The sequence below is a fragment of the Variovorax sp. Root318D1 genome (assembly GCF_001424835.1).
In the GTDB taxonomy this organism is placed as follows: domain Bacteria; phylum Pseudomonadota; class Gammaproteobacteria; order Burkholderiales; family Burkholderiaceae_C; genus Variovorax.
This window is the reverse complement of sequence record NZ_LMCQ01000021.1, coordinates 1-56,183: the sequence shown is the minus strand read 5'-3', so window position 1 is coordinate 56,183 and position 56,183 is coordinate 1. Positions and strand designations below refer to the sequence as shown.

Annotated in this window: 50 protein-coding genes and 1 pseudogene (1 of these 51 running past the window's edge); 33 read left to right on the top strand and 18 right to left on the bottom strand. The window is 65.6% G+C overall.

The genetic code is table 11. The annotated features are described in order from the left end of the window. The 6 genes from ASC78_RS28245 to ASC78_RS18740 form a co-directional block, all read left to right on the top strand. A protein-coding gene (locus ASC78_RS28245) for a hypothetical protein (protein ID WP_268810392.1) crosses the window boundary here: on the top strand, positions 1 to 57 show its 3' portion. It extends 69 nt beyond the left edge of the window; 57 of the gene's 126 nt are visible here — the last part of the coding sequence; its start codon lies off the left edge, out of view; its stop codon occupies positions 55 to 57. A gap of 15 nt (positions 58 to 72) precedes the next feature. Beyond that, positions 73 to 1,245 carry a DUF3182 family protein gene (locus ASC78_RS18760; protein ID WP_055804521.1) on the top strand — a complete coding sequence of 391 codons (1,173 nt, stop codon included), beginning with the start codon at positions 73 to 75 and terminating at the stop codon, positions 1,243 to 1,245. Next, positions 1,226 to 2,005, top strand: coding sequence for an alpha/beta hydrolase family protein (locus ASC78_RS18755; RefSeq protein ID WP_055804518.1), 780 nt, complete (start codon positions 1,226 to 1,228; stop codon positions 2,003 to 2,005). The genes ASC78_RS18760 and ASC78_RS18755 overlap by 20 nt, the downstream gene beginning before the upstream one ends. Before the next feature lie 8 nt (positions 2,006 to 2,013). Beyond that, positions 2,014 to 2,499 carry a hypothetical protein gene (locus ASC78_RS18750; protein ID WP_055804515.1) on the top strand — a complete coding sequence of 162 codons (486 nt, stop codon included), beginning with the start codon at positions 2,014 to 2,016 and terminating at the stop codon, positions 2,497 to 2,499. Between the two features lie 124 nt (positions 2,500 to 2,623). Next, on the top strand, positions 2,624 to 3,121 hold the full coding sequence (locus ASC78_RS18745) for a hemerythrin domain-containing protein (RefSeq protein WP_055804512.1): 498 nt from the start codon (positions 2,624 to 2,626) through the stop codon (positions 3,119 to 3,121). A gap of 95 nt (positions 3,122 to 3,216) precedes the next feature. Then, positions 3,217 to 3,810 (top strand): hemerythrin domain-containing protein, encoded by a 594-nt coding sequence (locus ASC78_RS18740; RefSeq protein WP_055805029.1) that lies wholly within the window; start codon positions 3,217 to 3,219, stop codon positions 3,808 to 3,810. A 17-nt stretch (positions 3,811 to 3,827) separates the two neighbouring features. Here ASC78_RS18740 and ASC78_RS18735 read toward each other — a convergent pair whose 3' ends face one another. Then, positions 3,828 to 5,141 carry an NAD(P)/FAD-dependent oxidoreductase gene (locus ASC78_RS18735; RefSeq protein ID WP_082517588.1) on the bottom strand — a complete coding sequence of 438 codons (1,314 nt, stop codon included), beginning with the start codon at positions 5,139 to 5,141 and terminating at the stop codon, positions 3,828 to 3,830. Further along, positions 5,142 to 6,566, bottom strand: coding sequence for a homospermidine synthase (locus ASC78_RS18730; RefSeq protein WP_082517587.1), 1,425 nt, complete (start codon positions 6,564 to 6,566; stop codon positions 5,142 to 5,144). A 202-nt stretch (positions 6,567 to 6,768) separates the two neighbouring features. On the opposite strand from ASC78_RS18730, the gene ASC78_RS18720 reads away from it, so the two are divergent. Further along, entirely contained in the window at positions 6,769 to 8,424 is a 1,656-nt protein-coding gene (locus tag ASC78_RS18720) for a phospholipase D family protein (RefSeq protein WP_055804505.1), read from the top strand. A gap of 13 nt (positions 8,425 to 8,437) precedes the next feature. On the opposite strand, the gene ASC78_RS18715 is transcribed toward ASC78_RS18720, so the two are convergent. From ASC78_RS18715 to ASC78_RS18700, 4 genes are all read right to left on the bottom strand, one after another. After that, positions 8,438 to 8,941, bottom strand: coding sequence for a murein hydrolase activator EnvC family protein (locus ASC78_RS18715; RefSeq protein ID WP_055804502.1), 504 nt, complete (start codon positions 8,939 to 8,941; stop codon positions 8,438 to 8,440). A gap of 131 nt (positions 8,942 to 9,072) precedes the next feature. Further along, positions 9,073 to 9,588 carry a CreA family protein gene (locus tag ASC78_RS18710; protein ID WP_157634484.1) on the bottom strand — a complete coding sequence of 172 codons (516 nt, stop codon included), beginning with the start codon at positions 9,586 to 9,588 and terminating at the stop codon, positions 9,073 to 9,075. Positions 9,589 to 9,593: 5 nt separating this feature from the next. Beyond that, on the bottom strand, positions 9,594 to 10,145 hold the full coding sequence (locus tag ASC78_RS18705; protein WP_055804497.1) for an NUDIX hydrolase: 552 nt from the start codon (positions 10,143 to 10,145) through the stop codon (positions 9,594 to 9,596). 19 nt (positions 10,146 to 10,164) lie between these two features. Next, on the bottom strand, positions 10,165 to 10,866 hold the full coding sequence (locus ASC78_RS18700; protein WP_055804494.1) for a fumarylacetoacetate hydrolase family protein: 702 nt from the start codon (positions 10,864 to 10,866) through the stop codon (positions 10,165 to 10,167). Positions 10,867 to 10,955: 89 nt separating this feature from the next. Between ASC78_RS18700 and maiA the strand changes: the two genes are divergently transcribed. Beyond that, on the top strand, positions 10,956 to 11,594 hold the full coding sequence (maiA, locus tag ASC78_RS18695) for a maleylacetoacetate isomerase (RefSeq protein WP_055804492.1): 639 nt from the start codon (positions 10,956 to 10,958) through the stop codon (positions 11,592 to 11,594). Positions 11,595 to 11,616: 22 nt separating this feature from the next. Beyond that, entirely contained in the window at positions 11,617 to 12,402 is a 786-nt protein-coding gene (gene pgeF, locus ASC78_RS18690; protein ID WP_200934334.1) for a peptidoglycan editing factor PgeF, read from the top strand. On the opposite strand, the gene ASC78_RS18685 is transcribed toward pgeF, so the two are convergent. Further along, entirely contained in the window at positions 12,334 to 12,666 is a 333-nt protein-coding gene (locus ASC78_RS18685; protein ID WP_055804485.1) for a hypothetical protein, read from the bottom strand. The genes pgeF and ASC78_RS18685 overlap by 69 nt on opposite strands. A 114-nt stretch (positions 12,667 to 12,780) precedes the next feature. Between ASC78_RS18685 and phaC the strand changes: the two genes are divergently transcribed. Both phaC and ASC78_RS18675 read left to right on the top strand, forming a co-directional pair. Continuing rightward, the gene (gene phaC / locus ASC78_RS18680) at positions 12,781 to 14,535 is read left to right on the top strand and encodes a class I poly(R)-hydroxyalkanoic acid synthase (RefSeq protein WP_055805021.1); all 1,755 of its coding nucleotides are present in this window, start codon (positions 12,781 to 12,783) and stop codon (positions 14,533 to 14,535) included. A gap of 55 nt (positions 14,536 to 14,590) precedes the next feature. Further along, positions 14,591 to 15,762, top strand: a pseudogene (locus ASC78_RS18675) (acetyl-CoA C-acetyltransferase). A gap of 197 nt (positions 15,763 to 15,959) precedes the next feature. Here the strand turns inward: ASC78_RS18675 and ASC78_RS18670 are convergent. After that, complete coding sequence (locus tag ASC78_RS18670) at positions 15,960 to 16,871, bottom strand: LysR family transcriptional regulator (RefSeq protein ID WP_055804482.1); 912 nt, start codon at positions 16,869 to 16,871, stop codon at positions 15,960 to 15,962. Positions 16,872 to 16,977: 106 nt separating this feature from the next. Here ASC78_RS18670 and ASC78_RS18665 point away from each other — a divergent pair, with 106 nt between their 5' ends. Genes ASC78_RS18665 through ASC78_RS18645 form a run of 5 tightly spaced genes read left to right on the top strand, consistent with a single transcriptional unit; the run spans position 16,978 to position 21,993 of the window. Next, on the top strand, positions 16,978 to 17,961 hold the full coding sequence (locus ASC78_RS18665; protein WP_055804478.1) for a tripartite tricarboxylate transporter substrate binding protein: 984 nt from the start codon (positions 16,978 to 16,980) through the stop codon (positions 17,959 to 17,961). A 19-nt stretch (positions 17,962 to 17,980) separates the two neighbouring features. Next, on the top strand, positions 17,981 to 18,877 hold the full coding sequence (locus ASC78_RS18660; protein ID WP_443082734.1) for an FAS1-like dehydratase domain-containing protein: 897 nt from the start codon (positions 17,981 to 17,983) through the stop codon (positions 18,875 to 18,877). 20 nt (positions 18,878 to 18,897) lie between these two features. Next, entirely contained in the window at positions 18,898 to 20,079 is a 1,182-nt protein-coding gene (locus tag ASC78_RS18655) for a CaiB/BaiF CoA transferase family protein (RefSeq protein WP_055805018.1), read from the top strand. Between the two features lie 2 nt (positions 20,080 to 20,081). Continuing rightward, complete coding sequence (locus ASC78_RS18650) at positions 20,082 to 20,939, top strand: HpcH/HpaI aldolase/citrate lyase family protein (RefSeq protein ID WP_055804474.1); 858 nt, start codon at positions 20,082 to 20,084, stop codon at positions 20,937 to 20,939. A 49-nt stretch (positions 20,940 to 20,988) separates the two neighbouring features. Continuing rightward, entirely contained in the window at positions 20,989 to 21,993 is a 1,005-nt protein-coding gene (locus ASC78_RS18645) for a tripartite tricarboxylate transporter substrate-binding protein (RefSeq protein ID WP_055804471.1), read from the top strand. Here ASC78_RS18645 and ASC78_RS18640 read toward each other — a convergent pair. Further along, complete coding sequence (locus tag ASC78_RS18640) at positions 21,990 to 22,508, bottom strand: CinA family protein (protein WP_055804469.1); 519 nt, start codon at positions 22,506 to 22,508, stop codon at positions 21,990 to 21,992. The genes ASC78_RS18645 and ASC78_RS18640 overlap by 4 nt on opposite strands. A 180-nt stretch (positions 22,509 to 22,688) precedes the next feature. Between ASC78_RS18640 and ASC78_RS18635 the strand changes: the two genes are divergently transcribed. The 3 genes from ASC78_RS18635 (at position 22,689) to ybaL (ending at position 26,748) form a co-directional block, all read left to right on the top strand. Next, positions 22,689 to 23,933, top strand: a complete 1,245-nt coding sequence (locus tag ASC78_RS18635; protein WP_235505130.1) for a glycerophosphodiester phosphodiesterase — start codon at positions 22,689 to 22,691, stop codon at positions 23,931 to 23,933. 265 nt (positions 23,934 to 24,198) lie between these two features. Beyond that, positions 24,199 to 24,936 carry an acetoacetyl-CoA reductase gene (gene phbB / locus ASC78_RS18630; RefSeq protein WP_055805015.1) on the top strand — a complete coding sequence of 246 codons (738 nt, stop codon included), beginning with the start codon at positions 24,199 to 24,201 and terminating at the stop codon, positions 24,934 to 24,936. 108 nt (positions 24,937 to 25,044) lie between these two features. After that, on the top strand, positions 25,045 to 26,748 hold the full coding sequence (gene ybaL, locus ASC78_RS18625; RefSeq protein WP_055804466.1) for a YbaL family putative K(+) efflux transporter: 1,704 nt from the start codon (positions 25,045 to 25,047) through the stop codon (positions 26,746 to 26,748). A 22-nt stretch (positions 26,749 to 26,770) separates the two neighbouring features. On the opposite strand, the gene ASC78_RS18620 is transcribed toward ybaL, so the two are convergent. Continuing rightward, positions 26,771 to 27,175 (bottom strand): hypothetical protein, encoded by a 405-nt coding sequence (locus ASC78_RS18620; RefSeq protein ID WP_055804463.1) that lies wholly within the window; start codon positions 27,173 to 27,175, stop codon positions 26,771 to 26,773. A gap of 388 nt (positions 27,176 to 27,563) precedes the next feature. Here ASC78_RS18620 and ASC78_RS18610 point away from each other — a divergent pair, with 388 nt between their 5' ends. Further along, positions 27,564 to 28,925: a homoserine dehydrogenase gene (locus tag ASC78_RS18610; RefSeq protein ID WP_055804457.1), complete on the top strand. Its 1,362-nt coding sequence runs from the start codon at positions 27,564 to 27,566 to the stop codon at positions 28,923 to 28,925. A gap of 106 nt (positions 28,926 to 29,031) precedes the next feature. After that, on the top strand, positions 29,032 to 29,367 hold the full coding sequence (locus ASC78_RS18605) for a DUF1090 family protein (protein ID WP_235505129.1): 336 nt from the start codon (positions 29,032 to 29,034) through the stop codon (positions 29,365 to 29,367). A gap of 9 nt (positions 29,368 to 29,376) precedes the next feature. Here ASC78_RS18605 and ASC78_RS18600 read toward each other — a convergent pair whose 3' ends face one another. Beyond that, the gene (locus ASC78_RS18600; RefSeq protein ID WP_055804452.1) at positions 29,377 to 30,228 is read right to left on the bottom strand and encodes a PA4780 family RIO1-like protein kinase; all 852 of its coding nucleotides are present in this window, start codon (positions 30,226 to 30,228) and stop codon (positions 29,377 to 29,379) included. 218 nt (positions 30,229 to 30,446) lie between these two features. Here ASC78_RS18600 and ASC78_RS18595 point away from each other — a divergent pair, with 218 nt between their 5' ends. From ASC78_RS18595 to ASC78_RS18580, 4 genes are all read left to right on the top strand, one after another. Beyond that, complete coding sequence (locus tag ASC78_RS18595) at positions 30,447 to 31,841, top strand: acyclic terpene utilization AtuA family protein (RefSeq protein WP_055804449.1); 1,395 nt, start codon at positions 30,447 to 30,449, stop codon at positions 31,839 to 31,841. A gap of 2 nt (positions 31,842 to 31,843) precedes the next feature. Then, positions 31,844 to 32,209: an AtuA-related protein gene (locus tag ASC78_RS18590; RefSeq protein WP_055805013.1), complete on the top strand. Its 366-nt coding sequence runs from the start codon at positions 31,844 to 31,846 to the stop codon at positions 32,207 to 32,209. A 44-nt stretch (positions 32,210 to 32,253) separates the two neighbouring features. Beyond that, entirely contained in the window at positions 32,254 to 33,225 is a 972-nt protein-coding gene (locus ASC78_RS18585) for a Bug family tripartite tricarboxylate transporter substrate binding protein (RefSeq protein ID WP_055804447.1), read from the top strand. Between the two features lie 61 nt (positions 33,226 to 33,286). Next, complete coding sequence (locus tag ASC78_RS18580) at positions 33,287 to 35,377, top strand: alpha/beta hydrolase domain-containing protein (RefSeq protein WP_055804445.1); 2,091 nt, start codon at positions 33,287 to 33,289, stop codon at positions 35,375 to 35,377. 17 nt (positions 35,378 to 35,394) lie between these two features. On the opposite strand, the gene ASC78_RS18575 is transcribed toward ASC78_RS18580, so the two are convergent. Further along, entirely contained in the window at positions 35,395 to 36,189 is a 795-nt protein-coding gene (locus ASC78_RS18575; protein WP_055804442.1) for an NAD(P)H-dependent oxidoreductase, read from the bottom strand. A gap of 63 nt (positions 36,190 to 36,252) precedes the next feature. On the opposite strand from ASC78_RS18575, the gene ASC78_RS18570 reads away from it, so the two are divergent. Beyond that, positions 36,253 to 37,167, top strand: a complete 915-nt coding sequence (locus ASC78_RS18570) for a LysR family transcriptional regulator (RefSeq protein WP_055804438.1) — start codon at positions 36,253 to 36,255, stop codon at positions 37,165 to 37,167. On the opposite strand, the gene ASC78_RS18565 is transcribed toward ASC78_RS18570, so the two are convergent. Continuing rightward, on the bottom strand, positions 37,155 to 37,985 hold the full coding sequence (locus tag ASC78_RS18565) for a helix-turn-helix domain-containing protein (RefSeq protein ID WP_162246109.1): 831 nt from the start codon (positions 37,983 to 37,985) through the stop codon (positions 37,155 to 37,157). The two genes, ASC78_RS18570 and ASC78_RS18565, sit on opposite strands and share 13 nt — an antisense overlap. A 608-nt stretch (positions 37,986 to 38,593) precedes the next feature. On the opposite strand from ASC78_RS18565, the gene ASC78_RS18560 reads away from it, so the two are divergent. From ASC78_RS18560 to ASC78_RS18540, 5 genes are all read left to right on the top strand, one after another. Then, entirely contained in the window at positions 38,594 to 42,274 is a 3,681-nt protein-coding gene (locus ASC78_RS18560; RefSeq protein ID WP_055804432.1) for a DUF5801 repeats-in-toxin domain-containing protein, read from the top strand. Positions 42,275 to 42,362: 88 nt separating this feature from the next. Further along, entirely contained in the window at positions 42,363 to 44,156 is a 1,794-nt protein-coding gene (locus ASC78_RS18555) for a type I secretion system permease/ATPase (protein ID WP_055804429.1), read from the top strand. Continuing rightward, entirely contained in the window at positions 44,153 to 45,877 is a 1,725-nt protein-coding gene (locus ASC78_RS18550) for a type I secretion system permease/ATPase (RefSeq protein WP_055804426.1), read from the top strand. The genes ASC78_RS18555 and ASC78_RS18550 overlap by 4 nt, the downstream gene beginning before the upstream one ends. 45 nt (positions 45,878 to 45,922) lie before the next feature. Next, positions 45,923 to 47,296: an HlyD family type I secretion periplasmic adaptor subunit gene (locus ASC78_RS18545; protein WP_055804423.1), complete on the top strand. Its 1,374-nt coding sequence runs from the start codon at positions 45,923 to 45,925 to the stop codon at positions 47,294 to 47,296. Next, positions 47,293 to 48,633, top strand: coding sequence for a TolC family outer membrane protein (locus tag ASC78_RS18540; RefSeq protein WP_055804420.1), 1,341 nt, complete (start codon positions 47,293 to 47,295; stop codon positions 48,631 to 48,633). The genes ASC78_RS18545 and ASC78_RS18540 overlap by 4 nt, the downstream gene beginning before the upstream one ends. Positions 48,634 to 48,644: 11 nt before the next feature. Here ASC78_RS18540 and ASC78_RS18535 read toward each other — a convergent pair whose 3' ends face one another. Further along, complete coding sequence (locus ASC78_RS18535; RefSeq protein ID WP_200934329.1) at positions 48,645 to 49,139, bottom strand: Lrp/AsnC family transcriptional regulator; 495 nt, start codon at positions 49,137 to 49,139, stop codon at positions 48,645 to 48,647. Positions 49,140 to 49,204: 65 nt separating this feature from the next. Here ASC78_RS18535 and ilvB point away from each other — a divergent pair, with 65 nt between their 5' ends. Further along, a complete protein-coding gene (gene ilvB, locus ASC78_RS18530; RefSeq protein WP_055804417.1) occupies positions 49,205 to 50,998 on the top strand; it encodes a biosynthetic-type acetolactate synthase large subunit in 1,794 nt (597 codons plus the stop codon). 213 nt (positions 50,999 to 51,211) lie between these two features. Here the strand turns inward: ilvB and ASC78_RS18525 are convergent, their stop codons facing one another. Beyond that, entirely contained in the window at positions 51,212 to 52,045 is an 834-nt protein-coding gene (locus ASC78_RS18525) for an alpha/beta fold hydrolase (protein ID WP_235505127.1), read from the bottom strand. Here ASC78_RS18525 and ASC78_RS28060 point away from each other — a divergent pair. Further along, the gene (locus ASC78_RS28060; RefSeq protein WP_235505126.1) at positions 52,044 to 52,268 is read left to right on the top strand and encodes a hypothetical protein; all 225 of its coding nucleotides are present in this window, start codon (positions 52,044 to 52,046) and stop codon (positions 52,266 to 52,268) included. The genes ASC78_RS18525 and ASC78_RS28060 overlap by 2 nt on opposite strands. Before the next feature lie 72 nt (positions 52,269 to 52,340). Here the strand turns inward: ASC78_RS28060 and ASC78_RS18520 are convergent, their stop codons facing one another. The 3 genes from ASC78_RS18520 to ASC78_RS28055 all read right to left on the bottom strand — a co-directional run. Next, a complete protein-coding gene (locus tag ASC78_RS18520; RefSeq protein ID WP_055804411.1) occupies positions 52,341 to 52,817 on the bottom strand; it encodes a MarR family winged helix-turn-helix transcriptional regulator in 477 nt (158 codons plus the stop codon). Positions 52,818 to 52,974: 157 nt separating this feature from the next. Continuing rightward, positions 52,975 to 54,675: a DUF5801 repeats-in-toxin domain-containing protein gene (locus ASC78_RS28395; protein ID WP_443082736.1), complete on the bottom strand. Its 1,701-nt coding sequence runs from the start codon at positions 54,673 to 54,675 to the stop codon at positions 52,975 to 52,977. 7 nt (positions 54,676 to 54,682) lie between these two features. Beyond that, the coding region (locus ASC78_RS28055; protein WP_235505125.1) for a DUF5801 repeats-in-toxin domain-containing protein at positions 54,683 to 56,104 on the bottom strand (1,422 nt) is incomplete at its 3' end. Positions 56,105 to 56,183 lie beyond the last annotated feature (79 nt).

The following is a 56,183-nucleotide window of genomic DNA, read 5'->3' as shown; positions in this document are numbered from 1 at the left end:
ATGCCCGGCAGGCCGCTTCGCAAGATGGCCGAGCCCGGCGCGGCGGAGCATCGCTGACACCGGGCCGATGCCATGGACACCCTTTTCAGTTCGGGAGTCGCCGTCGTGGACACGGTCCTCAAGAGCACTGGCGGCAGCGTGGTGGTCTGGAGCGCGGATCCACAGGCCTACAGCAGCGAGCATGAACGCGCCACGCGCAGCAATTTCGCGCAGCGGCTGGCGGCGCTGAAGCAGTTCCGCTTCGGCGGCGAATACGATGCAGCACGCGACCACGAGAACGCGCCGCTGTATTTCGTGCCGAGCGACACAATTTCCAGCACGCAACTGGCGCGATCGCTCGGCATCTCGACGCTGCACGACGTATTCGGGGGTGTGGTTCCCCACCCCTTCGTCGCCACCAAGGCCATCACGCATCCGCTGGCCGGCCGGGCGGCCGCCTGTCCGGACGGATGGGCCCCGGCCTTCGCCGCTGCAGTGTCGGATGCAGTGCTCGACGGCTACTCGGCGTTCTCGCTGGAGGACGCGCGATGGGCCGGGCGCCAACTGCTGGAGAGCGGCCCCGTGCGGGTCAAGCCCGTGCGCGCCACCGGTGGGCGGGGCCAGACCATGGTCACCGATGACGAGGCGCTGGACCGCTGCCTTGCCGCCATGGACGAGAGCGAGATCGCAGTCGATGGCGTGGTGATCGAGGAGAACCTCGAGAACCCCGAGACCTACAGCGTGGGGCAGGTAATCGTCGATGAGCTGATCGTGAGCTACTACGGTCGCCAGCGCATGACACAGGACAACCAAGGGCAGAGCGTCTATGGCGGCTCCGACCTCACGCTGGCGCGCGGCAACTTCGATGCGCTGCTTGCCAAGACCAGCCCGCCGCCTACGCTGGGCCTGGCCATCGAACAGGCGCGGCGCTATCACCAGGCGGTGATCGACTGCTTCCCGGGTTTCTTTGCCTCGCGCGTGAACTACGACGTGGCGCAGGGCGTGGGCGCGGGCGGCACCTGGCGCTCTGGCGTGCTGGAGCAGTCTTGGCGCGTCGGCGGCGCGACCGGCGCGGAAATGATCGCGATCGAATCCTTCTGGCGCGACCCGGCGCTCGACCGGATGCGCGTTTCCTGTTTCGAGGCGTATGGTGCGGCAGCGACGATCCCGGCCGATGCACAGGTGCACTACCGCGGCATCGACAAGAAGACAGGACACCTCACCAAATACGCATTGCAAAAGCCGTATGACAGCGACCCGACATAACTTCATAGACATATCCGTAGACGGTCAGCACATTGCCGGAACGCTGGTTGCCGCCTCCACCATGGTGCCCGGCGTTCTCCTGGTCCACGGCTGGGATGGCAGCCAGGAGCAGTACATCGCGCGCGCGCACGAAATTGCCGCGCTAGGCTGCGTCTGCCTGACCTTCGACCTGCGCGGGCATGCGCGGCACGCCTCGCTGCGCCAGGAGGTCACCCGCGAGGACAACTTGCGCGACGTGCTCGCGGCCTATGACACGCTCATCAGTCACCCGACCGTCGACCCCGGCGCCATTGCCATCGTGGGCAGCAGTTACGGCGGCTACCTGGCGGCGCTGGTCAGCGCCATGCGGCCAGTGCGCTGGCTCGCGCTGCGGGCCCCGGCGCTCTACCGGGACCGCGAATGGCTGACGCCCAAGGGGCAGCTGAGCAGGCCCGATCTCGTGGCTTACCGCCGCACGCTGGTCGGCCCGCGCGACAACCGTGCGCTGGCGGCATGCGAAGCGTTCACGGGCGACGTGCTCATCGTCGAATCGGAGCATGACCAGATCGTGCCGCACCCGGTGATCGAGAACTACCTGGGTGCATTCAAGCGCGTGCGCTCGGCGACCTATCGCGTCCTTTCGGACGCCGACCATGCGCTGTCGAAACAAGCGCACCGCCAGGCCTACGGGCAGCTGCTCGTGTCCTGGATGACCGAGATGACCATCGGCGCCCGGGCGACCGGCGCCATGACGCGGCCGGTGGCCGCGAGTCCTGCGTAGGAGGTCCTATGAAGACTGCAAACCAGCAGCAGCTGCAAGTGCTCCGAACCGGCCTGGTGGCTGGCACCTTGGCAAGCTTTGCCTCCACCGGGGCGCTGATGCTGTGCGGCCGCCGCGAGGCCGGCAGCATGGTGGCGCCCACCAATGCCACCAGCCACTGGCTGTGGGGTGACCAGGCTTTTGCAGTGCGCGAGCCCACGTTGAAGCACACCGCCATCGGCTACGCCACGCACCATGCAAGCGCCATCTTCTGGGCGCTGCTCTACGCCTGGCTGCATGCGAGCCGGCACCCCGCGCAGTCGGTGCCCGCAGCGCTTGCCAGTGCCGGTGCCGCTACCGCGGTGGCCTGCGCCGTCGACTACACGATCACCCCTAGGCGGCTCACGCCGGGTTTCGAGCATCACCTTTCGAAACGCTCGATGGGCATCGTCTACGGCCTCTTCGCCGTGGGGCTGGCGGCCGGCTGCCTGCTGGCGCAGCGCGGTCGCGGGTAGGCATGGCGGGAGCAGCGGCGCGCGGGTAGTGCGCCGTGCTACGTGCACTCAAGGAGCTTTCCTACGTCGCGGGATTTGCAGTCCTTTCATCGTTCAGCTTCCCTCAACCCAACCGGAGCCCACGATGCCCACCTCCACCAAGCGCGCAGCACCCGACGCCTGCAGCCTTCTCGACACGGACCACCGCAACGTCAAGAAGATGTTCAAGGAATATGAGGAACTGACTCATTCGCGAGCTGCCAATGCGCAGCAAAAGAAGCGCGAGCTTGCCAACCAGATTTGTACCGAGCTGACCGTTCACGCGCAGATCGAGGAAGAAATTTTCTACCCGGCGTTGCGCGAGGCGATCAGCGAAACCGATCTGCTGGACGAGGCCGAGGTCGAGCATGGCACCGCCAAGGAACTGATCGCGCAAATCGAATCGGCCACAGACGTGGATGAAAAGTTCGACGCCAAGGTCATCGTGCTGGGCGAGTACATCGACCACCACGTGAAGGAGGAGCGCAACGAGATCTTCGTCAAGGCACGCGCCGCCAAGAACCTGGACCTGATGGCCATGCGCGAGCAGCTTGCAATGCGCAAGGAAGAGTTGATGGAAGAACTCACCGGCGTGGCCGCCTGAGCAGGCGCCTTGCAGGGGTTGTTCGCCATCGATTCCGGCACCCGGCCGGCATCGGCCGGGTGCGCCGCTTTTTCCATTTCGCCTTGGAGCTCACCATGACAAACATCGTCTCCCGGCTGTTTCCCACGGCGACCAACATGATTCGCCTGGACCACACGCATGTGCTTTCCACCTTTCACCAGTACAAGGCCAGCGCGCCCGCGCGCGTGAAGAAGGGCCTGGTCAACACCATCTGCACCGCGCTCGAAATTCATGCGCAACTGGAGGAAGAAATCTTCTACCCCGAGATGCGCAAGGTCTGCGAGGACGAGCGCATCACGAAGGCGCTGGACGAGCATTCTGAAATGCGCCGCCTCATCGGACTGCTGCGCACCATGGAGCCCGAGGCGCACGACTACGACGAAACCCTGCAGACTCTGATGCGTGACGTGATGCATCACGTGGCGGACGAGGAAACCATTCTGCTGCCCGCGGCCGAGAAGCTGCTGGAAGACAAGCTCGGCGACTTGGGCGCGCAGATGACCAAGCGCCGCCTGCAGCTTGCCGGGCCGCGCTCGGGCGAGATCGCACTCGACATGGGCCGCGCGGCATCGGGCAACACGGCGGCCATCGCGATGGTCGGGCTGGCCGCGGCTGGTCTCCTGCTGGCACGGCGTTCGGGCCATCGGCGCTGGCATGCGCGCGCCTGAGGAGCCCGCCATCGCGCCTACATCATGTCCCTGAGGCGGTAATAAATCATTCCCAGCACCAGAGCGGGCGTGCGCAGCATGGTGCCGCCCGGAAACGCATGGTGTCCGATGCGGGCGAAAAGATCAAAGCGTTCCGCCTGGCCCGCAATGGCCTCTGCCGCCAGCTTGCCGGCCATGCCGGTGAGTGCCAGGCCATGGCCGGAGAAGCCTTGCAGGTAGTAGATGTTGCTGCCGATGCGCCCGAAGTCCGGCGCTTGGTTCATCGTGATGTCCACGAAGCCGCCCCATGCGTGGTCGATGCCCAGGTCCGAGAGCTGGGGAAATACCGTGAGCATGCTTTTGCGGATTTTCTCTATGAGGTTGCGCGGCGTCCTGGCGCTGTAGCTGTCGCCCGAGCCGAACAGCAGGCGGTGGTCGGCACTGAGGCGGAAGTAGTCGAGAACGAAGTTCGTGTCCGATGCCGCCGGCCGGCCGCGCATGAGTGAATCCGCGCGTTCCTTGCCCATCGGTTCGGTGGCGATCATGTAGGTGCCCACGGGCATGATGCGCGACGACACCTCGGGCGCCACGTCGTCCCCGTATTCGGCCAGGTACACGTTGCCCGCCAGCACCACGAAGTTGCACCGTACCTCGCCCTGCGCCGTCTTGACGACGGGGCGGGAGCCGCGTTCGATCACCTGCGCCGCCGAGTTCTCGTGCAGCTGCGCGCCCGCGGCGCGCGCCGCGCTTGCCAGGCCGAGCGAGTATTTCAGTGGATGCAGGTGGCCCGAGCGCGCATCGAAGGTGCCGGCGTCGAAGCGATCGCTGGCCACGCACTCTGCAACGTCCTTGGGGCCCAACCATTTGAGCGGATAGCCATGCACGCGGTGCACGTGGTCCATCCACTCGCGAAGCGCACGCGACTTCGATGGCTTGACCGACAGGTTGAGGTAGCCGGGCTGCCAGTCGCAGTCGATCGCGTAGCTCGCGATCCGCTCCTGCATCAGGTCCAGTCCTTCGACTGAGATGTTCCAAGCGCGGCGCACGTCCTCGGGGGAGAACTGGTCTTCAATGGCTTCTTCGCCATCCGAGCCGAAGCCGACGATCACCTGTCCGCCGTTGCGCCCCGATGCGCCCCAGCCCACGCGCTGCGCCTCGAGCAGCACCACGGAGAACCCGCCTGTGGCGAGCTCGAGTGCCGCCGAAAGCCCTGCGAGCCCACCGCCCACCACGCAGACGTCTGCCGTGGCAATGCCTTCGAGCGGGCGTGCCGGCTCGAACCGCGCCGCGCGCTGCACGCTGGCTTCGTAATACGAGTTCTCGACAACGCCGAGTTCCTTGCGCAGCAGCAATCACGTCACCCGGAAGTTGAGAAACTGCCACGGGTCGTCCTTGTCCACTTCCTCCTTGAAAAGCGCACAGCGGTCTTTCAGCGGCGTCCAGTCGCCATACACGCCCACCACTTCACCGAGGTAGGGCAGGGCGGCTTCCAGCACCACGCGGTGGTCGAGGTCGTCCGGCTCCACCAGGCCCGCATCCGGGTTCTGCAGCGCCCAGAGCATCCCGCCCAAAATGCCGGCCACCACCTGCAGGCTGGTGGCGCTGTTGGCGGGCGCGAGTTCGCGCGCCTGTTCGATGGTGAGCCGCGAGCCATACCAGTAGACCCCCTTGGGGTTGCCCATCAGCAGTACGCCGAGCTCGTCCATGCCTTCGGCGATTTCGTCGCGCACGATTCTCTGGCGGTGCTGCAGTTGCCAGTTCCTTCCGGCCAATTCGTGCAGCGAGAGCACGGCGTCGTCGCAGGGATGGTAGGCGTAGTGCACCGTGGGGCGGTACAGCACCTCGCCGTCCTTGCGCAGCGTCAGGTGGTCCGCAATCGAGATCGATTCGGCATGCGTGACCAGGAAGCCGTGGTAGGGGCCTTCGAGCGGCGTCCAGCTGCGCACCCGCGTGCCGATGCCCGGGCGGCTCAGGTAGATGGCGGCATCGCTGCCGAAGCCGTGGCGTGCCGCGTCGGCCGGCCAGTGCCGCTCGTGCGTGCCCCATCCCAGCTCGGCCGGCTGCAGCCCTTCGTCGACGAAGCCGTGTATCGACCAAGTATTGACGAACTCGTTTCTCTGCTTGCGCTGGCGGGCGACCTGCGAGTCGCGCTCGGCAATGTGAATCACCTTGATCTCGAGCTGCTGCGCGAGCGCGGCCCAATCTTCGTAGCTGGCGGGCATCGACTCGAGTTCGGCATGCGTGTCGGCCGCGATGTTCAGCAGCGCTTGCTTCACCAGCGCCGACACCACGCCGGGGTTGGCGCCTTGCGTGATGATTGCCGTGGGTCCGCTGCGCTTGTCGAGGCGCCAGGCCAGCAGCTCCTCCCGCAGGCTGTAGTTCGAACGGCGCGAAGGAGGGAGGCCGGGGTCGTCGTAGCGGCCGTCCCAAGGCTCGTTGCAGGTGTCGAGATAGAACACGCCGCGTTCGCGGCAGAGCTTGATGAGCGCAAGGCTGGAGACATCGACCGACAGGTTGACCAGGAAGTCGCCCTTGTTCAGCATCGGCTCGAGCACGGCGGCAAAGTTGCCTTCTTCGAGCCGCGTGGGTATGAGTTCTACCCCCAGCTTCTTGGCGAGTCCGCTGCGGTCTTCGCCGGCCTGCACGATCTTGATGTCCGAGGGCTTGAGGTCGAAATGGCGCAGCAGAACGGGCAAGAGCGCCTGGCCGATGGAGCCGAAGCCGATCATCGTCAGCTTGCCGCCGAAACGCGCCAGCAGTTCGTTCTTCTTCGTCACCGCACACCTCGCTGAATGCACCGGGCGGGGCCTCCGGAATGCGCGGCCCGCTTCGGTTTCGATGGCCCAATGTGGCGCGGCCGCAAGGGCAAATGCGTCAGCTTGCCTTTGCCGATGGTGTAGGAAGACTCCATGCACGCAGCTTCTTGCGGCTCATGGTAGAAACCGGCCACCTTGCGCGCGTCGCGCACCGCATCGACCGATGTCAGAACACCTCATCCCGCGAATTTCAGAGAAGGCCAACGGCGCCGCCTTGCGCCTCTACTGGGTACAACGACCGCTGTGGCTGCTGCTCGTCGTCACCCTGCTGTTTCTCGGCGGCTGCGCCGGCCTGCCGTCGGGGGTCGAGCGCAAGCATTCTGTGGCCATCACGGATGGCGCCGACACGATGCTGGGCCGAATGGTCACTGCGGCATCACCGCCGGGGCAGGGGTTGAGCGGCTTCCGGCTGCTGCCAATGCCGCAGTATTCGCTGCACGCGCGCATCGAGCTCGCGCGCCGGGCCCAGCGTTCCATCGACCTGCAGTACTACCTGGTGCAGAACGACGAGACAGGGCGCTACCTGCTGCGCGAACTGCGTGATGCGGCGGAGCGCGGCGTGCGCGTTCGCTTGCTGGTGGACGACCTCTACACAGCGGGTGCCGACACCTTGTTCGCCGGCCTTGCGGCGCATCCGAACGTCGAGGTGCGGATGTTCAATCCGTTCCCGGCCGGGCGCGGCCGGCTGGGCACGCGCTGGGCGTCGTCGCTGCTCGACTTCGACCGCGTGCACCGCCGCATGCACAACAAGCTGTTCGTGGTGGACAACACCATGGCGGTAATGGGCGGGCGCAACATCGCCAACGAATACTTCCTGCGCGACGGTGGCTCCAACTTCATCGACATCGACACGCTGGTGGCCGGCACGGTCGTGCCGAGGCTTTCATCGCTGTTCGACATGTACTGGAACAGCCCCTATGTGTATCCCGTCGAGTCGCTGGCCTCGACACGCGGCGCCACGCCGCAGCAGCTGCGCGAACGCTTCGAGCAGTTGACCGGCGGGCCCGACACCCTGCACCCCGAGCCCATCGTTTCGACCGACCTGCTGGGCAACAACGCGCTTGCCAAGGACCTGGACGAAGGCGTGCTGTCGCTGGTGTGGGCGCGCGCCGAAGCGTATGCCGATGCGCCCGCCAAGGCGCTGGGGCCCACGGACGAAGCGCGCGGGCCGCCGGCCGACGAGTCGACCGACAGCGTGCTCTACAACGTGCAGCGCTACATACGTGGCGCGGAGCACGAGGTTCTGCAGACCACGCCGTACCTGATTCCTGGGCGCGGCGGCATGGAGACGTTCCGCCTCGTGCGGCAGAAGGGCGTGGGCTACACCATCGTCACCAATTCGCTGGCGGCCACCGACGAGTCGCTGGTGCACATCGGCTATCGCCGCTACCGGCCCGAGATGCTACGGCTCGGGTTGGCGCTCTATGAACTGAGCCCCAAGCGGGTCGAAGAAACCAAGCGCTTCGGCATCTACGGTTCGGCGAGCGGGCGGCTGCACGGCAAGTCGGCTGTGGTCGACCGCAACATCGTCTTCGTCGGTTCGATGAACTTCGATCCGCGCTCGATGCTGCACAACACCGAAATCGGCATCTTCATATTCAGCCCGCAGATCGCGCAGCAGCTCACCAGCCTGATCGGCTTCATCCGGCTGGACGGCGCCTATCAGCTGCAGCTGGGCCCCAGGGGCGGCATCGAGTGGGTGAGCCCCGCGTCGGGCGACGGGGCCGACACCATCCTGCACGTGGAGCCGGAAACGGATTTCTGGTCGCGCTGGAAGCTGGAGCTGCTTGCGCCGCTGGTGCCGGAGAGCCTGCTTTGAGGCCCGATCTGCGTTATTGCTGCAGGCGCCCGCTCAGGTAGGGCTCGGGATCGACGGCGGTGCCGTTCTTGCGGATTTCGAAGTGCACCTTCACGCGGTCGGTGTCGCTCTTGCCCATTTCGGCGATCTTCTGGCCCTGCCGCACCACCGCGTTTTCCTTCACGAGGATGGTTTGCGCGTGCGCGTAGGCGGTGAGGAAGGTTTCGTTGTGCTTGATGATGACCATGTTGCCGTAGCTGCGCAGCTCGCCGCCCACGTACACCACCCGGCCGTCGGCGGAGGCAACGATGGGATCGCCGACGTTGCCGGCAATGTCCAGCCCCTTGTTGCGCACACCGTCGAAGCGGGCAATGGTGGTGCCGCTGGCGGGCCGGATGAACATGGCCTGCGGCTGCTGGACGGGCGGCGGTATGTACACGCCCGGCCGCGCGGGCGGCTGCGGGGTGGTGCAGGCTGCGAGGCCGGCCGCCAGGAGAACCGCGGCGCCGGTACGAAAAGCTAGATCTTGAAGGTGCATGGCTCTGTTGGAACGATTTCGTTGCGGAGGGTTCCTTCGGGTCGGCGCGCCGGGCAAGCCGCCGCGGGGCATGCTAGCAAACTCGCGAAAGCCACCCGAAGCAGCGGCGGTGGCGCCGGACCCGACGGTACCTATTTGAGCGGGATGGGAGTGCCGCGGTCGATGGGCACGGCGGTGACGCTGTTCTTGGGCGAGCCGTCGATCAGCAGGTCGGAATAGGTGAGGTAGACCAGCGTGTTGCGCTTGGGGTCGACCATGCGCACCACCCGCAGCCGCTTGAAGAGAATCGACAGCCGCTCGGTGTAGACCTCCTCGCGCTTGGGCAGGGGCTGCGTGACGCTGACCGGGCCGACCTGGCGGCAGGCAATGGAGGCCTCCGACTTGTCTTCGGCCACGCCGAATGCGCCGGCCAGTCCGCCGGTCTTGGCACGTGAGACGTAGCAGGTCACGCCGTTGACCTTGGGGTCGTCGTAGGCTTCGACCACGATCTTGTGGTCGGGCCCGATGAGCTTGAACGCGGTGTCGACATCGCCCACGACTTCTGCGTGCGCAACAGCGGCCAGGCCCGCACCCAGGGCAAGGCCGCAGGCGAGGGCGCCGCGGCGCAGCAAGGTGGTCATGGGGGTGGTGCGGGGTGCCTGGGTCATGCGGTTCAAACGATGCTGAGTTCGTGCACGCGATCGAAGCTGCCGCGCCGCCGGTCTTCGAAGAAGTGCTCCAGCGCCTCGCGCACGGTGCGAAAGGCGATTTCTTCCCAAGGGATTTCTTCCTCGGTGAAAAGCCGGGCCTCGATGGTCTCGTGGCCGGGATCGAAGCGGTCGTCCAGCAGGCGCGCGCGGTAGAACAGGTGAACCTGGCCCACGCGCACCACGCTGATCACTGCGAACAGGCCCTGCATCTCGTAGTGGGCGCCGGCCTCTTCGTCGGTCTCCCGGGCCGCGCCCTGTGCCGCGGTTTCGCCAAGCTCCATGAACCCCGCGGGCAGCGTCCACTTGCCCCAGCGCGGCTCGATGTTGCGCTTGCACAGCAGCACCTTGTCGCCCAGGACGGGAATGGTGCCCACCACGTTCAACGGGTTCTCGTAGTGGATGGTGCTGCAGGCAGGGCAGACCGCGCGCTCCTTGGTGTCGCCGTCGTCGGGGACGCGGTAGACCACTGCGGTGCCGCAGTTCTTGCAGTGCTTGATGGGTACGCGCAGGATCATGAAGCGTGACGTAAGAGGGTCAGACGACCTTGACGGTCAGCTTGGGCAGGCCGGCCACTTCGCCCACCAGCGTGTCGCCCGCCACCACGGCGGCCACGCCTTCGGGCGTGCCGGTGAAGATCAGGTCGCCGGGCTGAAGCTCCCAGGCGGCCGACAGATGCTCGATGGTCTCGGCCACGTTCCAGATCAGCTTGGCGACCGTGCTGCGCTGGCGGTCGGTGCCGTTCACCTGCAGCGAGATCTCGGCTTTTTCGGCATCGCCCGCTGCCGCCACCGGCACGATCGGGCCGATGGGCGCGCTCTGCTCGAAGCTCTTGCCGATGTCCCAGGGGCGGCCCTGCTTCTTCATGTCGTTCTGCAGATCGCGGCGCGTCATGTCCAGGCCCACGGCGTAGCCGAAGATGTGCTTGTGCGCATCGGCCGCCTTGATGTTCTTGCCGCCGGTGCCGATCGCCACCACGAGCTCGATCTCGTGGTGCAGGTTCTTGGTGAGGGTGGGGTAGGCGATGGTGCCGGTCTGCCCCGCATCGACCACCACCGCGGCGTCGGCTGGCTTCATGAAGAAGAAGGGCGGTTCGCGGCCGGTAAAACCCATTTCCTTGGCGTGATCTTCGTAGTTGCGGCCCACGCAATAGATGCGGTGCACCGGAAAGCGGGCCGACTGTCCGACCACCGGAATGGAAACGGCCGCGGGCGGGGCGAAAACAAACTCGGAAGCCATTGCGTCTGTCCTTTTCAGCGAAACTGGAAAAAACGGCAGTGTGCCAGAGGCAGACCGGGGCTGCCGGCGAGCGCTATGCTCTCCGGATCATGAAGCTGCACAACTACTTCCGCTCCTCTTCGTCTTTCCGGGTGCGCATTGCGCTCAATCTCAAGGGCCTGGAATACGACTACGTGCCGGTGCACATTGCCCGCGGCGACCATCGCACGGGCCCGTACTCGGCCATTTCGCCCGACATGCTGGTACCGCTCCTCGAAGACGAGGGCGAGCGCTTTTCGCAGTCGATGGCCATCATCGAATACCTCGACGAAACCAATCCCGAGCCGCCGCTGCTGCCGAGCGATCCGGTCGGCCGTGCCCACGTGCGTGCGCTGTCGCAGTCGATCGCCTGCGAGATCCATCCGCTGAACAACCTGCGGGTGCTCAAGTATTTGGTGAAAGAGCTCAAGCTCGACGACGCTGCCAAGAACGCCTGGTATCGGCACTGGGTGCGCGAAGGCATGCTGGCCTTCGAACGCCAGCTGGCGCTGCACCCCGCCGGCATCTTCTGCTACGGCAACACGCCCACGATGGCCGACTGCTGCCTGGTGCCGCAGATCTTCAACGGCAAGCGCTTCGACTGCGACTTCAGCGGCCTGCCGCGCACCATGGCCGCCTACGAAGCCTGCATGGAACTCGACGCATTCCAGCGCGCACAGCCTTCGCAGGCGCCCGACGCGGAAGCCTGATCGGGTGACCGGGACTGCCATGATGGACGCGCACTGGCTCGTGCCGGACTGGCCGGCGCCACCGAACGTGCGGGCCGTGTGCACCACGCGCCAGGGCGGGGTTTCGCGGGGCCGCTACGAAAGCCTCAACCTCGGCGACCACGTAGGCGACCTGGCCGGCCATGTCGCCGAGAACCGCCGCCTTCTCGAGCAAGCCATCGGCGCGCATCCTGTCTTTTTGCAGCAGGTGCACGGCGCTGCCGTTGCCGCGCTCGACGATGCCCAAACGGACGGCATCGTGCGCGACGGCACAGCGGCCGACGCCTGCACCGCCACCGATGTCGGACTGGCCTGCACGATCATGGTCGCCGACTGCCTGCCCGTGCTTTTCACCGACGGATCGGGTCAGCGGGTGGCGGCCGCGCACGCCGGCTGGCGCGGGCTTGCCGGCGGTGTGCTCGAAGCCACTGCCCGGTGCTTCACGCCGGAGCCTGAAGCGGGTCCACCGCACGGCGCTAGCAAAGTCATAGCGTGGCTCGGCCCCTGCATCGGGCCCAAGGCTTTCGAAGTCGGACCAGAAGTCAAAGCTGCGTTCGAGGCGCATGCGCCCGAGGCTGCGAACTGCTTTCAACCGGCCCCGGCAGCCGGCAAATGGCTCGCCGACCTGCCTGCGCTCGCGCGCCAGCGCTTGCGAGCGGCCGGCGTGGATGCCGTGTATGGCAACGACGGCAGCGACGGCTGGTGCACTGTCGCCAACCCGTCACGGTTCTTTTCGCACCGGCGGGACGGCGTCAGCGGGCGCTTCGCTGCCCTGGTCTGGAAGGGCTGAATCATTTTTGGCGGCCGCCGCTGCATCCGCGGCCGCCGCGGCAGCCAGGCGTGCCGCCTCCTGCGCCTCGGCCTCGCGCTGCCTCATGGCGCGGCGCCGGCCCGGCGTTCCCATCAGGTAAACCACCAAGGCCACCGGCGCCAATCCGTACAAAAGAAATGTGAAGATGGCGCCCAGCACGGTGCCCGTGGTGTTGGTGGCTTCGGCCACGGCCATCATCACGGCGACGTAGAGCCAGCCGATCACGATCAGGTGGATGAACACAAGAAGTTTCAGTCGGTAAGTAGGTGGGCGGCGTTGTGAGCGCCTCATGAAATGCAGCATACTCAAAACACGAGAAGCCATCCGTTCAGACTCAGGTGAGGACCAGGAGACATGATGAAGCAACAAGCGACGGGGGCCGATGCGTTCGCACCCTTCCAGCAGGCACTTTCAGAGGGATGGAACAAGGCGCTGGAATCGTTCCAGCAGTCCGCCGCACAGGGGGCCTCGGCCTTCAATGTCACCGGCGGCACGCCGCTGTGGCAGATCCCGCAGGCGGGCGGCATGCCCGAACTGCCCCAGATCTCCATCGATCCCGAAAAGCTCCAGTCCATCCAGCAGCAATACGTGGCTGATGCCACCGATCTCTGGAGACAAGGTTTTGCCGCCAAGCCCGAAGGCGACAGGCGCTTTGCGTCCGACGCTTGGGGCAGCAACCCGCTTTCGGCTTTTTCGGCGGCCGTGTACCTGCTCAATGGCCGCACGCTGCTGAACATGGCCGACGCCATCGACGCCGACGAAAAGACCAAGGCGCGCCTGCGCTTCGCGGTCGAGCAATGGATGGCGGCCTCGTCGCCGAGCAACTCGCTCGCCTTCAATGCCGAGGCGCAGAAAAAAGCCATCGACACGCAGGGCGAGAGCATTGCCAAGGGCATCCAGAACCTGCTGCACGACGTCAAGCAGGGCCACCTCAGCATGACCGACGAAAGCGCCTTCGAAGTGGGGCGCAACGTGGCGACCACCGAAGGCGCGGTGGTGTTCGAGAACGAGCTGTTCCAGTTGCTCGAATACAAGCCGCTCACGCCCAAGGTGTACGAACGGCCGTTCCTGCTGGTGCCGCCTTGCATCAACAAGTACTACATCCTCGACCTGCAGCCCGAGAATTCGCTGATCCGCTATGCCAACGAGCAGGGCCATCGCGTGTTCGTGGTGAGCTGGCGCAATCCCGACGAATCGCTGGCCAATGCCACCTGGGACGACTACATCGAGAACGCCGCCATCAAGGCGATCCACACGGTGCAGGACATCAGCGGCAGCAAGCAGGTCAACGCGCTCGGGTTCTGCGTGGGCGGCACCATCCTCAGCACCGCGCTGGCCGTGCTCGCGGCGCGCGGTGAAAAGCCGGCGGCGTCGGTCACGCTGCTCACCACCTTCCTCGATTTCAGCGACACCGGCATCCTCGACATCTTCGTGGACGAGCCAATGGTGGCCTACCGCGAAATGCAGCTGGGCAAAGGCGGCCTTCTGCCGGGCATGGACCTGGCCTCGACGTTCAGCTTCCTGCGCCCGAACGACCTGGTGTGGAACTACGTGGTGGGCAACTACCTGAAGGGCGAGACGCCGCCGCCGTTCGACCTGCTCTACTGGAACAGCGACGCCACCAACCTGCCGGGCCCGTTCTATACCTGGTACCTGCGTAACACTTACCACGAGAACAAGCTGGCGAAGCCGAACGCGCTGACCGTGTGCGGAGAGAAGATCGACCTGGGCAAGATCGACATCCCGGCCTACATCTACGGCTCGCGCGAAGACCACATCGTGCCCATCGGCGGCGCCTATGCCTCCACGCAACTGCTGCCGGGCAAGAAGCGCTTCGTCATGGGCGCCTCGGGCCACATCGCCGGGGTGATCAATCCGCCCGCCAAGAAAAAGCGCAGCCACTGGATCCGCGACGACGGCAAGTTTCCGAAGACACAGGCCGAATGGTTGACCGGGGCGCAGGAGCATCCCGGCAGCTGGTGGACCGACTGGGCACAATGGCTCAAGGGCCACGCGGGCAAGCAGATCCCCGCGCCCAAGACCTACGGCAACGGCAAGGCCTACAAGGCCATCGAGCCGGCTCCGGGGCGCTACGTCAAGGCCAGGGCCTGACTGGTCGGCCTACGCACTCGTTCACTCACTTCAAATCACTTCAACGGAGAACCTCATGGAAGACATCGTCATCGTTTCGGCTGCACGCACGGCGGTCGGCAAGTTCGGCGGCTCGCTCGCCGGCATTGCGGCCACGGAGCTGGGCGCCCTCGTGATCAAGGAAGTGATTGCACGTGCCAACCTCACGGCCGACCAGATCGGCGAAGCGATCATGGGACAGGTGCTGGCCGCCGGTGCGGGTCAGAATCCCGCGCGCCAGGCATGGCTCAAGAGCGGCGGCGCCAAGGAAACCCCGGCGCTCACCATCAACGCGGTGTGCGGCTCCGGCCTCAAGGCCGTGATGCTCGCGGCGCAGGCCGTGGCCACGGGCGACAGCGAAATCGTTATTGCCGGCGGTCAAGAGAACATGAGCGCCGCGCCGCACGCAACTCGCGCAACGGCCAGCGCATGGGCGACTGGAAGCTGGTCGACACCATGATCGTGGACGGCCTGTGGGACGTCTACAACCAGTACCACATGGGCATCACGGCCGAGAACGTGGCCAAGAAGTTCGGCATCGACCGCAACGCGCAAGACGAGCTCGCACTCGGCAGCCAGACCAAGGCCGCGGCCGCGCAGGATGCCGGCAAGTTCAAGGACGAAATCGTCGGCGTGAGCATTCCGCAGAAGAAGGGCGACCCCATCGTCTTCGACAAGGACGAGTTCATCAACCGCAAGTCCAGCGCCGAAGGCCTGGCCGGCCTGCGTCCCGCCTTCGACAAGGCCGGCGGCGTGACCGCGGGCAATGCCTCGGGCCTGAACGATGGCGCAGCCGCCGTGATGGTCATGACCGCCAAGAAGGCCGCTTCGCTCGGCCTCAAGCCGCTGGGGCGCATTGCCAGCTACGCCACCGCCGGCCTCGATCCGGCCATCATGGGCATGGGCCCGGTGCCGGCATCGACCAAGGCGCTGCAGCGCGCCGGCTGGAAGGCCGCCGACCTCGACCTGCTCGAGATTAACGAAGCCTTTGCCGCGCAGGCTTGCGCCGTGAACAAGGAAATGGGCTGGGACGTGAACAAGGTGAACGTGAACGGCGGCGCCATTGCCATCGGCCACCCCATCGGCGCGTCGGGCTGCCGCATCCTGGTGACGCTGCTGCATGAAATGCAGCGCCAGAACGCCAAGAAGGGCATTGCCTCGCTGTGCATCGGCGGCGGCATGGGCGTGGCGCTGACGATCGAGCGATAAGTCCTTTGGGCGGCGCACTTTGTGCACCGCCCAAATTTTGAGCAAACTGATTATTCCTTATATAAAACAACGACTTAAATCGTGTTTACAAGGAAGCACATCAGTTATCCCCAAAGTTGTCCACGGAAATTGGGGACGGCACGCGCTCCTTCACGATTCGCTTGCAAGTCCTTGTTTTCAGTAGAACCGAGCGGCCATCAGGCGATGGCCGCCTGCTCACCGGCATAGTGCCGGCACAACGTCTCGACCAGCGCCTGCGCATAGATCGGCAGGGCAGCCCGGTCTCGCACCAGCAGATACCGCTCCCGTACGCACCACGCATCACTGAGGTCGATCAGCGCGAGCTGCATGCTTTCCTGGTTGCGCCGAGCCGCCGATTCCGGCACCACACCAATGCCCACGCCGCTGCCAATCATCCGGCACATGGCGTCGAAGCTGCCCAGCTGGATGCGCAGCTTCTGCCGCTTGCCGAGGTTGTCGGTGATCTGCGCCAGAAAGGCCTGCAAGGTGCTGCCCTGCTGCATGCCGATCGCGTCTTCGTCGAGCGTCTCGGCGAATGAAATCTTGCGGCGCTTCGCGAAGCGGTGTTTGCGCGAGGTGACGAGCACCAGCCGGTCGGTGCTGAAGTGGATGGCTTCCAGGCCCAGGGTGTCGACGCGGCCCGCCACGATGCCGATGTCGGCGCGGCCGTCGAGCACGCCGCGCGGGATCTGAGCATTCGGTTTTTCCTGAAGGTCGACGTTGATGCGCGGATTGCGCGCAAGGAAGCCGGGCAGGATTTCGGGCAAAAAATCGGTCACTGCCGTGGTGTTGGCGAACACGCGCAGATGGCCGCGCAGCCCGCCGCCGTATTCGAGCAGGTCGGCGCGCAGCTGCTCGGTCTGGTGCAGCACCAGCCGCGCATGATGCAAGAAGGCTTCTCCCGGCGGCAGCAGGCGAACACCCCGGGCTTCCCGCTGCAGGAGCTGCAACCCGGCCTGGGTCTCGAGCGCCTTGATGCGCGCACTGGCCGCTGCAAGCGACAGATGCTGCCGCTCGGCCGCGCGCGTGAGATTGCCGAGCTCTGCCGTGGCAACGAAAAGGCGCAGGTCGGTGAGGTCGAAAAGCATGCGCCATCGTACCCAAGCCTTCGGAATTTCAGAAGACTGGGTTCCGAAATCGCAGATTGCGCGAAGGCTGGGGGCCAACGACCATGCGGGCATGGAGACAACACACATGACCCTCAAATTCCGCGTCGGCGCGCTGCTTTCATTGGCTGCCGCGCTCGTGTTTGCGATGAGCCCGGCGAGCGCAGAGCCTTATCCCTCCCGGCCCATCACGCTGGTCGTGCCGCAGGCCGCGGGCGGCACCAACGACATCGTCGGGCGTCTCGTGGGGCAGAAGCTCGGCGAGGTGATGAACAACGCCAGCGTGGTGGTCGACAACCGGCCCGGCGCGGGCGGCAACATCGGCACGCAACTGGTCGCCAGGGGGCCGAAGGACGGCTACACGCTGCTCATGACCATCAGCAGCAGCCAGGCGATCAATCCGGCGCTCTACAAGAACCCGGGCTTTGATCCGGTGAAAGACTTCAAGCCCGTGGGCCTGGTCGGCGCGGTGCCCAACGTGCTGCTGGTCAACCCATCGTTTCCGGCCAAGGACCTCAACGAGTTCCTGAAGCTTGCGCGGCAGAAGGGCGCCAACTACCAGTACGCCTCCGCCGGCAACGGCACGCTCAACCATCTGCTCGGTGAAATGCTCAACAGCATGGCCGGCATCTCTTTGCAGCACGTGCCGTACAAGGGCGTGGCGCCTGCGATCAACGACGTGCTCGGTGGGCAGTTGCCGATCGTGTTCGCGAGCCTGCCGTCGGCGCTCTCGCACATCAAGGCTGGCAAGCTGCGGGCGCTGGCCGTGAGTGGCGACAAGCGCTCGCCGGTGCTGCCCGACGTGCCCGCCATCGGCGAGGCGGTGCCGGGCTACAACGGCACGCTGTGGATCGGCCTGTTCGCTCCCGCGGGCGTGCCGGCCGATGTGCTGGCCACGCTGCAGGATGCAGCGCGCAAGGCGCTGGCCGCCAAGGACCTGCGCGACAAGCTCGACCAGCAGGGCGTCGAGATCGCGGCGCCCACCACGCCCGATCAATTCTCGAAACTGCTGCAGGACGACCTTGCCAAGTGGGCGCGCATCGTCAAGGCATCCGGCGCTGCGGTGGATTGAAAGAACCATGAGCGATCCCATGCATGAAACTACTTCCGCGTTGATCGACGGCGATGCCCTGGCCAGGCTCCAGGCCTGGCAAGGGCGCAGCGAAACGCTGGCCGACGAAGTCACCGCCGCACCAGTGCGCGCGCTTTCCGCAACGTTGGACCGCGACGATCCACTTCCCGCGGCCGGCACGCGCCTGCCCGAGCTTTGGCACTGGCTCTATTTCCTGCCGCACCATCGCCAATCGGAGATCGGCGATGACGGACATGCGAAGCGCGGCGGCTTCCTGCCGCCCGTACCGCTGCCGCGCCGCATGTGGGCCGGCGGGCGGTTGGCGTGGGAAGAAGGCAATCCGCTGCAGGTGGGCGACACGGTGGAGCGCACCTCGACCATCGCCTCGGTCACCCACAAGGCGGGCCGCACCGGCGAACTGGTGTTCGTGCTGGTGCGCCATGAAGTGCGCAACCAGCGCGGCCTTGCCCTCACCGAAGAGCACGACATCGTCTATCGCGCCGCGGCCGCTCCCGGCGAGAAGACGCCGCCGCCCACGCCGGCGCCGAAAGACGCCGCCTTCAGCCGCGAGATCGTGCCCGACGACGTGCTGCTGTTCCGCTATTCGGCGCTCACCTTCAACGGCCACCGCATCCACTACGACCGCCGCTACGTCACGCAGGTCGAGGGCTATCCGGGCCTGATCGTGCACGGGCCGCTCATCGCCACGCTGCTGATCGACCTGCTGCGCCGGAACCTGCCGGGCGCGCAGCTCGCACGCTTCGAATTCCGCGCCGTGCGGCCGACCTTCGACATTGCGCCGTTCCGTGTGCACGGCAAGCCGGCCGAAGGCAGCACTGACGGCAAGACCTTCAGCCTCTGGGGCGAAGACGCCGATGGCTGGCTCACGATGCAGGCCACGGCCGTGCTCGCATGAACAACAGGAAGAACAAGCCCATGACAAGACCTCTCGATGGCATCACCGTGGTTTCGCTCGAACACGCGATTGCGGCGCCGTTCTGCACCCGGCAGTTGGCCGATCTAGGCGCCCGCGTCATCAAGGTGGAGCGGCCCGGCGTCGGCGACTTTGCACGCGCCTACGACGCACGCGTGGGCGGCGAGGCCTCGCACTTCGTGTGGGTCAACCGCTCCAAGGAAAGCCTCACGCTCGACCTCAAGCAGCCCGCCGCGATTGCGGTGCTGCAGGAGCTGGTAGCCGAGGCCGACGTGCTGGTGCAGAACCTCGCACCCGGCGCGGCCGCACGCATGGGGCTGGGCGCCGAAGCGCTGCAGGCAAAGCATCCGCGGCTCATCGTCTGCGACATCTCGGGCTACGGCGAAGACGGGCCGTACCGCGACAAGAAAGCCTACGACCTGCTGATCCAGAGCGAGGCGGGTTTCCTGTCGGTCACGGGTACGCCGGACGATCCGTGCAAGGCGGGCAATTCGATCGCCGACATTGCGGCGGGCATGTATGCCTACACCGGCATCCTCGCGGCGCTGCTCCAGCGCGGCAAGACCGGCAAGGGCTCGCACATCGACGTGTCCATGCTCGAGTCGCTCGCGGAGTGGATGGGCTACCCGATGTACTACGCCTACGAAGGCGCGCCACCGCCGCCGCGCAGTGCCGCCTCGCACGCCACCATTTATCCGTACGGGCCATTTCCGGCGGGCGATGGCGGCACAGTGATGCTGGGCCTGCAGAACGAGCGCGAATGGCGCCTCTTCTGCGAGAAGGTTCTGCTGCAGCCGGGGCTCGCGACCGACATGCGCTTTGACAGCAATGCGCGGCGCAACGCGAACCGCGACGCGCTGCGCGCCATCATCGTGGAGACCTTCAGCACGCTCGACACAGTGCAGGTGGTCGAGCGGCTCGACGCCGCGCAGATTGCCAACGCACGCATGAACGACATGGCCGGGCTGTGGGCGCATCCGCAGTTGCAGGCGCGGGAGCGCTGGCGGAACGTGGGCTCGCCGGCCGGCGACATTCCCGCGTTGCTGCCGGCCGGACGGCAGAGTGCCTTCGACTACCGCATGGACCCCGTGCCCGCCGTGGGCGAGCACACCGAATCCATCCTGCGCGCCCTGGGCCGAGGCGATGCCGACATTGCCGCGCTGCGCGAGGCAGGGGCGGTGTGAGCATGTCGACGACGCTGGCATTGGCACGCACCTTTCTCTTCGTGCCCGCCGACCGGTCCGAGCGCCACGCGCGCGCGCTGGCCACGGGTGCGGGTGGTGTCATCGTCGACTTGGAGGACGCCGTGGCGCCCGATCGCAAGGTGGTGGCGCGCGAGCAGCTGCGGGCGTCTGTCGCCGCGTTGACCGCCGCGGAAAGAGGGCGCCTGCTGGTGCGCATCAATGCCCACAGCACGCTTTGGCACGACGGCGACCGCGCGCTGGTGGGTGAGCTTGCCGCCGAAAGCCTGATTGCCGGCGTGGTGCTGCCGAAGGCCGAGCACGCCGCGGACCTGCATCGGCTGGCCACGGACATCGGACCCAAGGGCGTGCTCGTTCCGTTGATCGAATCCGCTGCGGGCCTCGAAGCCGCCGCTGAACTCGCGGCCGCGCCGCAGGTGCTGCGGCTCGCCTTCGGCAACCTCGATTTCCAGGCCGACCTGGGGCTGGCCTGCGATCCCAGCGAGGCCGAGCTGGTGCCGGTTCGCCTGGCCCTGGTACTGGCCTCGCGCCGTGCCGGGCTGGCCGCACCCATCGACGGCGTCACGCCCGATTGGCGCGATGCCGAGCGCCTCGCGGCCGACACCGCACGCGCGCGCCGCGGTGGCTTCGGCGCCAAGCTCTGCATTCACCCTGACCAGGTCGCGCCGGTGCACGCCGCGCTGGGCCCGAGCACCGATGAGCTGGCATGGGCGCGCCGCGTGCTGGATGCGACCCAGGCGGCCGGCGGCGGCGTGGTCAGCCTCGACGGGCGCATGGTCGACGCTCCCGTGGTTCGGCTGGCCGAGCGCCTGCTCGCGCTCGGCGCTCAAGCCGCGCCCTGACAAGTACCGCAAGTTCCGCGGATCGAACCAAGACTTAGGAGACAAAAAGATGAACCCAACCAAGAACCGGACAACACGCGCAATGCTTGCAGCAGCGCTGGGCGCCAGTCTGTTCGCCGCCCAATCGCCGGCCGTGGCACAGGCCCCCTGGCCCGAGAAGCCCATCACCATGGTCGTGCCGTATTCGGCCGGCGGCCCCACCGACGTGGTCGCGCGCATGCTCGCGATCCCCATGGGCAAGTCGCTCGGGCAGACCGTGATCGTCGAGAACACCGTGGGCGCGGGCGGCACCATCGCGCCCGGCCGCGTGGCCAAGGCGGCGCCAAACGGCTACACCATCCTCATCCATCACATGGGCATGGCTACCGCGCCCGCCCTCTACAAGAAGCTCAACTACGACCCGTTGAAAGACTTCGAATACGTGGGCCAGGTGATGGACGTGCCGATGACCTTGCTCTCGCGCAAGGACTTTCCGGCCAACAACTTCCAGGAGCTGCTGGCCTACGTGAAGACCCACAAGGACAAGGTGACGCTGGCCAACGCCGGCGTTGGCGCCGTGTCGCAGTTATGCGGCATGCTCCTTGCGCACCAGATCGGCGTGCAGCTCACCACCGTGCCCTACAAGGGCGCCGGCCCCGCGCTCAACGATGTGATGGGCGGGCAGGTCGATCTGCTGTGCGATCAGACCACCCAGACTGCGCCGGTCATCAAGGACGGCAACCGGGTCAAGGTGTTCGGCGTGACCACGCCCAAACGCCTGTCCAGCATGCCCAACGTTCCCACGCTCGACGAGCAAGGCCTGAAGGGCTTCGATGTGAAGGTGTGGCACGGCATCTACGCACCCAAGGGCACGCCGCCGGCAGTGATGGAAAAGCTCAACACCGCATTGCGCGCAGCGCTGCAGGACGACATGGTGAAGCAACGCTTCGCCGAACTGAGCACCGAAGCCGTGCCGATGGACAAGGTGACGCCCGAGGCGCTGCGCAAGCACCTTGCGGCAGAGACCGAGAAATGGGGCAAGGTGATCCGGGCGGCAGGGGTGCAGGCCGACTAGCCCGCCGAAGATTGCGCGCGCAGCGTCTCGTCGAAGAGCGAGAGCAACTGCCGCGCGAACACATCCATGTTCGACACGCGGTCCGCACCGCCGGTCTCGATGGTCCGGCTTGCAATGACCGCACCATCGATGGCCACGCACACATGGCCCGGCGCATCGCCATACGGACTGCCGGAAGGTCCCGCAGCGCCGCTCTCGGCGATGCCCCACGTCGCGCGATGGCTGCCGCGGATCCTGCCTGCGATGAATCTCGCATAGGGTTCGGTTTCGGCGCGCATACCGCCTGCCATGTCTTCCGGCGTCAGCCCCAGCAGTGCCTTGGCGGCACGCCGCGAATACACGACCGCGCCGCCCAGGAAGAAGGCCGATGCGCCCGGTATGGCCAGCAGCGCGGCCGACACGAGGCCGCCGGCCGAGGATTCAGCCACGGCCACCGTCTGGCGCCGCTCGCGCAGCGTGGCGCCGACGCGAGCGGCAAGAACGGCGAGCGGCTCGAGCGCGGGGAGCTCAGACATGGCCGGCGCGCCGCATGCTGCAGACGATTCCGAAATTCATACTTTCGAACTCCTTGGTAGGGGAAGAGCCGCGTTTGCAACAACCGTGGCAGTGCCGCGAAGATTGTGCGCGCCCGGAACGGGCGTCACCGCCGCGTCATCGTCGGTTTCTAGCATGCGCCCACCAACGAGGAGACTCCTTTGAACAGCTTGAGAAAAGTCTGCACTGCCCTTTTCGGCCTGACCATGGTGCTTGCCGCCGCAACACCGGTCGCGGCGCATGAGGAGAACGCACGGCGTCGTGCCGACAATGCGCCGCTGGTGATCGGACACCGGGGCGGCGCCAACGGCTACCTGCCCGAGCACACGCTGGAGGCGTATGCGCTGGGTATCTCGTTGGGCGCCGACTACATCGAGCCGGACCTGGTCGCCACGAAGGACGGCCATCTGATCGCGCGGCACGAACCCAACCTGATCGACACCACCAATGTCAAGGAACTGCCGCAGTTCGCCAATCGACGGCGCACGGTCATGGTGGACGGTGTTGCGACCGACGGCTTCTTTGCCAGCGACTTCACTTTGGCCGAGATCAAGCAATTGCGCGCCGTGCAGTCATTTCCGGAGCGCGACCAGGGCTTCAACGGCAGGTTCCAGATTCCGACGCTGGTCGAGGTGATCGAACTCGCCAAGCGCAAGTCCCGGGAGGAGGGGCGGCGCATCGGGATCTATCCGGAGACCAAGCATCCGACCTACCACCAGGGCATTGGGCTCGCTCTGGAAGACCGGCTGCTGGGCGTGCTGAGTGCGGCGGGCTGGAACCAGCGCAACGCGCCCGTCTTCATCCAGTCCTTCGAAACCGCCAATCTTCGCTATCTGCGCAGCAAGACGAGCGTGCGGTTGGTTCAGCTGGTCGACGCGAACGACGTCAAGCCCGATGGTTCGCTGGACTTCAGCAAGCCCTACGACAAACCATACGACTGGGTGGTGTCGAACCGCGACGGCCAATTCAAGGATCTGCTGACGCCGCGCGGCCTGCAGGAAGTGAAGGGCTATGCCGACGGCATCGGGCCATGGAAGCCATACCTGATCTCCAGCGCCTGCAAATCGGTACAGGGTGGCGCGTGCGTCGACGTGACAGGCGATGGCGTGGTGGACGAGCGCGACCGCGTGCTGCTGCCGCCGAGCGACGTGATCGCGAACGCGCACAAGCTGGGTTTGCTGGTGCACCCCTACACCTTCAGGAGTGAACAGAAGCGCTTGACCGGAAGTTTCGCAGGCAATCCGATCAACGAGTATCTGGCCTTCTACGAGGCCGGCGTGGACGGCCTGTTCAGCGACTTCGCAGACACCGCCGTTGCCGCGCGCGCCATGTTCCTGCTGAAGCACGACCCCGACTATGCCGGCTGTCTCGTCAACGCGCGCAAATGCGAGCGCAACAACGACTGAAGAAGCGGCACTCGCAATTGGCCCAAGATCGGGAGACGGGCTCGCCATATCGGGAGCCCGGAAAATTCATACTTTCGAATTCCTTCAAGGCGCCCGCAGTGCGCAAGAAGGTACAGACTCATGCATATGGTTGCACATCGGCCCTGCATTGACAGCTGCTTGCAAGCTTGGCTCAGTGTTTTCCTCAGCGATAGGTGGCTTGAAATTCGCTAGAGTGAAGGTGGCCGTTCAGGCTTTAGCTTCGCAACACATCAAGGAAGATTTCATGAGCAAAAAAGTTGCATATGTCACCGGAGGCATGGGTGGCATCGGAACTGCCATCTGCCAGCGCCTGCACAAGGATGGCTTCACCGTCATCGCAGGCTGCGGCCCCACGCGCGACCATGCCAAATGGCTGGCCGAGCAGAAGGCCGAGGGCTTCGAGTTCCATGCGTCGGTCGGCAATGTCGGCGACTGGCAATCCACTGTCGAGGCGTTTTCGGCCGCCAAGGCTGCGCACGGCCCCATTGACGTGCTGGTCAACAACGCGGGCATCACGCGGGACCGCATGTTCCTGAAGATGACGCCCGAAGACTGGAGCGCGGTCATCGAGACCAACCTCAACAGCATGTTCAACGTCACCAAGCAGGTGGTGGGCGACATGGTCGAAAAGGGCTGGGGCCGCATCATCAACATCAGCTCGGTCAACGGCGCCAAGGGACAGGCCGGCCAGACCAACTACTCGGCAGCCAAGGCCGGCATGCACGGCTTCACGATGGCGCTGGCGCAAGAGCTGGCGAACAAGGGCGTCACGGTCAATACCGTGAGCCCGGGCTACATTGGCACCGACATGGTCAAGGCCATCCGCCAGGAAGTGCTCGACAAGATCATCGCCACCATTCCGGTCAAGCGACTGGGCGAGCCGAGCGAAATCGCCTCCATCATCGCGTGGCTTGCCACCGACGAAGGCGGCTACAGCACCGGGGCCGATTTCTCCGTCAACGGCGGCCTTCACATGCACTGATCTCGCAGGCCATCACCTGATTGAAAGGACCCGCTTCGGCGGGTTTTTTCATTTGAAGGATGCGGCTTCCACGTCAGGGGAACGGCATCGTTCCTGCAAAATGGAACCATGCCCCACAGCGTTTCCTTGATCAACACCATCGCAGCCGGCTTGGGGCTGGCGCTTGTCTTCGGTTTTTTGGCAGTGCGGCTGCGATTGCCGGCGCTGGTGGGCTACCTGCTTGCGGGCGTGATCATCGGCCCCTTCACGCCGGGTTTCGTGGCCGATGCGGGCATTGCGGCGCAGCTGGCCGAAATTGGTGTGATGCTCCTCATGTTCGGCGTGGGCCTGCACTTCTCGCTCGACGACCTGCTGGCGGTGCGCAAGATTGCCTTGCCGGGCGCATTGGCGCAGATCGCGGTGGCGACGCTGCTCGGCGGCGCGTTGGCGCTCTGGTGGGACTGGAAGTGGGGGGAGGCGCTGGTCTTCGGCCTTGCGTTGTCGGTGGCAAGCACGGTGGTGTTGCTGCGGGCGCTCGAGCACCTCGGGATTCTCGATTCGTTCACGGGCCGCATCGCCGTGGGTTGGCTGGTGGTCGAGGACCTGGCCATGGTGCTGGTCCTGGTGCTGCTGCCGCCGCTGGCGGGAGCAATGGGCGGCCATGCGGGCAATCCGGCGGGTGGCGCGCCAGACCCTCTCTGGCAAACGCTCGGGCTCACGCTCCTGCAGGTGGGCGGCTTCGTGGCGCTGATGCTGGTGGTCGGAAGGCGTGCCTTCCCGTGGATTCTCTGGCAGGTCACCCGCACGGGCTCGCGAGAACTGTTCACACTATGCGTGGTAGCGGCGGCGGTGAGCATCGCCTTCGCATCGGCGGCATTATTCGGCGTCTCGTTTGCGCTCGGCGCATTCTTCGCGGGCATGGTGATGCGCGAGTCTGAATTCAGCCACCGTGCGGCGGAGGAGTCGCTGCCGCTGCGCGATGCCTTCGCGGTGCTGTTCTTCGTGTCCGTGGGCATGCTGTTCGATCCTTCCGTGCTCATCGAGCGTCCGCTGCAGGTGCTGGCCGTGGTGGGGGTCATCGTGCTGGGCAAGTCGCTGGCGGCCTGCGCGCTGGTGCTAGCGTTTCGCTACCCGCTTCGAACCGCGCTCACCGTGAGCGCGAGCCTCGCGCAGATCGGGGAGTTCTCGTTCATTCTCGCGGGGCTGGGCGTGTCCCTCGGCGTGCTGCCGGTCGAAGGCCAGAGCCTCATCCTGGCCGGTGCGCTGATCTCCATTGCCACCAATCCGTTGTGGTTCAGCCTGATCGCGCCCTTGCAAAAATGGCTGTATGCCCGTTTCCCCTTGGCGCGGGGGCTCGAATCGCGCGACCATCCGCTGGCCGAATTGCCCAGCACCACCGAGGCCAGGTATCTCTCCAGGCAGGTCGTGTTGGTGGGCTATGGCCGCGTTGGGCGCCGCATTGCGGCCGAGCTCGAGGCGAACGACATTCCCTATGTGGTGGCCGAGCAGAACCGCGAACTGGTCGGGAAGCTGCGCGAGGCCGGCATTGCGGCCGTGTGGGGTGATGCGGCCGATGCCGAGGTGCTGATCCAGGCGCACATTGCGCGTGCCCGCGTGCTGGTGGTCGCAACGCCGGACGCCATCAACGTGCGCCAGATGATGGAAATCGCGCGCACGCTCAATCCCGCCATCGAAACCGTGATCCGCAGCCACAACGAAGACGAAGCGCGGCTATTGACTCAGGAGACCGCCGCAACTGTCTTCCTGGGAGAGCAGGAGTTGGCGCAGGCCATGGCTCGCGACGTGGTGCGGCGTGCCGTGGCCGCGGCATGAACTGCCCGAGGGGCCAGGAGACTCACAGGTCTTCGATGACCAGCGTGCGATAGCGCTGTGCAATCGAATAGGGCACCGTGCGCACCACATCCATCAGGTTGTTGGCGGCCTGTTCGTTCTTCGTCCTGACCAAGAGGCCGGTGTGGCCCTCGCGCGCCAGCTTGGTGTAGGCGCGTACGGTGGCCGCATCGGTGCCGGCCGAAGGCAGCGGCTCGTCGGCCTCCCTCACGGTGGGGCTGATCTCCTCGAGGATCGTTGCAGGCGGAATCAGGTAGATCTCGTCGCCGCTCACGCCGTTTTCGATCAGTTTGTGGCCGATGCGGCTGGCGTCTTCCGGGCTCGGAAACATCACCATCGAATAGCCAGTGGGGTAGAACGCCCCGCCGAAGCTTGCCCGCATGTGGGGCTCTAGGACGAAATTCTTCATGATGCTGCCTCCTGGATGATGCAGTTCTTTTCCCACGACATTAGGCTCGCTGCGGGCAGAGATGTGTAGGCCTGCTCCCCGTATTTCAGCGGGTTTTGCGCGGGAAGGCCTCTCCGCCAGTCGGGCCTTGTGTACACTCCCGGCTTCATGCCGTGCCATTTCTTCCCCACCACCGTCTGCGCAGCCTCGCTGGCCCGCCTGACGTCGCCTGCCTTCGCGCGGGCGAACGGGGCGTTGGTTGCACGAATGATTACCACCATTACCACCGCGGCCCCCTGAGCACGCGCAGGTGGCCGTTTCGGCAGCCACCTGGTGTATCGCTCTTTCTCCGAATGAATGAACCCAGCTCTGGCAGCTGGGTTTTTTGTTTTTTCATCCGGAGATTTCCATGTACCGCGATCCAGTCCAGTCACTCGAACCCTTGCCCAGCCGTTTCGCGGCCCCTCGCGCATTGCGCGTGGGCATGATCGGCATCGGCACCGTCGGCGCAGGCACTTTCCGGGTGCTGGCGCGCAACCAGGCCGACATCGCGGGACGAGCGGGCCGGCCGATCGAACTGGTGATGGTGGCGGCGCGCAACCTGGAGCGCGCCGCGAGCATCGTGGGCGGCGCTGTTCCGTTGACCGACGACCCGCTGCGCGTGGCCACGCATCCCGACATCGACGTGGTGGTGGAAGTGGCCGGCGGCACCGGCCCGGCGCGCGACTGGGTGCTGGCCGCCATGGCGCACGGCAAGCACGTGGTCACGGCCAACAAGGCGCTGCTGGCGGTGCACGGCGCCGAGATCTTTGCCGCAGCCCGGCAGCATGGCGTGGCCGTAGCCTACGAGGGCGCCGTGGCAGTGAGCATCCCCATCGTCAAGGCGCTGCGCGAAGGCCTCACGGCCAACCGCATCGAGTGGGTGGCGGGCATCATCAACGGCACCACCAATTTCATCCTGAGCAAGATGGAGAGTGAAGGGCTGGACTTTGCCGAAGCGCTCGCACAGGCCCAGGCGCTGGGCTATGCCGAGGCCGATCCGGCCTTCGACATCGAGGGCATCGACGCCGCACACAAGCTCACGCTGCTGGCCGCCAACGCGTTCGGCACTTCCGTGCGGCTTGCCGACGTGCAGGTGGAAGGCATCACATCGCTTCAGCGGACGGACGTGGCCTGCGCCGCGCAGCTGGGCTTTCGCATCAAGCTGCTGGGCGTGGCCCGCCGGAGGGAGGAGGGCATGGAGCTGCGCGTGCAGCCCGCGCTCGTGCCCACGTCGCACCTCATGGCGCATGTGAACGGGTCGATGAACGGCATCATGGTCAAGGGAGATGCGGCCGGCGTGACGATGTACTACGGCGCGGGTGCGGGGTCCGAGCAGACCGCGTCGGCGGTGATTGCCGACTTGGTGGACGTGGCGCGGCTCGACGGCACGCATGCGGCGCAGCGCGTGCCGCACCTCGGGTTCCATGCGCATGCGATGAGCGCCTTGCCGGTGTTGCCCCGTGCCGCGACGTGTTCATCGCACTACCTGCGCGTGCCCGTGCATGCGGCCAGCGACATCGAGGCGGTGTCGGGCTGGCTTGCGGAGCAGCAGGTGCCGGTGCGCCAGGCAACGTTGGCGGCCGTTGCAGAGGCCGACATGGGCCCGCAGGTGCTCGTGCTGACGCAGCCGGTGCGGCAGGGCGCGCTGGACCTTGCGCTGCATGCGCTGGAGGCACATCCCCAGGTCGCAGGAAAAATCACGGCGCTGCGAGTGGAAGAACTGTCCTGAGACAGAATGAGGCACGGCGGAGCCAGGAGCTCCGTCAACCACAAGGGGAGCCGAAATGGGTTTGGATCGGCACAGTGGCTGTCAAGGGAAACGGGTGGAGCCGCGCATGAAGCGTGGACTCCTGGCCGCTGCGCTGCTGGTCCTGTCCACATCCGCCTTCGCGCAAGCGCAAGCCGTGGAACCGCCGAGCGCCGCTTCGTGCCAAGCCGAAGAAGCTGCGCTGGAGCGCGACATCGACCTTGCGCGCTCGCGGGGCCAGATGCTGCGTCGGCGGCAACTCGCCGAAAGCTTGTCCGCGCTGCGCACGCGCTGCCAGGCGTCCGGGCCTTCCATGAGCCGTGCCGCGCGCATCGACAAGCTGGAGCGCGACATCCAGCTGCTCAAGGCAGAACTCGAGCAAGCCGAGGAGCAATTGCGCGAGCTGAAGAACGAACGGCCCTGAGGCCTGGCGCTACAGCCTCGGCAACTGCATGCGCACGCGCCGCGCCGCTTCTTCCTCGCGCGCATCGTCCACCTCGCGCAGCACGTTGCCCAGGTCGACCGGTCCGCTGTCGCGCACGTGGGTGCCGGTCAGCACCGATTCGACGCGCAGCAGGCCGCGCTCGTACAGGTGCCAGATCTCGTCGCCAAAGTGCGTGCCCAGGAGCTCCGGCGCAAACTGGCCGAAGAAGTTGCGCAGGTTCTCCACGTCGCGCAGCAGCATGCGTTTGGCGTGGTTGTTGCCCGCGGCATCCACGGCCTGCGGCAGGTCAATGACCACCGGGCCGTCGGCTGCCAGCAGCACGTTGAACTCCGACAGGTCGCCGTGCACGACCCCCGCGCACAGCATGCGCACCACCTCCTTCAGCAGGCTTGCGTGGTGCTGCATGGCCTCCTCGGGCGTGAAAGCCACGTCGTTCAGGCGTGGGGCCGCATCGCCGTTGGCGTCGGTCACCAGCTCCATCAGCAGCACACCTTCGAGGAAGTTGTAGGGCACCGGCACGCGCACGCCGGCCGCCGCCAGCCGGTAGAGCGCATCGACCTCGGCGCTCTGCCAGATAGCCTCGGTCACCTGGCGGCCGAAGCGCGTGCCCTTGGCCATGGCACGCGTCTCGCGCGAATTGCGCACGCGGCGGTTCTCCGTGTAGTCGACAGCCTGGCGAAAACTGCGCTTGTCGGCTTCCTTGTAGACCTTGGCGCAGCGTGTCTCGTCGCCGCAGCGCACCACGTATACCATGGCTTCCTTGCCGCTCATCAGCTGGCGTACCACCGTGTCGATCAGGCCTTCGTTGACCAGCGCCTGCAGGCGTGGTGGTGCTTTCATGGGTGCCGCTCCGTCGGTTTTTTCTGCGGCCGGGTCGAGAGGAAGGTCCTCAGGCTTTCCGGGCCGATTGGTAGACCCCATCATGCCTGTTGCGTGGAGTCCGGACACGGTGGCCGGCTCCACCAATGAGCGAGAATCCGATGTAATCTGAAATTCAGATCAATTGATCCGAATTTTCGATTTTACGGATGACGGCGCGCTGCCTACAGTCGGCCTCAATGAATGCCATTGCACCGCCTCCACTGCTGATCGGCTGCGCGGCCGGTTTCTCGGGCGATCGCACCGATGCCGCCGGGCCGGTGGTCGATACGCTGATCGCGCGGCTCGCCAGCGGCCCGGCAGCGCAGCGCGCCTTCCTGATTTTCGAAACACTGGCCGAGCGCACGCTCGCGCTCGCGCAGCTGCGCCGCCGCGACAACCCCGAGGCCGGCTACGAGCCCTTGCTCGATGCGATGCTGCGGCCTGTGCTGGCGCGCTGCCTGGCGCACGGCATTCGCATCGTGAGCAACTTTGGCGCGGCCAACCCGCGCGCCGCGGCCCGCCACATCGCCCGCATGGCGCGCGAGCTTGGCGCCGCCGCGCCGCGCATCGCGGTGGTGGAGGGCGACGATCTGTCGGGCCCGGAACACCGCGCGCTACTGCATGAAACGCTGGGCGCGCAGATGGAGGGCCTTCGCATCGTCAGTGCCAATGCGTACATCGGCGCCGAACCCATCGCCGCCGCGCTCGACGCGGGCGCGCAGATCGTCGTGTGCGGCCGCGTGGCCGATCCGTCGCTCACTGTCGGCCCTGCCATGTCGCACTTCGGCTGGCGCGCGGACGACTGGCACCGGCTGGGCCGCGCCACCATGGCCGGCCACTTGCTGGAGTGCGGTGCGCAGGTGTGCGGCGGCTACTTTGCCGACCCGGGCTACAAGGACGTGCCGGGTCTCGAAGCGGTGGGCTTCCCCATCGCCGAGATCGACGCGGACGGGAACTGCACCATCGGCAAGGCTGACGGAACCGGCGGCCTCGTGAGCGAAGCCACGGTGAAGGAGCAGCTGCTGTACGAGGTGCACGACCCGAGCGCCTACCTCACGCCCGACGTGGTGGCCGACATCGCCGAGGCCGAGGTGAAGCAGCAGCCGGGCAGGGCGGATCGCGTGGCGCTCTCCGGCGTGCGCGGACATATGCGGCCGAGCCACTACAAGGTCAACGTCTGCCATGAAGGCGGCTGGCTCGCCGAAGGAGAAATCTCCTATGCGGGGCCGCGTGCCGAGGCGCGTGCGCGGCTCGCGGCCGAGGTGCTTCGCAAGCGGCTCGATGGGCTCGTGCTGCGTGTGGACCTGATCGGCGCAATGAGCATTCTGGGTGACGATGCCGGCCGCATGCTCGTGGACACGCCCGACACAGGCCTTCGCGACGTGCGCCTGCGCGTGGCGGCCACGCATGCAGAGCGCGGCCAGGCCGAGCGCCTCGCGCGTGAAGTGATGGCGCTCTACACCTGCGGACCCGCGGGCGGCGGCGGGGTGCGCACCGCGCTCACACCACGGCTCAATACCTTGTCCTGCCTGCTGCCGCGAGAAGCGGTGCCGGTGCGCTTCGAACTGCTCGGCGCGGAAGCTCTGGCATGAACATGAACACGACGGCAGACATGATCGAAGTGCCTCTCTACCGTGCCGCCCATGGCCGTACGGGCGACAAGGGCGACCGCTCCAACATCAGCGTGATTGCCTGGCATCCGGAGCTTTATCCACTGTTGGTGGAGCAACTCACGCCCGAAAGCGTGTCGGCCCGGTTCCGTCACCGCGCGCCCGCGCGGGTGCAGCGCTTCCTGCTGCCCCGGCTGCACGCGATGAACTTCGTGCTCGACGCGGTGCTCGATGGCGGCGTCAACGATGCGCTGAACCTCGATGCGCATGGCAAGGCGCTGTCGTTCCTGCTGCTCGACATGCCCATCCGCGTGCCGCGTGCACTGACACCGCTGCTGGCAGGGCCGTAGCGGCTGCTTTCTTTTTTCCTAGCCATCCATCCGGAGACAAAACAATGAAACGACGTACCCTGACCCTCTCTGCCGCCGCGCTCGCCTTGGCGCCGCTTTGGGGCCATGCGCAGCAGCAGGTCTTTCCAGAAAAGCCGATCACCTTCATCGTGCCTTTTGCGGCCGGCACGGCCACCGACCAGATCGCGCGTGCGCTGGGCAACAGCATCACGGCAGAAACGAAGCAGCCCGTCGTGATCGACAACAAGGCGGGCGCGAGCGGCTTCATCGCCTCTCAGCAGGCGGCCAAGGCCGCGGCCGATGGCTACACCGTGCTGATCACCACCAACACCACGCACGCCGCCAACGAGCACCTGTTCAAGAAGCTGCCCTACGACCCGGTGAAAGACTTTGCGCCCATCACAGCGCTGGGAAAGGGCGGCCAGATCATGGTGGTGAACCCGTCGTTCCCGGCCAAGAGCGTGGCCGAATTCGTGGCGCTCGCCAAGAAAGAGCCGGGCAAGTACAGCTTCGGCAGCGGTAGTTCGTCCAGCCGCATGGCGGGCGAGTTGCTGCAGCAGATGGCCGACATCAAGCTGCTGCACGTGCCCTACAAGAGCAACACGCTGGCCGTCACCGACCTGCTCGGCGGGCAGATCCACATGATGATCACCGATGCGGCCACCGGCCTGCCGCAGGTGAAAGGCGGCAAGCTGCGCGCACTGGGTGTTTCGAGCGCCGCGCGTTCGCCGTTGGCCCCCGACGTGCCCACCATTTCGGAAGCCGGCGTGAAGGGCTACGAGATGGGCTACTGGTTCGCGGCCTATGCGCCCGCGAAGACGCCGCCGGCCGTGGTCAAGCGCCTCAATGAGCTGCTCGTGAAGGCTGCGAAGAGCGAGTCCGCCAAGACTGCTTTCTACGAACCCACGGGCACCGAGGTGTTCACCACCTCCCCTGAAGAGCTCGCCAAGTTCCAGACGGCCGAGTCGCAGAAGTGGGGCCGCATCGTGAAGGCGGCAGGCATCGAAGCCGAATAAGCGCGCAGCAGCCGTAGCGGAGACCGGCACCGCACAAATACCTCAACGACGGAGACAAACCATGAAACGCTGGAGCCTGTTGGCTGCCACGGTGGCTTCGGCCGCCCTTTTTCTGAGCGCTTGCGGCGGAAGCGGCGGAGGTGGAGGCGGTGGCTTCGTGCTGCCGCCGCCGGGCGCGACGACACCACCGCCGGCCGCCTCCGAAGCGCCGAAGTTCAAGCTCGCCATCACGAAGACCGAGGACGTTGCCGGCACCTTCGGCAGCGTGGGAGCCTACGAGAAGATCACTGGCACCTTCACGGGCGAGGTCGACCCCAAGGACCCGCACAACGCCATCATCCAGGACCTGTCGCTCGCGCCGCGCAACGCCAATGGCAAGGTGGAGTACAGCTCCGACTTCGTGCTCTTCAAGCCCAAAGACATGAGCAAGGCCAACGGTGTGCTGCGCTACGACGCGCCCAACCGCGGCAACATCGTCAATCTCGATCCGTACTTTGCGTCGCGCGGCTACGTGTTCCTCACGGCCGCCTGGCAGGGCGACGTGCCCGCCGCAGCCGGCAAGCTCACGCTCCAGGTTCCGGTTGCAAAAAATGCGGATGGCAGCACCATCACCGGCCCCTACCGCGCCGAGCTGCTGCCCACTGCCGCCACCAACGATTCGCTGCCGCTGCCCGGCGGGCCGTACAACGCGGCGATGCAGGCCTATGCAACGGCGAGTCTGGACAACACGCAACCGGGCTACGTGCTCACGCGGCGCATCAACGAAGCCGACGCGCGCCAGCTCATTCCCGCGAGCGAATGGAAGTTTGCCAAGTGCAGCGCCGCCGCACCGTTCCCCGGTACGCCGGACGAAACGAACGTGTGCCTCAGGGACAAATGGGATCCGGCCTACATGTATGAGCTGGTCTATGTCGCAAAGGACCCGAAGGTCATGGGCCTGGGCCTCGCAGCCGTGCGCGACATGATCGCCTTCTTCCATCGCGAGGCGAGTGATGCCGCAGGCACCGCCAACCCGGTGGCCGCCGCCATCAAGAACACGATTGCGTCCGGTGTGTCGCAGTGCGGCAACTTCATGAAAACCTTCATCCACCTCGGCTTCAACGAGGACCGGGCGGGCCGCAAGGTGTTCGACGGCGTGTACGCGCAGATTGCGGCGCGGCAGACCAACATCAACATGCGCTTTTCGATTCCGGGCGGCGGCGGAGGCGTGCGCACCGACCACACGGCCTTCGGCCAGGCCGGCACGCGCGGGCTGTCGAAAGACTACGTGGACGACGTGGCCCAGCGCCGCGGAGGAATTTTGTCGCGCTGCGAGGCGAGCGGCACCTGCCCCAAGCTCTTCATCGGCTTCAGCGGCACCGAATTCTTCGTGCTGCAGGGCTCGCCATTGCTGACGGACGCCTGGGGCACGGCGGACCTCGTGCAGCCCGGCAACGCGCGCATCTACTACTACGCGAGCACTCACCATCTGCTGGGCCTTCCGTCGCTTCCTGGCGCGAGCGCGGGGGCGCTCTACGCTACCAATGCGAACGCCGGCGTGGTGCCGGTGGTGCGTGCGCTCTACCAGAACCTCGAAGAGTGGGTCGTCAAGGGCACCACGCCGCCCGACAACCAGGTGCCCAAGCTGGCCGATGCCACGCTGGTGCGGCCGCAGCAGCTCAAGTTTCCGGCCGTTCCGGGCGCGAGCTACACGGGCCTGGTCAACACCTATTCATTGCTCGACTGGGGGCCGAACTACCGTCCGCAGGACGAGAGCGGCATTGCCACGCAAGTGCCGCCGGCCTACCTGGGCCGCGACTATGCGGTTCTCGTGCCGCAGGTGGATGCCGACGGCAACGACATCGCAGGCATTCGCAGCCTTGACGTGGCCGTGCCCGTGGGCACCAACACCGGCTGGAACTACACCAGCAAGCCGGGCACCATCGACCTGGCCGGACTGTTCGGCTCGTACTTTCCTTTTGCGAAGACGGCGGCCGATCGTTCGGGCAGCGGCGATCCGCGGCCTTCGCTCGAGGAGCGCTACACCAACCAGGCTGGCTACGTCGCGGCCGTGACCGCCGCCGCCAACGACCTGGTCGCCAGGCGATTTCTGCTGCAGGTGGATGCCGATGCGGCCATTGCGAAGGCAGCGGCGAATCCGGTGCTGCCGTAGCGCGCTGCTGCTGTCCGCTATCGCGCGTTCCTCTCCGATGCGGCGTGCACCGCAAAGCCCGCTTCACCTGGCGCAATGTCGCCGCGCAAGGTAAGGGCGGGAATCTCGTAGTCGCCGAAGTTCTGCGGTCGGAACGGGATCGGGTCGGCGGTCCATAGCGTGTCGAGCCGGCGACTGAGGTCCTCTGTGATTCGCGCATAGGCGGGCGTATCGACCTTGTCGGTGCGGTACACCACGAAAGGCGGCAGCACCTCGAAGCCCGGGTAGTACAGGATGCCGTGGTGAATGGGAAACAGCAGGTCGTCCATCGGCCCGTTGATGCCGCGCGCGCCGTAGTGCGAGGCCCAGCCGCCGGCCGTGACCACGAGCATGGCGCGCTTGCCGGCCATCACACCCTGGCCGAAGCGGTCGCCCCAGTGCCTATCGGAATGCTCGCCCACGCCGTAGGCAAAACCATAAGCGTAGACACGGTCGACCCAGCCCTTGAGGATGGCCGGCATCGTGTACCACCAGAGCGGAAACTGGAAGATCACGGCGTCGGCCCACAGCAACTTGGCCTGCTCGGCGGCAACCTCTTCGCGCTGGGTGCCGGACTCGAAGGCGCGCAGCGAATCCGTGATGGGATCGAAGTGGGCACCGGGCTCGAGGTGCGCAAAGTCGTCGGCGGCCAGTGTCGCCTTCCATTGCATGGCGTAGAGGTCTGACACGCGGACTTCGTGTCCCGACTGTGCGAGGTGTTCGACCATGAACTGCTTCAACGATCCGTTGAGCGAGCGGGTTGCGGGGTGGGCATGAACAAGAAGGATTTTCATGCACGCAGGTTAGGGGTCACCAAGCTATATTGGAAATGAATAATCAGAATTCCAGGAATAGCCATGGACAATTTCAACCGGCTCGACCTCAACCTGCTGCTCACGCTCGACATGCTCTTGGCCGAGCGCAGCGTGACGCGCGCGGCCCAGCGCCTGAACCTGTCTCAGCCCTCGGTGAGCGTGCAGCTTGCCAGGCTGCGCGAGGTGTTCAACGATCCGTTGCTGGTGCCCGCCCAGCGCGGCATGCGGCCCACCGCGCGCGCCGACGAACTGCGCGAGCCGTTGCGCGAAGCGCTGGAATCATTGGGCCGCGCGGTGGCGCCCACGAAGCCGTTCGACCCCGGGGAGGCGACCACCACCTGGCGCGTGGCGGCGGCCGACTATGCCGAGTCGGCGATCCTGCTGCCCGCGCTCGCGGGGCTTCGTGCCGCCGCGCCGAACACCCGGCTGGCCGTGGTGGAGGCGGTGCCCTCGCGCATGGCAAGACAGCTGGAGCAGGGGGAGCTCGACCTGTTCTTTCACACCAGCGTGGGCGCGCCGCCCGGGCTGCACCGGCGGGTGCTGTTCAACGAACGCTACGTGCTGGCCGGGCGCGCTGGCCATCCACGGCTGAAACGCCGGCCCACGCTCGCGCAGTTCTGCGCACTGGAGCACGTGGTGGTGTCGCTCGGCGGCGGCGGCTTCGCCGGGCCTACCGACGATGCGCTGGCCGAAAAAGGCCTGGCGCGGCGCGTGGCGCTGTCGGTGCCGCACTTTCTTTTCATGATGTCGGTGCTGGCCGGCACCGACATGGTCGCGATGCTGCCCGAGCGGCTGGCGCGCGGCGCGCCCGGGCTGCGCGTGGTGGAGGCACCACTGGAAGTGCCGGGCTTCGAGATGGCGATGCTGTGGCACGAACGGCGGCACCGGGACCCGGCGCATCGCTGGCTGCGGGAGCGGATTGCCGCAAGCCTGCAGGCGCCCGGCTACTTGCCCTGAGACCTGAAGATGCTCTTCATCACCGGCACCGTCGAGAAGACATTGGGCCATCCGGCGTAGCAGGCAAGCTGCGAGACGATCGTCGGCGTGGCCGTTTGCAGCAAGCCGTCGTCGTCCATCGACCCGTCGAGGTGATAGGAGATCCGGGGAAACTGTCCGGCGAACATGTTCTTGAGGTAGCCCGCATGCGGCGCGGCATTTGGCTTCTCCGCGGGATATCGCGAAGCCGCAGGCTCGATATGCGGCATGAGTCTCTCAGGAAGCGGTCCTGCCAGCCCGGGCCGGGCGAGATGCCAGCGCCGGCTGTGCTGCCCCTGCTTCGCGAACACATGCGCAAGGTGCTTCTTGACCGTGTTGACGCTGATGCCGAGTTGCTCGGCGATTTGCTTGTTGGACAGATCCCGTTGCATCAGCGACAGCACCTCGTCTTCGCGAGCAGTCAGCCCGACTGCAGGCAGTGCCGCACCGGCTGCCGGGGGCCCGCCGACCACCGCCAGCCGCAGCACCGACAGATAGAGCGCCTGCAATACCGGATTCGGAAAGCCCAGCGTGCCTGCCAGGACCGCATCGAGCGATTGCGCGAACTGCTCCGCACTCGCTCCCCACTCGATGCAGCCATGAGCCTGGATTCGGATCGCCGCATCCAGCCCCTTCTTCGAGGGATGCTCCCAGCCCAGGAGCCAGTCGGTGCTTGGAAAGCGGCGGCGCAGATCGGCCAGTTGACTGATTTCCTCCGTCGAAATCAAGGCGATGTCCAGCAGCAGCAGGCGAGGCAGTCTTTGCCGGCAACAGGCTTCGAGGTTGGCGATGCTGTTCATCTTTGCGTGCTCGACCCGGTACAACCGGTCGGCCCGGTGCCTCGACGCCAACAGGCCTGGTCCGAACAACGTGGAGGCACGGCTCCGGCAGGTTGCGATCAGGACTGGAACACAGCTGTCGAACGCAGGGTGCGCCGCAGGAGACGACGACACCTCCAGCCAAGCGGGTTGAGGACAGCTTGATGTGCGCAGCGCGGGGAGCGCAAATGGCGAAGGCAGGCAAGAGCCTTGCGTTGACGACGGCTGCGAACCTGCGTTCCACGCAGATACCAGCCCCGCGGACGAGCGTGGGACTTGTTTCATATTTCCCCCGGCGCGCTTGTTGTGCACCCTTGATTGAATTAATGATAAAGGGTTACACGGGTGTTCGGATTGATTCCTCGCTGTTGCAAGGTATCGAGATGTGTGGCGGGTTCAAAACGCGGCGACGGCGCGGCGCGTCACCCTTTGGGTGACAACTTTCGACCTATGGACAGTGCGCGGGGCCGCGGTTCAGCATCGTCTCCCCTTTGCTGATATGTGAACCTGGTTGATTGCCAGCGAACGCACTTCGTTCGGAGTTGCGCTGTTCTCCGTCGGCGTTTTTTTAACTGACTCGAGGAGCGTTTATGACTGTGCTGACTTTGACACCCGTCTCGACTGTCACTCTGGACGAATCCGACGGGTTGCAGAACGTTATCGCTACCCCCGCACCTGCGGGAGACGCCAACGACAACGACATCCTCACAAGTTCGCTGCCGGGCACCTTCACCGCCCGCCTGACCGCCGCGGGTGCGCCGGCCCCAACCAAAGCTGCCGTGAGTGGCTATAACGGGAGCGGCACCGGCACCAACGCATTCACGTTCAGCGCATCCGGCGCTGTCAACGGTATGGCATTCACAGACGCGGCCGGCGCTCCGCTCGACGGTTTCAACAGCGGCCTCTTTACCGCCGATAACGAAGCCATCTTCCTGTTCACTGACACGTCCAACAACAACGTCGTATTGGGGAAGACCAGCGGCGGTGCCGTCGTGTTTGCCGCCTACCTGGAGGAAACGGGAACCCCGGTTAGCGGCGCCAAGATCTGGATGGTCCAGTATGAAGCGATAAAGCACCCCGATGCGGCCAACGCCGACGACGCAGTCAACCTGCTGAACAAGGTCTACGTCAGCGTTACCCAGGATACGGAGTTCAACCTCACGGACGCGCCATCTGGGCAGAACTTGTTCCTGATGTTCACGACGGCCAATCCCACGATCGTCGATGGCCGGATTCCCGGCTTGAGCATCATCGCTACGGGAAAGGATCCGGCAAATCAGTCCGGGCCCAATCCCAACATCACCAGCGACGACATCAACATCTCCACCGGTGACACGATCAACACCAGCAAGGCGGGCGGGCCGACCACGTTCGGCACCAACAGCCAGATGATCACCGAGCAGGAGGGCATCCGCTTCACGTTCGTGACCGGCGCCAGGGCGGATGTCACCATTCCGGAACTGAGCGCGGGCGAGGCCCATCTGGAGTCGAACATCGACTTCACCGGCATGTTCATCGGAGCAAGGACCGCCGATTTTGACGTTGTGCAGTTGCAAAGCGGAAAGACGGCCCAGGTCAGAGTCACCGCATACAGCACGGCGGTCGAGTCCGGCAACAGCTTCATCGATGGTTATGCGGGCGACGCGACGGTTCCGATCACGAGTGTGCGCGTGCTCGACTCCGTCACCGGGGTAGCTCTCGAAACCTCTTCGGCGAACGGCGGCGACGGCGGGCTGAATTCGACCATCACCGTCAGCATCGTCGGCGGCGTCGCGACGATCACCGGCGTCAAGGCTGGCTACTCGATCGAATACACGACCTCGGCGGATCACAACCGCGTACTCATCGAAAACGCCGCAGCCCTCAATGCATCGGGCAACACCCACGCGGACTTCGACATCGGCGGTTTCCGGGTGCTGCAGGCTTCCGCCGCAACGGCAGAGGTTGGCTCGATGATGAACTTCGAGGACGACGGGCCGTCCATCGTGCTGGCGACGCCCACCGACACCGCGGTGGTCAACACGCAGGACGCCGACACCATCGGAGGAGCCACTGACTCCGCCACAACGAACTTCGCGACCGCCTTCACCGCGAGTTCGAGCAGCTACGGCGCCGATGGGGCGGGCTCTACCGGCTCGGTCTTCGCGCTCGGCGTGAAAACGCAAGGTGGCGACTCGGGCCTCAAGAGCGATAGCGCGACCATCTACCTGTACTTGATCGGCGGCAAGGTCATCGGTTCGACATCAGGCACGGAAGCCGGCGTTCTTGCGACCAACACCATTTTCGACCTGACCGTGAGCGAAAGCGGCTCGGTGACGCTGCAGCAGTTCGCGGAGATCGATCACGCGCTGCCGGGAGCTTCGTCGAACTACGCGGCCCAGGAGGCCTCGATGGCCGATGACCTGGTCACGCTCAGCGCTACGGTAACGCTCACCGATCAGGACGGAGATACCGCGAGCGATTCCGAAGTGCTCAACATCGGCGCCAACATCCGGTTCGACGACGACGGTCCGTCCATCGTGCTGGCAACGCCTACCGACACGGCGCTGCTCAATACGCAGGATGCCGACACCGCCGGTTTCGATTCCGCCTCACAGGACTTCTCGTCCGCCTTCGGCACGACCTCGAGCAGCCACGGCGCCGATGGAGCGGGCTCCACTGCTTCGACCTTCGCGCTCGGCCTGTCCACGCCGGGCGGAGCTTCAGGGCTCACGAGCGATGGCGCGGTCATCAGGTTGTACCTGGTGGGCGGGAATGTCATCGGATCGACGGCCGCCACCTCGGGCGCCATCACGGCGGACAACACCATCTTCGACCTGGTCGTGAGCGGGGCCGGCTCGGTGACCTTGCGGCAGTTTGCGGAAATCGACCACGCGCTGCCAGGCGTGGGGTCCAACTACGCGGCACAGCAAGCCACATTGGTCGACACGCTGATCACCTTGACCAATTCCGTGACGCTCACCGATGGGGACGGCGACACCGCCACGGATTCCGAGGTGCTCAACATCGGCGCCAACATCAAGTTCGACGACCACGGCCCGACGGTGACCGCCATCTCCGATCTCACCGGAGCGAACGACGCCCAGCCCATCGCCGGAACCTACAGCTTCTCCGTGGGCGCCGACGATGTGGACAACGCATCGACCGACGGCATCGTGCTCGACAGCCTGACCGGAACCACCGCCGGCGGCCGGCCCATCACCGGTGCATCCGTCACGCACTTTGCCGAAGACGCGACCACGGTGACCTACAACTTCAGCTTCAACTATTTCGCCGGGCCCACGTCGACGACGACGCAGGCGGCAAGCGGCACGGTCGTCTTCAACAAGACGGACGGTACTTACACCTTCGATCTGAACCAAATCTTCGGAGGACAAACGACGTTTTCGACAAGTGCGCCGCTGGCTTCGTTCAACTACGACACCGAAGGCAACAACTCGCCCGAGATCGTGGTCCAGCAGTACAGCAGCGACTTCTTCGGTGTGCTGTCCGCGAGGGCAGCCAAGCCGCCAAGCGATACGAGCGACCTGGTATCAGGCGGCGATGACGCGTTTACCGCGGGCGAAACCTTCAACAGTGAGAGCGCCGGTTTTGTCAATGTCGCGACAAGCACCCTCGGCGTGAACTCTGACACTGTGCAGGCCGGCGAGTTGCTGAATTTCGACTACTACAGGTCGAATCCGGTGAGCAACCCCACCGTGACGAGTCCGCCGCCGAGGCCCGACGCGACGATCGTGGGTACGGACAGGGCCTACGCTGACGCGATCAACATCACGATCGATCAGATCACGGATGGCGAAGACGTGGCCGTCCTGCTGAAGCTGGTCAGCAAGGCGGACAGCAACATCACGACGACCACGCTCCTGGTTGCCAACTCTGCGACGGACTACCAGTCCGCCGGAGGAGGCATGAAGATCGTCAGCATCGGGACGGACGACTACGACAGCGCCACCTACAAGATCGCCGGCGTGCAGGTCATCAGCAGCACCGAAGGCGTCACCGGCACGGGCGTGAGCCTGAGTACCCACGGCTCGGTGAACCTGACCGCCGCCGGGATGAACTATGCCGATACGGCGGACAACGACGTGTTCAAGATCATCAAGATCGACGTGATCACATCGACCACCATCAACTCGGACGTGGACCTGAACTTTGCAGGCCGACTGATCGACGGCGATGCGGACTACGCGGAGTTCGACTTCGACGTGCACCTGGAGATCGATGGCGTCGCCAACCTGATCGGCACAACCAACCAGCCGGAGGTCGTGTAGCGGTCTCTTGAGCAAGGGGAGGCAGGAATGCCGCCCTTGCCGCTTCGCCTGTTGCCAGGCGTATTGAAGTCGAAATCCGAGAGGTGGCATGAAACCGCAGGAAAAGTCCGGCGAACTGCTTCAGGCGGTCACAGCGCTCCGCTCCTATTTCGTGCGGGCGGCCTGGTTCAGTGTGTGCGCGGGCCTTCTGCTGCTGGCCCCGAGTGCATACATGCTCGAGGTGTATGGGCGGGTGGTGAACAGCCGCAGCACGCTCACGCTGGCCATGCTGACGCTGCTGGTACTGGCAGCCTTCTGCCTGATGGAAGTGCTCGACTGGGCACGCGCCGAGGTGATGTACCGCGCGGGGCAGCAACTCGATCGGAAGCTGCGCAACCGAGTGTTCGTCGCCGTCTTCGAAGCGGGTCTCAAGCGATTGCCGGGCGGAACCGTGCAGCCGCTGAACGACCTTCGCACCTTGCGCGAGTTCCTGTATTCCCCGCCATTGCTGGCGCTGATGGAAGCACCGGTTGCGCTGGTCTTCATGGGGCTGATGTTCGCCATCAGCCCCGTGCTGGGCTGGTCGGCCGTGGTGGGCTCGCTGTTGCAGGTGTTCATCGGCTGGCTCAACGATCGGAACACGCGGCCGCCGCTGGTGTCTGCCAATCGGTGCGCGATCGAGGCGCAGCAGTATGCGGACGCTGCGCTCAGAAACTCGCAGGTGATCGAGTCGATGGGCATGCTGCGGGACGTGCATCGCCGCTGGATGGGCAAGCGGCGCGACTTCCTGCAGCGCGAGGCACTGGCTTCGGACCGCGCCGGGGGCTACCAGGCCGTCGGCAAGTTCTTGCAGGTCACCATGGGTTCGCTGTTGCTCGGCCTCGGTGCCTGGCTGCTGCTGAAGAACGAGCTCAACGGCGACGCGGGAATGATGGTGGTCGGTTCGATCCTGGGCGGCCGGGCGTTGGCGCCGCTGGTGCTGCTGGTGGCGCAGTGGCGCATGGTGGTCCATGCGGTTGATGCGTGGCAGCGCCTGGGCAGCCTGTTGAGCGCGATTGCGCCGCGGCCGGAGACGATGCCCTTGCCGCCGCCCAAAGGCGCGCTGCAAGTTGAAAGCCTTGTCGCAGGCGCTCCGGGCGGAGGCTCGGCCATCCTGAGGAACGTGGCCTTCAGCCTATTGCCCGGCGAGGTGCTTGCCGTGGTGGGGCCCTCTGCCGCGGGCAAGACGACGCTGGCGCGCCTGATCGTCGGCCTCTGGCCGGCGGCGAGCGGCAAGGTGCGGCTGGATGGCGCGGACGTGTTCGGGTGGGACAAGACCGAGCTCGGCCCGCACATCGGCTATCTGCCGCAGGAAGTGGAATTGCTCGAAGGCACCATCGCCGAAAACATTGCACGCTTCGCAGAGGTGCGGCCTTCGAAGGTCAAGGAGGCCGCAGTGGCCGTCGACCTGCATGCCTACATCACGAGCCTTCCGCTGGGCTACGACACCCCGATAGGGACCGAAGGCGCGGTGCTGTCGGGCGGGCAGCGGCAGCGGGTCGCATTGGCGCGCGCTCTTTACGGCGAGCCCGCGCTGGTGGTGCTCGACGAGCCGAATTCGAGCCTCGACGACGCCGGCGACGCCGCATTGACGGCCGCCATTCTGAGACTCAAGGCGCGCGGCACCACGTTCGTCGTCATGACGCACCGCACCAGCGTGCTGGCCGTGGCCGACAAGATGCTGGTGCTGTGCGACGGCGCGATGCAGGGATTCGGCGCACGCGACGAGGTTTTGGCTGCGCTGCAGAAAGCCGGTGAACAGGCGATGGACCGAATCCGCAAGGCCGCAAACCAGCCTGTGTCGAGACAGCGCGATGCCGACAACGCCGCGAGCGTCGCGCCAGAGCCGAGCCCACAGTCATGAACAAACCTTCGTTCTTCAACCGCAGCGAACTGGCGCGCGCTCTTTGGGGCTTCCGAAGGGAGTTCCTGCTGGTCGGGGCGCTGAGCTTCCTGGCCAACCTGCTCATGCTCGCGCCGACGCTCTACATGCTGCAGATATTCGACCGCGTGCTGTCCAGCCAAAGCGGACTGACGCTGCTCGCGGTTTCCTTGATCACGCTGGTCCTGTTCGTGGCGCTGGCCTTGTCGGAGTGGCTGCGTTCGCGCCTGCTGGTGCGGGCCAGCCTGCGCTTCGACCGGCAACTGAGCACCCGGGTGTTCAACGGGAGCTTCCAGGCCTATCTCGGGCAGCCGGCGTCCACGAAGTCCAGGCCATTCGCAGACCTCAATCACATCCGCCAGTTCCTCACCGGCCCGGGCGTCTTTGCGCTCTTCGATGCACCTTGGACACCGATCTACATCGCGGTGATCTTCTTTCTTCATCCTTGGCTCGGGATCGTGGCGCTGGGGTTCGCGCTGGTTCAGGCCGCACTGGCGTGGTTCGGCCAGCGGCAGACCGCGGCACCGGTGGAAGCGGCCCTGAAAGCCACGGGCGAGACGATCGGCGACCTGCAGGGCAAGCTTCGGAACGTCGAGGTGCTCGAATCGATGGGCATGATCGCCAACCTGCAAAAGCGCTGGAATCGCCAGCATGCGGCCAGCATGGACAAGGGCGCCTTGGCGCAGGGATTCATCCACCGTGTCTCCGGCTGGAGCAAATTCATACGCTACAGCCAACAGTCGCTCGCATTGGGGGCAGGCGCGCTGCTGGTGATCGATGGCCAGTTGTCGCCAGGCGCCATGATTGCGGCGAACGTGCTGATGGTCCGTGCCCTGGCGCCCATCGACCAGCTGGTGGGCACGTGGCGTGGCTTTGTCTCCTCCCGCATCGCATTCCATCGCCTCGAAAGACTGTTGGACGAATTCCCGGAGCAGGACCGCGTCCCTTCCCGGGCCGGACCGACAGGCGCCATCAGTTTGCAAGACGTGTCGGCAGGCGCCGCGGGGCGTGCGACGCCCATCCTGAAGAACATTTCGTTTGCGGTCCCCGCGGGAACCGTGGTCGCGGTGCTGGGCCCTTCGGGCTCGGGCAAGTCGACGCTGGCAAAGGTCATGGTGGGCATCTGGAGCGCATCTTCCGGCGCAGTGCTGCTCGACGGCGTGCCGATCAGTGGCTGGAATCGTCCGGAGCTGGGGCCGCATGTCGGCTATCTGCCGCAGGACGTCGAGTTGTTTGGCGGCACCATTGCCGAAAACATCGCGCGGCTCGGCGTGGTCGACTCGCGCAAGGTGATCGAGGCCGCAGGCAGCGCCGGCATGCACGAGACGATCCTGCGTTTTCCGCAAGGCTACGACACGCCCATCGGGGACGCGGGCAGCCTGCTTTCCGGCGGGCAGAGGCAGCGCATCGGACTGGCGCGTGCGATGTACGGAGACCCTTCGCTCATCGTGCTGGATGAGCCGAACGCCAACCTCGACGACGCGGGGGAGGCGGCACTGGCAATCGCCATACGGCAGCTGAAGGCCAAAGGAAAAACGGTATTCCTGGTGACGCATCGCCAAGCCGCGGTGTCTGTGGCCGACCGCCTCATAGTCCTCCGCGACGGCGTACTGGCCGCGGACGGCCCGCGCGACGCCGTGCTTGCGTCTTTTCGTCGCCCGCAGCCTGCCGTGCGAGCGGCGGCGCTGGTGCAGTCGGCCTGAGCGGGCGCCGTCCACCTGTCATCGATCCTTCTCCGGGAGCTTCAAATGGCCAAACCGAATCTTCTCAGGGACGTCACTTCCAACCCTGTGCCGGCGGACGACGTCGAGCGGTCGCAGGACGATGCAAATGGCCTCAAGAGCGATTTCGGCCGCGCAGGGCGCATTGGCGCGTGGGCACTGGCCGCCGGATTCGGCGGCTTTCTGCTGTGGGCCGCATTTGCGCCGCTGGACGAGGGTGTGCCGAGCCAGGGGCAGGTCGCCATCGACACCAAGCGCAAGGCTGTCCAGCACCAGATCGGCGGCATCCTCAAGGAGGTGCGGGTAGGCGAGGGCGATCAGGTCCAGGAGGGCCAATTGCTCTTCAAGCTCGACGACGCCGCGGCCCGGGCGAGCTTCGAAACCGTGCGCCAGCGCTATCTGGGTTTTCGCGCTATTCAGAGCCGGCTTCTGGCTGAACAGGCGGGCCAGAACACCATCGACTTTCATCCGGATTTGCAGGCGGCGGCCTCGGACCCGCTGATCCGGCAGCAGATGTTCAACCAGGAGCAACTGCTCAGGTCGCGCCGCGCCGCCTTGCGCGCCGACCTGCAATCGATCGAAGAGAACATCCAGGGCCAGCAGGAGTTGTCTCAAGCTTATTCAAGCATGCTGGTCAGCCGCAGAACGCAGCTTTCGCTTCTCCACGAAGAACTGGGCCAAACGCGCAAGATGGTCGGCGAAGGGTTTGCCCCGCGCAATCGCCAGCTGGAAATGGAGCGCCAGGTCGCGGAATCGAACACCTCCATTGCCGAACTCATCGGCAACATGGGCCGTGCGCGGCGCTCCATCGCAGAGCTTCGCCAGCGTGCCATTGCCCGGCAGCAGGAGTACCACAAGGAGGTGGAAACCCAGCAGGCCGAAGTCAGCCGCGAAGTGCTTGGCGACTACGAGAAGTTCGTCGCCCTGCGCGACGAACTGGGCCGCACCGAGATCCGCTCGCCCGCATCGGGCCAGGTGGTGGCGCTGGTGGCGCAGACCGTTGGCGGCGTGATCGCGCCGGGGCAAAAACTGATGGACGTGGTTCCTGCCAACGAGCCCTTGCTGCTCGAGACCCGGGTGCCGCCGCACTTGATCGACCGTATCCGAGCCGGCATACCGGTGGATGTGCGGTTCTCGTCCTTTGCGCATTCTCCGCAGCTCGTGGTGCAGGGCAAGCTGGTTTCGGTCTCCGGCGACTTGCTGACCGACCCGCAGACGAACGCGAGCTACTACCTGGCGCGCGTCGCCGTGACGCCGGAGGGGCTGAAGAAGCTCGGCAAGCGTTCGCTGCAGCCGGGCATGCCGGTCGAGGTGGTCTTCAAGACCGGAGAGCGCTCGCTGCTCGTCTACCTCCTGCATCCGCTCACCAAGCGCATTGCGGCCTCGATGACGGAAGAATGAAGGTGAACAAAAAAAACCTGCTGGTATTCGCTGCTGCCGCCAGCCTATTCTCCGGGCAGTCTTGGTCGCTCGACTTGTCGCAGGCCTATGGGGAAGCGCTGGTTCAAGACTCGACGATCCGCGCCGTGCGGGCGGCCACGGATGCCCGGCGCGAGCGCGTGCCGCAGGCCCGGGCGCAGCTGCTTCCCAGCGTGTCGGCGAGCGTCTCTCGCTATCGAAATTCACTGGAACGGACCTCGCCCGATGCCTCCGGGCAGCTGGTCACCGCCAACCTGCGCTACACCAGCAGCAGCGAGGCGTTGACTTTGCGGCAGCCGCTCTTTCGCATGCAACTGCTGGCCGACTACCGCCAGGCGAAGGCGCAGGTCGACGATGCAGAGGCAACACTGGAGCGCGAGACGCAGAACGTCGGCGTCCGCGTGAGCGGCGCCTACTTTGAAGCGCTCCTGGCCGAGGAGCATCTTGCGCTGGTGCTGGCGCAGAAGACGGCCTACACGACCCAGTTCGATGCGGCAGAGAAGCGGTTCAGGGCCGGCCTGGGCACGCGCACCGACATCGACGAAGCACGTGCGGCGCTGGATCTCAACGTGGCGCAGGAACTCGAGGCGCGCCAGAACCTGGACTTCACGCGCAGGCAGATCCAGAGCCTGGTCAATCGCCCGATCGACCGGCTGGCGCCGCTGGATTCGTCCAGGATGCGGCTGGTCCCGCCGACGCCCGACCGGCTGGAAGCCTGGGTCGAGCAGGCCGAGGCCAACAGCCCCGAACTCCAATCGCTCGTCGCGCAGGTGGAAGCGGCCAAATACGAGGTGGAGAAGGCCCAAGCCGGCCACTACCCGACCCTGGACGCCGTCGCCCAGTGGTCGCGCAACGACAGCGACACGATCAACAGCATCAAGACCCGCTACACCAACCGGTCCATCGGCCTGCAGCTCAACATTCCGCTTTATGCGGGCGGCTACGTGAGCTCGACCGTGCGGCAGGCGCTCGCAGGGCAACAGCGCGCCGAAGAGGCCCTCGAGGCCATGCGCCGCGATCTGGGGGTGCGCCTGCATCGCGAGTTCCGCGGCGTGACGGAAGGCGTCCTCCGGGTTCGCGCGCTCGAACAGGCGGTGCGGTCCGCGGAGCAGGTCGTCATCTCGAACAGCCGATCGTTCGAGGCCGGCAGCCGCACCTTGCCCGACGTGCTGAATGCGGAGCAGCTGAAGGTCTCCGCGCAGCGCGACCTGGCCCAGGCCCGCTTTGTCTACATGCTGTCGCGCGTACGCTTGCAGGCGCTTGCGGGCGGCCCCAAAACCGAGGTCATCGACGAGATCAACGGCTGGCTCGTGCGTTGATTCCCGGCCCGTCAGATGACGGGCACGCTGGTCTCCTTCAGCACGCGCAGCACGAAGTGCGACTTGCTGTGGCGGATGCCCGGGATCTTGTAGAGCTTTTCACGCAGCAGCCGCTCGTAGTCGCGCGTGTCGCGCACCGCAATGCGGATGTAGTAGTCGTAGTCCCCAGACACCAGGTAGGCCTCCTGGATCTCCGGAATGGTTGCCAGCACGCGGCCGAAGTCGTACAGCGTTTCGTCGGTATGGCTTTCGAGCGTGACCTGCACGATGACCGAATCGTGATAGCCGAGCTTGGCCGGATCGACATCGATGGTGTAGCGCTTGATCACGCCCTGGGCTTCGAGCTTCTTGATGCGCGTCCAGCAACTGGTGGGCGACAGTCCGACCTCATGGCCGATCTCCTGCAGGGTCTTGCGCGAGTCGAGCAGCAGCACCCGCAGGATCGCCATGTCGATCTTGTCGAAAGATCCTTCTTCTTTACCGGGTGTTTTCCGAAGGGTTTTCATTAACAGGGTCGAATGAGCAAAAAGAAAGAAGCAAATTCTGCATCAGAACCGGAAGAATCGACGGCATGCGACTGCTCGACCTTCCCCCGACTTCTTCTCCATCCCTTCAGCACGCGGCCTCGGCCGATGCGACCCGCGTGCGCAACGGGGCCGAGGCCCTGCTCGACACATTGGTCGAATGCGGTGTCGACACGCTTTTTGGCTACCCGGGCGGCGCCGCGCTGCCGCTTTATGACGCGCTCCACGGCGAGCCTCGGCTGCGCCATGTGCTGGTGCGGCATGAGCAGGCCGCCGTGCATGCCGCCGAAGGCTATGCGCGCACCACGGGGCGCGTGGGCGTGGTGCTCGTCACGTCGGGGCCGGGCGTGGGCAACACCATCAGCGGCCTGCTCGACGCCATCAGCGATTCGGTGCCGCTCTTGTGCATCAGCGGGCAGGTGGCGACCGGGGTGATCGGCACGCAGGCCTTCCAGGAGAGCGATGCGCTTGGCATGTCTCGCCCTGTGACCAAGTGGAACCAGCAGGTGCGCGCGGCCGACGACGTGCCGCAGCTGGTGCGGCGCGCGTTGGAGATCGCCGCTTCCGGGCGGCCGGGGCCGGTGCTGCTCGACGTGCCCAAGGATGTGCAGCTCATGCGGCTGGGCCACGGAACCGAACCCCGGCCGCTGCGTGCTCTGCGCACAGGCAGGGCCGCGCTGCCACCAAAGGCCATGCTGCAGCGCGCGGCCGACCTGATCTCGACGGCTCGCCGGCCGGTGCTCTATGGCGGCGGCGGGCTGATCAACTCGGGCCCGGCCGCGTGCGAAGCCTTCGCGCAGCTGGTGCACCGCTTGCACGCGCCGTGCACGCTCACGCTCATGGGGCTCGGCGCCTTTCCAGCATCGGACCCGAAATTCATCGGCATGCTGGGCATGCACGGGATGCTCGAAGCCAACCTGGCCATGCACGAGGCCGACCTGGTGGTGTGCGTCGGCGCGCGCTTCGACGACCGCGTGACCGGCAAGCTCGACGAGTTCTGCCCGCATGCGCGCAAGATCCACATCGACATCGATCCGGGCAGCATCAACAAGGTGGTGAAGGTCGACGTGCCGATGGTCGGCGATTGCGGCGACATCGTCCAAGCCCTGCTCGCGCTGCTGCCCGCGGGTGACTTTGCGCCCGAACGGCTTGCGCCCTGGTGGCAGCGCATCGAACGCTGGCGCGCGGAAGATTGCCTCGGCTTCACGCCGCGCGCGGATGCCATCCTGCCGCAGCAGCTGATGTCGTCGCTGCAGCGCGCCATCGCCGGGCGCGACGCCATCGTGTCGACCGACGTGGGCCAGCACCAGATGTGGGCCGCGCAATACCTGCGCTTCGACCGGCCGCGGCGCTGGCTCACTTCGGGTGGTGCCGGCACCATGGGCTACGGATTGCCGGCGGCCATCGGCGCGCAGGTTGCGCACCCCGGCGCGCTCACTGTGTGCGTGAGCGGCGACGCCTCGGTGCTCATGAACATCCAGGAGCTTTCAACGGCCGTGCAGCATCGGGCGCCAGTCAAGCTGGTGCTGTGCAACAACGGCTACATGGGCATGGTGCGACAGTGGCAGGAGCTCAACCACGGCAACCGCCTGAGCCACAGCTGGAACGAGGCGCTGCCGGATTTCGTGGCGCTGGCCAAGGCTTTTGGCTGGGGTGCGCGGCGCGTTTGTGATCCGGCCGAGCTGGTGGCGGCGCTTGCTGAATGCCTTGCCAGCGAAGGGCCGTTCTTTCTCGACGTGCAGGTTGCAGCGCAGGAGAACTGCTTTCCGATGATGCCGGCGGGGTGTGGGCACCACCGGGTGATGCTTTCGAAGGACCGGTGGTATGAAGAAGAGTCTTGAGCGTTTGACTTTCTCTCCCGGTTTGACTCCCTCTCCCTCTGGGAGAGGGCGGGGGTGAGGGCATGTGCCTGTGATCAGGCGCGGCCGTTTCTTTGACGCCGATGCCCTCACCCCAACCCTCTCCCAGAGGGAGAGGGAGAAAGAAGGGAAGGGTTCGGCCCCCTCTCAGAGAAAGAGGGGGCAAGAGGCCCTGCTACAGGGCCGGTGGAACGCTCAGGACTTGATGAACGCCAGCAAATCCGCGTTGAACTTTTCCTTGTGCGTGTCGGTCAGCCCATGCGGCGCGCCCGGATAGACGATGAGCTTGTTGTTCTTCACCAGCTTGGCCGAGGCCAGGCCCGATGCGCCGATCGGCACGATCTGGTCGTCGTCGCCGTGGACGATGAGCGTGGGCACGTCGAACTTCTTCAGGTCTTCGGTGAAGTCGGTTTCCGAGAACGCCTTGATCGAGTCATAGGTGTTCTTGTGGCCGGCCATCATGCCCTGCGCCCACCATGCGTCGATCAAGCCTTGCGACACCTTCGCGCCCGGCCGGTTGAAGCCGAAGAACGGACCCGTGGGCAAGTCCTTGTAGAACTGCGAGCGGTTGGCGAGCTGGGCCGCGCGCAGGCCGTCGAACACCTCCATCGGCAGGCCGCCCGGATTGGCGGCGGTCTTCAGCATTTGCGGCGGCACGGCCGATATCAGCGCGGCCTTGGCCACGCGCTTGGTGCCGTGGCGGCCGATGTAGCGCGCCACCTCGCCGCCGCCGGTCGAGAAGCCGACCAGGATGGCGTTCTTCAGGTCCAGCGTTTCGATGACCGTGGCCAGGTCGTCGGCGTAGGTGTTCATGTCATTGCCGTTCCAGGGCTGGCTGGAGCGGCCGTGGCCGCGGCGGTCATGCGCCACGGCGCGGTAGCCCTGCGATGCAAGGAACAGCATCTGCGATTCCCAGCTGTCGGAATTGAGCGGCCAGCCGTGGCTGAACACGACGGGTTGGCCGGTGCTGGGGCCCCAGTCCTTGAAGTAGAGCTGGGTGCCGTCTTTGGTGACGATGGTGTTGCTCATGACTTGCTTTCCTTTGAGTGAAGAGGCGTGGACCGCGCCGGGCTTCGGCGCGGCGGTGGAAGCGGCGGATGCCGCGGTGGACAAGCAGGTCCCCGCGAGGGTTCCGGCTGCAACGGAAGCGCCGCCGACCAGCAGGCTGCGGCGGGTCGGGGTGGCGGTGAGATTTTTGCTGTTTGCGGACATGGTGCGTTCCTTTTTTGACGTCGTGGTTAATGCAGGTTAAAACTATCGTACGTATTAATATCGCGTGCGATATAAATATGAAAAAGAAGCAGGAAGGCGGTGCGGCGGGCCATCACGCGTTCCTGTCGAGGTTGGAACGCAGCGTTTTCAACTGCGTGCGCAGCTTGACGATGTCCTTGGGCGGCAGCTCCATGGCCTCGGCCAGGCATGACGGAAGCGCCTTCGCCTTGGCGCGAAGTGCGCGGCCTTCGGAGGTGAGCGACACGATCACCTGCCGTTCGTCCGTTGCCGACCGAACGCGCTGAATGAGGCCACGCGCTTCGAGCCGCTTGAGGAGGGGAGTGAGGGTGGTCGTTTCGAGCGCCAGGCGCGCGCAGATCTCGGACACGTTGACGCCGTCCTGCTCCCACAGCACCAGCATGACGAGGTATTGCAGGTAGGTAAGGTCCAGGTCGCGCAGCAGGCCGCGGTAGACCTTGTTGAGGCTCAACATCGTCGAATAGAGGGCGAAGCAGAGCTGCTCGTCCAGCGCCAGCGAGTCGCCCTGAGGGGCGGCTGCGGACTTCGCGGGGAGCAGGTTGGAAGGCATGGGCCGAACTATATATCGCATGCGATCTAATTGCAAGCGACAGGATGTTGGTGCCTGATGAGCAACTCCGGGATGCGGCGTTTGTACACCTGGCGCAAGCCAGATGAAAAGGGGGCGGCATTTCTGCCGCCCCCTTTTCCCCTTGCTTGGGAGCCCGCTACACGATCGCTGGCTGACTGGTCGTGCCGATCAGGTTGGCGATGCCATCGATCTCCAGGTGCACGTCGAAGTCGAAGTTCGCGAAGTCCTCATCGTCGTCGATCACCCGGCCTCCAAAGTTCAGGTCCACGTCCGAGTTGATGGTCGTTTCCGTGATCACATCGATCTTTATGATCTTGAACACGTCGTTGTCCGCCGTATCGGCATAGTTCATCCCGGCGGCGGTCAGGTTCACCGAGCTGTGGGTACTCAGGCTGATGCCCGTGCCGGTGAGGTCTTCGGTGCTGCTGAGCACCTGTACGCCCGCGATCTGGTAGGTGGCGCTGTCGTAGTCGTCCTCGCCGATGCTGACGATCTTCGTGCCTCCCGTGCCCGACTGATAGTCTGTCGCCGAGTTGGCAATCAGCAGCCGGGTCGTGGTGGTGTTGGTCGACGCATCGAACAACTTCAGCAGGATCGCCACGTCTTCGCCGTCCGTGATCTGATCGAGCGTGATGTTGATCGCGTCAGCGTAGGCCTTGTCGGTACCGACAGTGGTCGCGCTGGGCCGTTGTGGCGGACTCGTGAGGTTGGGGCTGCTCACCGGATTCGACCTGTAGAAGTCGAAGTTCAGCAGCTCGCCAGCCTGGACGGTGTCGGAGTTCACACCGAGGGTGTTGGTTGCGACGTTGACGAAAGCCTTGCTCTCGCTGGTGAAGATTTCGCCCGTCGCAAACGCGTGATCGCTGCCCGACATCAGATCGCCAGTGTCGCTCGGCGGCCTGGCGGAACTGGCGGACAGCACGCCGAAGAAGTCGCTGCTGTACTGCTGGACCACGATCTCCGGCGAGTTGTTGCCCTCGGTGTCGTAGTTGAAGGAAGCCAGCGGCGAGCTCGTGGAGAACGTCGTTTGTCCACCGATGAGCTGATTCAGATCGAAGGTGAAAGTGCCGTCCGTCTTGTTGAAGACGACCGTGCCGCTTGCCGCCTGCGTCGTCGTCGACGTGGGTCCGGGGTAGTAGTTGAAGCTGAAGTTGTAGGTCACCGTGGTCGCATCTTCGGCAAAGTGCGTGACGGCCGCATCGGTGATCGGCCGGCCGCCGCCGGTCGTGCCGGTCAGGCCTGTCAGCACGATGCCGTCGGTCGGCGAGTTGTCCACGTCGTCCGCGCCCACGGAGAAGTTGTAGGTCCCCGCAATGGGTAGGCCGTCGTTTGCTCCGGTGAGGTCGGAGATGGCCGTGACCGTCGGGCCGTCGTCGTCGAACCGGATGTTGGCGCCGATGTTGAGCACCTTCGAATCGCTGGCGGTGTCGCCATCGCCATCGGTGACCGTCACGGAATTGGTCAAGGTGATCAGCGTGTCGGCCAGCGTGGCCTCCTGGTCCGCATAGTTCGACCCCACGCCCGGCAGCGCATGATCGATCTCGGCAAACTGCTGCAGCGTGACCGAGCCGGCCGCGCTGACCGCGACGTCGAAGATGGTGTTGCCCGCCGTGATGCCAGCCTCGGTGGCCGAAGTCGACCCGATGACCTTGCCGCCCACCAGGTACAGCCTGATGGTGGCGCCGTCGCTCTTGAGCCCGGAGTCACCGCCCTGCGTGGCCACGCCAAGCGCGAAGCTCGAAGTGGTGGTGCCTGGCCCGTCGGCGCCGTAGTTGACCGTCGCCGCGCTGAAGGCGGTCGAGAAGTCCTGCGTGTCCGAGTCGGTGGCCGCGCCGATGGTGTCNCGTGGTGGTGCCTGGCCCGTCGGCGCCGTAGTTGACCGTCGCCGCGCTGAAGGCGGTCGAGAAGTCCTGCGTGTCCGAGTCGGTGGCCGCGCCGATGGTGTCAGCGTCCTGCGTGTTGAGCAGCACCGTGTCGGTGGGCGCTGTCAGCGAGACGGACGGACCGTCGTCGTCGAACTTGATGTTGGCACCGATGTTGAGCACCTCGGAATCGGTCGCCGTGTCGCCGTCGCCATCGGTCACCGTCACCGTGTTGGTGAGCGTGATCAGCGTGTCGGCCAGCGAGGCCTCCTGGGCCGCGTAGTTGGACGAATCACCCGGCAGTGCGTGGTCGATCTCGGCGAACTGCTGCAGCGTGACCGAGCCGGCTGCGCTGACCGAGACGTCGAAGATGGTGTTACCCGCCGTGATGCCGGCCTCGGTGTTGAGCACCTCGGAATCGGTCGCCGTGTCGCCATCCCCGTCGGTGACCGTCACGGTCTGGGTCAGGGTGACCAGCGTGTCGGCCAGCGAGGCCTCCTGGTCCGCGTAGTTGGACGAATCACCCGGCAGTGCGTGGTCGATCTCGGCGAACTGCTGCAGCGTGACCGAGCCGGCYGCGCTGACCGAGACGTCGAAGATGGTGTTACCCGCCGTGATGCCGGCCTCGGTGGCCGACGTCGATCCAATGACCATGCCGCCCACCAGGTAGAGGTAGATGGTGGCGCCATCGCTCTTGAGCCCTGAGTCGCCACCTTGCGTGGCCACGCCCAGCGTGAAGCTCGACGTGGTGGTGCCTGGCCCGTCGGCGCCATAGTTGACCGTGGCCGTGCCAAAGGCGGTTGCAAAGCTCTGCGTGTCCGAGTCGGTGGCCGCGCCGATGGTGTCGGCGTCCTGCGTGTTGAGCAGCACCGTGTCGGTGGGCGCTGTCAGCGAGACGGACGGGCCGTCGTCGTCGAACTTGATGTTGGCCCCGATGTTGAGCACCTCGGAATCGGTCGCCGTGTCGCCATCSCCGTCGGTGACCGTCACGGTCTGGGTCAGGGTGACCAGCGTGTCGGCCAGCGAGGCCTCCTGGGCCGCGTAGTTGGACGAGTCACCCGGCAGCGCGTGGTCGATCTCGGCGAACTGCTGCAGCGTGACCGAGCCGGCTGCGCTGACCGAGACGTCGAAGATGGTGTTACCCGCCGTGATGCCGGCCTCGGTGGCCGACGTCGAWCCRATGACCTTGCCGCCCACCAGGTACAGGTAGATGGTGGCGCCATCGCTCTTGAGCCCTGAGTCACCACCCTGCGTGGCCACGCCCAGTGYGAAGCTCGACGTGGTGGTRCCCGGCCCGTCGGCGCCGTAGTTGACCGTYGCCGCGCTGAAGGCGGTCGAGAAGTCCTGCGTGTCCGAGTCGGTGGCCGCGCCGATGGTGTCGGCGTCCTGCGTGTTGAGCAGCACCGTGTCGGTGGGTGCTGTCAGCGAGACGACGGACCGTCGTCGTCGAACTTGATGTTGGCACCGATGTTGAGCACCTCGG

Excerpts from the sequence above, each read along its gene's own strand:
- ybaL (WP_055804466.1), top strand. The coding sequence starts at position 25,045 with ATGCCCCACAGCGTTTCCTTGATCAACACCATCGCAGCCGGCTTGGGG.
- ASC78_RS18590 (WP_055805013.1), top strand. The coding sequence starts at position 31,844 with ATGAACACGACGGCAGACATGATCGAAGTGCCTCTCTACCGTGCCGCC.
- ASC78_RS18665 (WP_055804478.1), top strand. The coding sequence starts at position 16,978 with ATGACCCTCAAATTCCGCGTCGGCGCGCTGCTTTCATTGGCTGCCGCG.
- ASC78_RS18650 (WP_055804474.1), top strand. The coding sequence starts at position 20,082 with ATGTCGACGACGCTGGCATTGGCACGCACCTTTCTCTTCGTGCCCGCC.
- ASC78_RS18660 (WP_443082734.1), top strand. The coding sequence starts at position 17,981 with ATGCATGAAACTACTTCCGCGTTGATCGACGGCGATGCCCTGGCCAGG.
- ASC78_RS18595 (WP_055804449.1), top strand. The coding sequence starts at position 30,447 with ATGAATGCCATTGCACCGCCTCCACTGCTGATCGGCTGCGCGGCCGGT.
- ASC78_RS18700 (WP_055804494.1), bottom strand. The coding sequence starts at position 10,866 with ATGGCTTCCGAGTTTGTTTTCGCCCCGCCCGCGGCCGTTTCCATTCCG.
- ASC78_RS18755 (WP_055804518.1), top strand. The coding sequence starts at position 1,226 with ATGACAGCGACCCGACATAACTTCATAGACATATCCGTAGACGGTCAG.
- ASC78_RS18575 (WP_055804442.1), bottom strand. The coding sequence starts at position 36,189 with ATGAAAATCCTTCTTGTTCATGCCCACCCCGCAACCCGCTCGCTCAAC.
- ASC78_RS18520 (WP_055804411.1), bottom strand. The coding sequence starts at position 52,817 with ATGCCTTCCAACCTGCTCCCCGCGAAGTCCGCAGCCGCCCCTCAGGGC.
- ASC78_RS18750 (WP_055804515.1), top strand. The coding sequence starts at position 2,014 with ATGAAGACTGCAAACCAGCAGCAGCTGCAAGTGCTCCGAACCGGCCTG.
- ASC78_RS18745 (WP_055804512.1), top strand. The coding sequence starts at position 2,624 with ATGCCCACCTCCACCAAGCGCGCAGCACCCGACGCCTGCAGCCTTCTC.
- ASC78_RS18645 (WP_055804471.1), top strand. The coding sequence starts at position 20,989 with ATGAACCCAACCAAGAACCGGACAACACGCGCAATGCTTGCAGCAGCG.
- ASC78_RS18720 (WP_055804505.1), top strand. The coding sequence starts at position 6,769 with ATGTCAGAACACCTCATCCCGCGAATTTCAGAGAAGGCCAACGGCGCC.
- pgeF (WP_200934334.1), top strand. The coding sequence starts at position 11,617 with ATGGACGCGCACTGGCTCGTGCCGGACTGGCCGGCGCCACCGAACGTG.
- ASC78_RS18740 (WP_055805029.1), top strand. The coding sequence starts at position 3,217 with ATGACAAACATCGTCTCCCGGCTGTTTCCCACGGCGACCAACATGATT.
- ASC78_RS18605 (WP_235505129.1), top strand. The coding sequence starts at position 29,032 with ATGAAGCGTGGACTCCTGGCCGCTGCGCTGCTGGTCCTGTCCACATCC.
- phbB (WP_055805015.1), top strand. The coding sequence starts at position 24,199 with ATGAGCAAAAAAGTTGCATATGTCACCGGAGGCATGGGTGGCATCGGA.
- ASC78_RS18760 (WP_055804521.1), top strand. The coding sequence starts at position 73 with ATGGACACCCTTTTCAGTTCGGGAGTCGCCGTCGTGGACACGGTCCTC.
- ASC78_RS18535 (WP_200934329.1), bottom strand. The coding sequence starts at position 49,139 with ATGAAAACCCTTCGGAAAACACCCGGTAAAGAAGAAGGATCTTTCGAC.
- ASC78_RS18620 (WP_055804463.1), bottom strand. The coding sequence starts at position 27,175 with ATGAAGAATTTCGTCCTAGAGCCCCACATGCGGGCAAGCTTCGGCGGG.
- ASC78_RS18715 (WP_055804502.1), bottom strand. The coding sequence starts at position 8,941 with ATGCACCTTCAAGATCTAGCTTTTCGTACCGGCGCCGCGGTTCTCCTG.
- ASC78_RS18540 (WP_055804420.1), top strand. The coding sequence starts at position 47,293 with ATGAAGGTGAACAAAAAAAACCTGCTGGTATTCGCTGCTGCCGCCAGC.
- ASC78_RS18565 (WP_162246109.1), bottom strand. The coding sequence starts at position 37,985 with ATGAACAGCATCGCCAACCTCGAAGCCTGTTGCCGGCAAAGACTGCCT.
- ASC78_RS18525 (WP_235505127.1), bottom strand. The coding sequence starts at position 52,045 with ATGAGCAACACCATCGTCACCAAAGACGGCACCCAGCTCTACTTCAAG.
- phaC (WP_055805021.1), top strand. The coding sequence starts at position 12,781 with ATGAAGCAACAAGCGACGGGGGCCGATGCGTTCGCACCCTTCCAGCAG.
- ASC78_RS18670 (WP_055804482.1), bottom strand. The coding sequence starts at position 16,871 with ATGCTTTTCGACCTCACCGACCTGCGCCTTTTCGTTGCCACGGCAGAG.
- ASC78_RS18610 (WP_055804457.1), top strand. The coding sequence starts at position 27,564 with ATGTACCGCGATCCAGTCCAGTCACTCGAACCCTTGCCCAGCCGTTTC.
- ASC78_RS18600 (WP_055804452.1), bottom strand. The coding sequence starts at position 30,228 with ATGAAAGCACCACCACGCCTGCAGGCGCTGGTCAACGAAGGCCTGATC.
- ASC78_RS18545 (WP_055804423.1), top strand. The coding sequence starts at position 45,923 with ATGGCCAAACCGAATCTTCTCAGGGACGTCACTTCCAACCCTGTGCCG.
- ASC78_RS18640 (WP_055804469.1), bottom strand. The coding sequence starts at position 22,508 with ATGTCTGAGCTCCCCGCGCTCGAGCCGCTCGCCGTTCTTGCCGCTCGC.
- ASC78_RS18580 (WP_055804445.1), top strand. The coding sequence starts at position 33,287 with ATGAAACGCTGGAGCCTGTTGGCTGCCACGGTGGCTTCGGCCGCCCTT.
- ASC78_RS28060 (WP_235505126.1), top strand. The coding sequence starts at position 52,044 with ATGACTTGCTTTCCTTTGAGTGAAGAGGCGTGGACCGCGCCGGGCTTC.
- ASC78_RS18705 (WP_055804497.1), bottom strand. The coding sequence starts at position 10,145 with ATGATCCTGCGCGTACCCATCAAGCACTGCAAGAACTGCGGCACCGCA.
- ASC78_RS18585 (WP_055804447.1), top strand. The coding sequence starts at position 32,254 with ATGAAACGACGTACCCTGACCCTCTCTGCCGCCGCGCTCGCCTTGGCG.
- ASC78_RS18555 (WP_055804429.1), top strand. The coding sequence starts at position 42,363 with ATGAAACCGCAGGAAAAGTCCGGCGAACTGCTTCAGGCGGTCACAGCG.
- ASC78_RS18550 (WP_055804426.1), top strand. The coding sequence starts at position 44,153 with ATGAACAAACCTTCGTTCTTCAACCGCAGCGAACTGGCGCGCGCTCTT.
- maiA (WP_055804492.1), top strand. The coding sequence starts at position 10,956 with ATGAAGCTGCACAACTACTTCCGCTCCTCTTCGTCTTTCCGGGTGCGC.
- ilvB (WP_055804417.1), top strand. The coding sequence starts at position 49,205 with ATGCGACTGCTCGACCTTCCCCCGACTTCTTCTCCATCCCTTCAGCAC.
- ASC78_RS18570 (WP_055804438.1), top strand. The coding sequence starts at position 36,253 with ATGGACAATTTCAACCGGCTCGACCTCAACCTGCTGCTCACGCTCGAC.
- ASC78_RS18560 (WP_055804432.1), top strand. The coding sequence starts at position 38,594 with ATGACTGTGCTGACTTTGACACCCGTCTCGACTGTCACTCTGGACGAA.
- ASC78_RS18655 (WP_055805018.1), top strand. The coding sequence starts at position 18,898 with ATGACAAGACCTCTCGATGGCATCACCGTGGTTTCGCTCGAACACGCG.
- ASC78_RS18710 (WP_157634484.1), bottom strand. The coding sequence starts at position 9,588 with ATGACCCAGGCACCCCGCACCACCCCCATGACCACCTTGCTGCGCCGC.